This is a genomic window from Spirillospora sp. NPDC047418, assembly GCF_040643275.1.
In the GTDB taxonomy this organism is placed as follows: Bacteria; Actinomycetota; Actinomycetes; order Streptosporangiales; family Streptosporangiaceae; genus Spirillospora.
The window spans coordinates 1-57,477 of record NZ_JBEYTW010000012.1; the positions used below are offsets into that span (position 1 = coordinate 1).

Here is a 57,477-nt window from a genome sequence, read left to right on the forward strand (position 1 = left end):
ACGCCAGGCGGAGGCGCTGGCGGCCGCTCAGCGGGGCCGGGCGATCCTGCGCGACGAGTACGGCCTCGACCCCGGTCTGCCCCTCCGCAGGCTGGCTGTTGTTGTTATCCGGCCCGCCATAACAACAACACGCCGCAGATCAACGGATCAGAGGGCGGCGTGGACCTCTTTGGCGACGCGCTCGCCGGAGCGGACGGCGCCGTCCATGTAGCCCGTCCAGTAGTCGGACGTCTCTGTGCCCGCCCAGTGGATCGGGCCGCACGGGGCGCGCAGCGCCGGGCCGAACGCGGTCAGCGCGCCGGGCGGGGCGACGCCGACCGGGCCGCCGCCGCTCCACATCTCGTTGTCCCAGCGCTGGAACGCCGTGATCCGCGGGCTCGCGGCCTTGTCGCCGAACAGCCTGGTGAACGAGTCGAGGCCCGCGGCCCGGACGTCGTCCGCGGACGCGCCGTCCAGCCTGCGGATGTTCGCCTGGTTCATGAACCCCATCAGGATGCCGCGCGACCCGTCCGGCGGGCTGTTGTCGAACGTCGCGTCGATCGCGCCGCTGTCGGCGACCGCCTGACCGGTCAGGCCGTCCGCCCGCCAGAACGGCGTGTCGTAGACGCCGACGAACTTGGCGATCGACCCCATCGGGTAGCGCTGCATCAGCTGCGCCCGGTTCGCCGGCAGCGCCGGCGAGTAGTCGATCCTGTTCGCGATCGCCGGGGACATCGCGACGACGACCCGCCCGGCCGTCACTGTGAGCCCGTCCGCGGTGACGGTGACGCCGCCCGCGCCGGTCGCGATCGACCGCACCGGCGTGTTGTACCGGATGACGTCGCCGAGCCGCGCGGCCAGCCGGACGGGCACCTCCTGCGAGCCGCCCACGAACCGGGACTCCTGCGCGCCGTCCTTGGTGTTGATCAGCCGGTCGACCGTCCCCGGGGTGCTCTCGTTGCCCGCCGAGGCCGCGTAGTTCAGCAGGTACAGCAGCGAGATCTCCTGCGAGCGCATCGACAGCGTCGAGGAGGCGAACGCGTCCATCAGGAACCGCGCGCCGCTGCTCAGCGAGTTGGAGCGCGACCAGGTGTGGAACGTCTGGGCGTCCCACTCCTCGGCCTTCGCCGCCTTCCACGGCTCGCCGACCGGCACGTCCCCGATCATGCCGCCGAGCTTGAGCAGCGCCAGCTCCAGGTCGATCACGCCCCAGTCCGGCGGGACCGCGCCGAGCAGCCCGTCGGTGGCGTACAGGGACCGCTTGCCGTTGCGGTAGTAGACGTTCTTGCCCTCGTTGTAGGTCTTGAACGTCGCGACGCCCATGTCCTTGGCGAGCGCCGCGATCCGATCCTGCGTCGGGCCGATGAACTCGGCGCCGCCCTCGCTGGTGGTGCCGTCGCCGAGCGGCAGCCCGTACACGCGCCCGCCGGGCCGCTCCCGGGCCTCCAGGACGAGCACGGACCGGCCGGCGGCGATCAGGTCGCGCGCGGCGGTGAGACCGGACAGGCCGGCCCCGACGATCACCACGTCGGTGCTGACCGGCGCGGTGCGGGCGGCGGCGGACGGCGCCGCGGCGGCGGAGGCGACGGCTCCGGCGGCGGTGAGCGCGCCCGTGCCGAGCAGTCTGCGGCGGCTGACTCGGGTCAAGGGGAATCCCTCCTGGGGAAGATCACACGGCAGCTCACGCTAGGCCCGCTCTCGACCCGAAGTCGAGGGTTCTTCATGTTTTGTGACCGTGTCGAGACGGCCTCCCCGCCCCGTTCCGGCGATCATCTAGAGTCCTGGGCATGGGGGAGAAGCACATCGCGCGGCGCGGCCGGCTCGCCGCGCTCGTCGCCGCGCGGGACGCCGGCGCGCTGCTGGTGACCCGGCTCGTCAACGTCCGTTACCTGACCGGGCTCGACAGCTCCCGCGCGGCGCTGCTCGTCCCGGCCGACGGTCCGGCCGTCCTCGCGACCGACGGCCGGTACGCCGGCATGGCCGCCGAGGTCTGCCCGGAACTGCCCGTCATCGTCGACCGGCAGGTCGCCGCCGTGCTGCTGGCGCGGGCGGCCGGCGACGGCCGCGGCCGGCTCGGCTTCGAGGCCCACGACCTGACCGTCGAGCAGCACACCGCGCTCGCCGGGCAGGCCGCCGGCCTGGACCGGCCGGTCGAGCTCGCGCCGCTCGGCCGCCCCGTCGAGGAACTGCGCATGGTCAAGGACGAGGCGGAGATCGCGCTCCTGCGCGAGGCGTGCGCGATCACCGACCGGGCGTTCGAGGCCGTCCTCCCCGAGATCCGCGCCGGCGTCACCGAGCGGGCCGTCGCGGTCGCGCTCGAACGCGCCATGGTGGACTTCGGGGCCGCGCGGCCGGCGTTCGAGTCGATCATCGCCGCCGGCCCGAACGGCGCCGTCCCGCACCACCACCCCGGCGGCCGCGAGCTGCAGGCCGGCGACCTCGTCACCATGGACTTCGGCGCCCTGTACGGCGGCTACCACGCCGACATGACCCGCACCGTCGCGATCGGCGAGCCCGCCGGCTGGCAGCGCGACCTGTACGGCCTCGTCCACCGGGCGCAGCGGGCCGCGCTGGACGCCGCCGTGCCCGGCGCGGTGACCAAGGACGTCGACGCCGCCGCCCGCCGGATCATCGCCGACGCGGGCCACGGCGAGGCGTTCCCGCACGGGCTCGGGCACGGCGTCGGGCTGGAGATCCACGAAGCGCCGCTCATGGGGTACGAGGAGACCGGTAAGCTGATGGATCGAGTTCCGATCACAGCGGAGCCTGGGGTCTACCTCACCGGCCGGGGCGGCGTCCGCATCGAGGACACGTTCGTGGTCCGCGCGGACGGCCCGGAGCTCCTCACCACCACGACCAAGGACCTGCTCGTCCTCTAGGCGCGCGGGCCCGCGACCGGGAGAACAGCCAGTGGCGACGACGAACGACCTGAAGAACGGCATGACGCTGAACCTCGACGGCCAGCTGTGGACCGTCCTGGAGTTCCAGCACGTCAAGCCAGGCAAGGGCGGCGCGTTCGTCCGCACCAAGATCAAGAACGTGCTGTCCGGGAAGGTCGTCGACAAGACCTTCAACGCCGGCACCAAGGTCGAAGTGGCGAGCGTCGACAAGCGCGAGATGCAGTACCTCTACCGCGAGGGCGAGGACTTCGTCTTCATGGACACCGAGACCTACGACCAGCCGCACATCCCGGCGGCCGTCGTCGGCGGCGCCGCGGACTACCTGCTCCCCGAGCAGAACGCGGTGATCGCCTTCAACAACGACAACCCGCTGTACGTCGAGCTGCCCGCCGCCGTCGTGCTGGAGATCACCGAGACCGAGCCCGGCCTGCAGGGCGACCGCTCGACCGGCGGCAGCAAGCCCGCCACCCTGGAGACCGGCGCGCAGATCCAGGTGCCGCTGTTCATCACCACCGGCGAGAAAGTCAAGGTCGACACCCGCTCCGGCGAGTACCTCGGCCGCGCCTGAGATGGCGGCACGCACCAAGGCCAGGAAACTCGCGCTCGACATCCTGTTCGCCGCCGAGCTGCGCGAGGAGGAGCCGGCGGCGGTGCTCGCGGCGCGCGGCCGCCCGAACCAGGACGAGCTCGCCGAGTTCCCGCACGCCGTCCGGCTGATCGAGGGCGTCCAGGAGCACCGGGAGCGCATCGACGAGCTGATCTCCACCTACGCGACCGGCTGGACGCTGGAGCGGATGCCCGCCGTCGACCGCAACATCCTGCGGATGGGCGCGTTCGAGCTGCTGTGGGTGGACGACGTCCCGGACGGCGTCGCGGTCAGCGAGGCGGTCGGCCTCGCGACCGAGCTGTCCACCGAGGAGTCCCCCCGCTTCGTCAACGGCCTCCTGTCCCGCCTCCAGCAGCTCAAGCCCTCCCTCACGCTGTAAACGGGCGGGCCGCGGGGCACCGGGCGGCTAGGCTGGGCCGGGATGACTGACGTTAGGGGAGTGGCCGTGACCGGCCGGCAGCAGAAGCGGGCGCGCGGCGGCACCAGGGTGCGCAGCGCGGTCCTGTGGGACGCCCTGCGGACCGTGCTCGCCCGCATCACCCCCGAGGCCGGCCCGCACGACGTCGTGGACGTCGGCGGCGGCACTGGCGGGTTCGCGGTCCCGCTCGCCGAGCTCGGGCACCGGGTCACCGTGGTCGACGCCAACCCGGACGCCCTCGCCGCGCTGGAGCGCCGCGCCGCCGAGTCGGGGGTGCGGGTGCGCGCGGTGCAGGGCGACGCCGTCGACCTGCCCGACCTGCTCGGCCCGGACGCCGCCGACCTCGTGCTGTGCCACAGCGTCCTGGAGTTCGTCGACGAGCCGGGCGCGGCGATGGCCGCGCTGACCTCCGTGGTCCGGCCGGGCGGCTCGGTCAGCGTGCTGGTCGCCGGGCAGGTCGCCGCCGCGCTGCACCGCGCCGTGTCCGGGCACTTCGACGACGCCCGGCGGGTGCTGACCGACCCGTCCGGGCGGTGGGGCGAGGGCGACCGGATGCCCCGCCGGTTCACCCGGGAGACGCTGTCGGCGCTGGCCCGCGGCGCCGGGCTGCGGGTCGCCGAGCTGCAGGGCGTGCGGATCTTCGCCGACCTGGTGCCGGGCGGCCTGCCGGACGGCGACTCCGACTCGGCCGAGGCGCTGATCGCGCTGGAGTCGGTCGCCGCCGTCCACCCCGTCCTGCGGGACCTGGCCGCCCAGCTGCACCTGGTGGCCGACAAGCCGGCCGGCTAGCGCCGTGGGTCCAGGGAACGCCGTGGGTCCGGGGAGCGCCGTGGGCGCGGGCGGCATTGTGCGCCGGGTGGCGCCGTGAGCCGCAAGCAGCAGCTGCACCGGCCGGGGCCGCAGCCGGGGCCGCCCGCCGACGACACCGGCTGCGCCGTCCTGCACGTGGACATGGACGCGTTCTTCGTCAGCGTCGAGCTGCTGGAGCGCCCCGAACTGCGCGGGCGGCCCGTGGTCGTCGGCGGCGCCGGGCCGCGCGGCGTGGTGTCCGCGGCGTCCTACGAGGCCCGGACGTTCGGCGTGCACTCGGCGATGCCGATGACGCGGGCGCGGCGGCTGTGCCCGCAGGCGGTCGTGCTGCCGGTCAGCCACGGCAAGTACGCGCGGGTGTCCGCCGCGGTGTTCGAGATCTTCCGCTCGGTCACCCCGCTGGTCGAGGGCCTGTCGCTGGACGAGGCGTTCCTCGACGTGGCGGGCGCCCGGCGGCGGCTCGGCCGGCCCGCCCGGATCGCGCGGCTGATCCGCGAGCAGGTCCGCGACCAGCAGGGCATCACCTGCTCGGTCGGCGTCGCGAGCACCAAGTTCATCGCCAAGCTCGCCTCGACCCGGTGCAAGCCCGACGGGCTGCTCGTGGTGCCCGCCGACGGCGCCGTCGGCTTCCTGCACCCGCTGCCCGTCGCGTCCCTGTGGGGCGTCGGGGAGCGGACCGAGGAGCACCTCGCCCGGCTCGGCCTCCGCACGGTCGGGCAGCTCGCCCAGGTGCCCCTGGCCACGCTCCAGCGCGAGCTGGGCACCGCGCTGGGCGCGCACCTGCACGAGCTGGCGTGGGGCCGCGACCCGCGCGAGGTCGTCCCGCACACGCCCGACAAGAGCATCGGCGCCGAGGAGACGTTCGACACCGACGTGGACGACCCCGAGGTGATCCGCCGGTCGCTGCTGCGGCTGGCGGAGAAGACCGGCGAGCGCCTCCGCGAGAGCGGGAACGCGGGCCGGACGGTCAGCGTCAAACTCCGGATGGCGAACTTCAAGACGATCACGCGGGCGCGGACGCTGAGCGAGCCGACCGATCTCGCGCGTGTGATCTATGTCACAGCCTGCGAGCTGTACGAGGCGGCCGGGCTGGAACGGGTACGACTCCGTCTGGTCGGGGTACGGGTGGAGAACCTGGGCCCGGCCGGCGAGGCCCCCCGCCAGCTCGCCTTCGACGAGCCGGAACGCGGCTGGCGTGAGGCCGAGCGAGCCATGGACCAGGTCGCGCACCGGTTCGGCCGCGGCGCGGTCCGCCCCGCCGCCCTGGTGCGGCGTGCGGCCGATGGTGACGGACGTGACGGCAGGGACGGAAGACAATGAAAGAAGGCGGTGGGGTGACCGGCACCGGGCCCTCGACGGGCCGTTCGCTTTCGTACGCTCGACAGTGCTCGTATTCTGGGCATATCACCGTTGACGTTCGCGTCCCGCATCGGAGACCCCGTCGCGGAGCTGTCGTTGGGAGGTGCCGTGCCGCTCTCTGAGCACGAGCAGCGCATGCTCGAACAGATCGAATCGGCTCTGTACGCCGAGGATCCGAAGTTCGCTCACGCGGTTCGCTCGACCAACCCCCAGGTCCACTACAAGCGCCGGATCATCAAGGCCGCCCTCGGCTTCGTCGTGGGCGTCTGCGCGCTGATGGCCGGTCTCGTGATCAACGAGGGCACCGTCACCATCGCCATCAGCGTGACCGGTTTCCTGCTCATGGTGGTGTGCTGCGTCTGGGCGTTGACGAGCTGGAAGCGGATGACCGGCATCGGAAACGAGCCCGCCCAAAGCGGCGGCCGCTCGTCCCGCCCGGCCAAGGCGGGCTTCATGGAACGCATGGAGGAACGCTGGCGCCGCCGCACCGAAGGCGACTGAACGGCGGCAGCGGAGCGCGGGACGGCGACGCCCAGTCCCCGGCCGCTTGGGCGCCCGCCCGGGAGCCGCACTGACCGCCAGCCGGCGTCCGTGACCGTCCCGGCCGCGCGTGGCCGACCCACGCGCGACCGGGACGATCACGCATCCGGCATCTCCCGCGCAGACCACGCCCCTCCCGCACCGCGGGTGCCGTGCCGGTAGGTCGTTCTCTGTTGGGCTGCGGGTGCGCTAGTGGCGGCGGCGGAGGCGGGTGGGGAGGTCGTTCAGGCGGGCGGTCACGTCCAGGACGCGGTCGGTGGCCGTGTGGAGCACGGTCCGCACCTGCGCCATCGTCGACGGCGGCAGCAGCCGGGCGCGCCAGCGGGCGCCGCGGCCCACGGACGCGGCGAACGCCTCCCGGACGGTCTCGACGTCGGCGCGCAGCCGCTCCACCGGCTCGGGGGAGCGGGAGTGCGCGTACCGGGCCAGCTCCTCGGCGCGCGCGATGCGGGTGAGGGCCCGCGAGCTCGCGCCGTCCAGGTCGAGCTGCTCGCCGAGCCGGCGCGCGGCGGCGCGCGGGGAGTCGCTGGCCCGCCATTCGAGCCCGTGGTCGAGTGCGTCGGCGCGCATCTCCTGCCACGCGGTATGGGCCACCCGCGCCGGGTCGGGCCCGTCGTCCGCACGGACCGGCTCGGGCCGGGCGCCGGGCGGCCGCCGGGTCTTGGGCGCCCGCCCGGCGCGCGGCTCGCGCGACCGGCCCGCGCGTCGGCGCGACAGGAGGTCGGACGCCGGTGCCGCCGGCGGCCCGGACGACGGCGCGTACGAGGGGGTGAGGGCGGCCCAGCGGCGGCGGCGGGTGAACATCCGCAGCGCCATCGGGACGCCCAGCAGCAGCAGGATCAGCAGCGTGCCCGCCACCCAGGGCGCCGTGCCGGTGCCGCTCTCCTCGTCGTCCTGCGCGGCGGCCGCGGCGCCGGGGCCCTCGTCGTCGCGGTGCCGGGCGCCGGGGCTGGGCGCGGCGGTGCTCTCGTCGCCGGCGGCGGCGGAGTCCGGCGCCTGCCCGGACGACGAGTCGGCCCCGCCGCCGGTGCTCACCGCGGGACGGCTGTAGGACGGCGTCACGGCGGTGCCCTGCCCGCCCGCGCCGGACGGCGTCGGCTCGAACCGCACCCACCCGGTGCCCTGGAAGTACAGCTCCGGCCAGGCGTGCGCGTCCCGCGACCGGACGACCCACTCGCCGGGCCTGACCTCGCTGCCCGGCGTGTAGCCCATCGCCACCCGGGACGGGATGCCGAGGATCCGGGCCATCAGCGCCATCGACGCGGCGTACTGCTCGCAGTAGCCGCGCTTGCTGTGCAGCAGGAAGTCGATGAGGTCGTTGCCCTTCTGCGGCGCCGGCGCGGACAGGTCGTAGCTGAACCCGCCGGTGACGGTGAACCACTTCTGCAGCCGCACGGCCTGCGTGAGCGCGGTCGCCGAACCCGCGGTGACCTGCTCGGCGAGCCGCCGGACCTCCTGCGGGACGTTCTTGGGCACCGCCGTGTAGTGCGCGACGACGTCGGCGGGGTAGCCGCCCGCGGCGGCGAGCTGCGCGGCGGTCGGGTCGGCGTGCACGCTCTGCACGGTGTAGGAGCGTCCGCTCGCCGAGTCGCGCAGCGAGTAGAGCATCAGCGACGAGGCGTGCACCCGCCAGTCGCCCTTGATCGACACGCTGGTCGGGGCGTACGGCACCGGCAGGAACGTCATGTTCCTGACCTCGGGCCGCACGTGGACCCTGGTGGTCACCTTGTGCACGCGTCCGATGGACAGCCCCGGCGGCGGCGGGAGCGTCTGCCCGGCGACCAGCCGGTCCTTGCCGCTGCTCTTCAGCGGGCTGTAGGTCCACCGGTCGCCGTCGAACCGGTCGAGCGCGTAGAGCCGCAGGTAGTCGGGGCCCTCCGGGTCGTCGGTGCGGTAGGTGAGGACGACCGAGTCGTCCAGCCGGGTCAGCTCCCGCTTCAGGCTGACGAGCGGGTCGGGCGTGGTCACGGTCCGGGTGCCCTGGCCGCTGCCGCCGCCGACCGCGAACACCCCGCGCGGCTGCAGGCCCGGCACCGCGGCGGGCAGCAGCACCGCGACGGCGATCGCGCCGACCGCGATCCGGCGGCCGCTCATCGCGAGCGCCGCCGCGTCGGGCCGCGCCGCCTCCTGGCCGGGACGCGGCTCCGCCCCGGCGAGCGGGACCTCCGGGGGCCGCTGGTGCGTGCCGACGGCGCGGCCCCAGCCGCCGACCTTCTCCCGCGCGTCGGCCATCAGCAGGCCGAGGAAGCCGAGGGCGCCGACGCCGAACGCCAGCCAGCCGACGCCGTCCTCGCGGACCGCCGCGGGCACGCTGTACATCGCCAGCAGCGGCAGCCCGGCGGGCGCGGTGCGGTGCAGCCGGACGGCGAGCAGGTCCACCAGGACCGCGACCAGCCCGATCCCGGTGGCGGTCAGCATCGCGATGCCGGGCAGCAGCGGGACCGGCGCCGCGTACCGGTTCGCGGCCTGCCAGCCCTCCCCGGCGAGATCGCCGAGGTGCCGCAGCGACTCCGGGGACGGGACGACCCCCAGCCAGGCCCGGTCGGCGGCGTAGACGAGGTTGAGGTAGAGCAGCAGCGCGGCCAGCCCGAACACCGGGTTCAGCGGCGCGGGCAGCCGCAGCCGCCGGGCCAGCAGCCCGCCGGCGGCGACCGCGAGCACCGCGCCGAGCCCCGCCCAGAACCAGCCGGCCCGCTCGAACAGCGGGTAGAGGCCGAGCGAGCCGGCGAGCGTCGCCAGCCCGGCCATGACCGTCATCCGGATCCTCATGAACCGTCCCTGACGAAGTCCTCGCCGGCCTTCCCGGCGGTCGTCCACGCGTGGGCGAGATCCGCGGCGGACCGGACGGACAGCACCCGCCACCCGGCCGCGCGCAGCAGTTCCGCGGCGGTCCCGGCACCGGCCGCGCCCGCCTCCGCGCTGCTTGTTCCCGTGCCGCCCGCCGGCGCGCCGCCCGTCTCCGCGTCCCGGCCGGGGCCGCCCCCGACCAGCACCGCGACGCGGGTGCCGGCGCCGCGCCGCGCCGCCGCGACCGACCGGGCCTCCTGCGCCGACAGCGCGCCGAACACCGCGACGACCAGCCCGTCGCCCTCCCGGCCGCCGCCCTGCCCGCCGGGGGCGCCGCGCAGCGCGGCCAGTCCCGCCGCGAGCGAACCGCCCCTGGACGTGCGCGCCACGGCGAGCGCGTCCAGCAGCAGCCCCTCGAACGCGCCCTCGGACCGCGTCGCCGGCAGCGCCTCGCCGGCGTCGGTGACGTAGCGCAGGCTCATCCCCGTCCGGACGAGGTGCACCCCGATCGACGCGGTCGCCGACACGGCCTGCTCGAACGAGCCGCTCATCCCCTCGCCCCAGTGCGTGCCGCGCCGGGTGTCCAGGAACAGCGTCCCGCTGCTCTGGAAGTGCTGCTCCTCGCGCCGCACCATCAGCTCCCCGTGCCGGGCGGTCGACCGCCAGTGCACGCGGCGCAGGTCGTCGCCGTGCCGGTACTCGCGGGGCGCGGCGTCGTCCTCGCCCGCCGCCGACACCGCGCGGGCGACGCTGTCGCCGCCGCCCGTCCACGCGCCCGACAGCCGGCTGTGCGGCAGCGGCACGATCGCGGGCGTCACGGTCAGCGTGTCGGACAGGCTGAACGAGCGCACCAGCTCCACCATCCCGAACGGGTCGGCGAGCCGGACCGTCAGCGGCCCGACGCGGTAGCGCCCGCGCACGTCCGAGCGGATCCGGTAGCCGAGCCGGCGGGAGCCGTGCGGCTCGATCCGCTCCAGCACGAACCGGGCCCGGCCGCCGAGCGCGTAGGGGACCCGGTCCTCCACCATCAGCAGCCCGCTCGGCAGCCGCGACACGTTCTCCAGCCGCAGGTCGACGCGGGCCTCATGGCCGACCGGCAGCCGCCCGGGGTCGAGCCGCCGCGCGCACGCCAGCCGGTACCGGGTCCGCGACACCGCGAGCATGCACAGCAGCGGCAGCACCAGCACGAGCACCCCGGCCCGCAGCAGGTCCCGCTCGCCGAGGACGACCGCGCACACGATCGCGGTCGCGCCGGCGGCCACGAAGGACCGCCCGCGCGTGGTGAGGCCGGCCAGCGCGCGTCGCACCGGTCACCGGCCGGGGGAGGGCACCGGCAGGCGCTTCACCAGGTCGGCGACGACCTGCTCGGGACGGCGCCGCTCCACCTGCGCCTCCGCGGTCGGCAGCAGCCGGTGCGCGAGGACGGGCACGGCGAGGTCCTGGACGTCGTCGGGGACGACGTAGTCGCGGTCGTCGAGCGCCGCGTACGCCCGCGCGGCCCGCACCAGGTGCAGCGTCGCCCGCGGGGACGCGCCGAGCCGCAGCTCGGGGTGCTTGCGGGTGGCGGCGACGAGGTCGACCGCGTACTGCCGCACCGGCTGCGCGACGTGCTGGCGCCGCACCACCTCGATGAGGTCGCGGACGTCGGCGGCGTGCGCGACCGGGGTGAGCCGGTCGAGCGGGGACGCCTGGCCGTGCGTGTCGAGCATCTCCAGCTCGGCGGCCGCGTCCGGGTAGCCCATCGAGATGCGGGCGGTGAACCGGTCGCGCTGCGCCTCCGGCAGCGGGTAGGTGCCCTCCATCTCCACCGGGTTCTGCGTGGAGATCACCATGAACGGCGGCTCCAGCGCGTAGGTGGTGCCGTCCACCGTGACCTGGCGCTCCTCCATGCACTCCAGCAGCGCCGACTGCGTCTTCGGGGACGCGCGGTTGATCTCGTCGCCGACCACGATGTTGGCGAACACCGGGCCCGGCTTGAACTCGAACTCGCGCAGCTCCTGGTTGTAGGCGCTGACCCCGGTGATGTCGCTGGGCAGCAGGTCCGGGGTGAACTGGACGCGCCGGACCGAGCAGTCGACCGAGCGCGCGAGCGCCTTGGCGAGCATCGTCTTGCCGACCCCGGGCACGTCCTCGATCAGCAGGTGGCCCTCGGCGAGCAGCACCGTCAGCGCGAGCCGCACCACCGAGGGCTTGCCCTCGATCACCGACTCCACCGCGTCCCGGATCTTGTTCGCGACGTGGGCGAGGCCGTCGAGCCCGCGGTCCGCCCCCTCGCGGCCCGCCCCCTCGCCGCCCGCGGCGCGGCGCCGGGAGGGGTGGGATGCCGGGGGGTCGGTCTCCATGAACGACTCGCCGTGCGTGCCTACTGCCACCAAACCCTCCTCAGCCGTTCCACCCGACAGTACGTCGTCGGAACCCCCGCCGCGATGTTCATGGGGAACGCGAGCCCATTGTGCTCCACGGGACGGACGGCAAACGCCGCCCGCGGGGCACCGGCCCGCTCCACCACGCTGCTCCACCACCCAGCTCCACCACTCCGCTCCACCACGATCATCCAGCACCCGGGAGAACGCGCGAGAACACGTCCGGGAACGGCTGGGGCCGGTTCGGCGCGCGGACCGCCGGTCGCGGGGCCCCACTCCGCACCACCCCGCCTGACCTGCGGTTTCGTGAGCCGAATTCCTTCGCGGACGGTGTTTTTCTTGTTGACGGTGGGGAAGAGTGGAGTAGAGTGGGGCGCCGTGGGGGCGGTAGCACCCCATGCGGCGCGGGGAGGTGGGGCCGGTGTTCCTCGGCACCCATTCACCGCGCCTCGACGACAAGGGACGACTGTTCCTGCCGGCGAAGTACCGCGAGGAGCTGTCGGGGGGATTGGTGATCACGAAGGGCCAGGAACGCTGCCTGTACGTCTTCCCCATGGCGGAGTTCCAGCGGATTACCGAGGCTCTGCGTGCCGCGCCGGTCACGGAGAAGGCGGTCCGGGGCTACAGCCGGGTCTTCTTCGCCAGCGCCTCCGACGAGGTACCGGACAAGCAGGGACGCGTCACGATTCCCCCGCCGCTGCGCAAGTACGCGGGTCTCACCCGGGACTGCGCGGTGATCGGGGCCAACACCCGTCTGGAGATCTGGGACGCCCAGGCATGGGAGACCTACCTGGAGCAGGAGGAGCAGACGTTCTCCGACGTCTCGGAGGAGGTGTTGCCAGGGATCCTCTGAGCGAAGACTCGTCGGTCCGTTGACCGGCTATGGCCCACGTTCGGCCAGGTCTCCAGCCGCTCTCCGAGCCAGCTGGCGCAGCTTCCCCGGTGCCAGACGGCGACCCCCCGCGGAAACGCGGTGATCTTCCTCTAGGGCAGCGGATGGGGACCTGGCCGGGCGAGGCCGCCGCCGGGGGCACGGGACGGTCCGGTCCGGCGATGCCACACAGTCCGCGAGCGAGGTGGCAGTACAGGGGGTGAACCATGGACGTGGGGGACCACGCAGACGTGGGAGACCACGCGTCCGAGGACGCCGGCCGTCCGGCCGCAGGTCCGGGGCCGGGCAGCGGCCATGTGCCGGTCATGCTCGACCGCGTCCTGGAGATCCTCGCCCCCGCCGCCGCGGCCGTCACCGGCCGCGACCCCGTCTACCTCGACGCCACGCTCGGCATGGGCGGCCACGCCGAGGCGATGCTTCGGGCCGTGCCGCGGCTCCGGCTCATCGGCCTCGACCGCGACACCGTCGCGCTGGAGCGCTCCGCCCGCCGGCTCGCCCCGTTCGGCGACCGGGTGGCGCTGGAGCACGCCGTCTACGACGACATCCCCGAGGTGCTGCGCCGGCTCGGCGCGCCCGCGGTGGACGCCGTCCTGTTCGACCTCGGGGTGTCCTCCCCGCAGCTCGACGAGGCGGGCCGCGGCTTCGCCTACTCCTACGACGCCCCGCTCGACATGCGGATGGACCGCACCCAGCACCTCACCGCGGCCGAGGTCGTCAACGGCTACCCGCCCGCCGAGCTCGCCAGGATCCTGCGCGAGTACGGCGAGGAGCGGTTCGCCCAGCGGATCGCCTCGGCGATCGTCCGCGAGCGCGAGCGCGCCCCGCTGGAGAGCACCCGGCGGCTCGCCGACCTCGTCCGCACCTCCATCCCGGCCGCGACCCGCCGTACCGGCGGCAACCCGGCCAAGCGCACCTTCCAGGCGCTGCGCATCGAGGTGAACGGCGAACTCGACATCTGGCGCCGGGCGCTGCCCGCCGCCCTGGACGCGCTCCCGGTCGGCGGCCGGGTCGCGGTCCTGTCCTACCACTCCCTCGAGGACCGCATCACCAAGCGCGTCCTCGCCGCCCAGGCGGCCGACACCACCCCGCCGGACCTGCCCGTCCCGCTGCCCGAGCACGAGCCGAGGTTCCGGCTCCTGACGCGCGGGGCCGAGGTGCCGTCCGGCGAGGAGACCACGACCAACCCACGGGCCGGATCGGTGCGGCTGCGCGCCGCGGAGCGGGTCCGGGAGGCGACATGACGACGACGAGCAGGCGCCCGCCGGTTAGGACGCCCAAGAAGAAGAGGACGGCCGCGGCGGCGGGCGGCACGGCGACGGCCGTGAAGCCCGCGCCCGAGGCCCCGCCCAAGAGCCCGGCCAAGGCGCCGGCCAGGACCGCGCCCAAGAGCACGGCCGGGCGCACGGCGGCCGAGAAGGGCGCGAAGGCGAGGAGCACGAAGCCGGCGGCCGTGCGGTCCCGCCCGGCGGCGGCCCACCGGGCCGCGCCGCGGGCGCCGTTCGTGCTGCTCATCATCGGGCTGCTCGGCGGCGCCCTGGTGAGCCTGCTGCTGCTCAACACCGTCCTCGCCAAGGACGCGTTCACGCTGACGCGGCTGCAGCAGAGCAACAAGCAGCTCCAGCAGCAGCGCCAGGCCCTGGAGGAGGAGAACGCGCGCGAGGGCTCCCCGGCGGGGCTGTCGCGCAAGGCCAAGGCGCTCGGCATGAAGGAGGCCGAGGACCCGGCCTTCTTCGACACCGAGACCGGCCGGGCGAGCGGCGGCAGGATCCGTCCCGTCCCGCACGCGGCCGCCGCGTCGGCCGGTGCCGCGGGCGTCGTCGGCGTCCCCGGCACCGTGGTGCCGGGCGACGGCGTCCGGCCCGCCGCCGGCTCCGGGACGGGCGCGGGCGCGCGGCCGGGGAGCGGCACGCCGTGACGGGGCGCGGCCGCGTCCGGGAGCGGGGCGCACGGTGACGGCGGAGCGAGGGGCACGGTGACGAGGCAGCGGGGGGCGCGGTGACGAAACGGCCGGGGCCCGGGACCGCCGGCCCGCCGCCCGGCCGGCGCCGCGGACCGGACGGGCGGGCCCCCCGGGGCTCGGCCGGGCGGGACGACAAGAGCGGCCCGGGCGCGGCGCGCGCGTCCGGGCACCAGACGAGTGGCGGTCCGCGCTCCCCGGGCGGGAGGGCGGACGGCGCGGGACGGCCGGGCAAGAAGGGCGGCGCGCCCCGCCGTCCCGCGCGCGGCGGCACGACCCCCGCCCAGCGCAAGGAACCCGCACGCACGGAAGCCGCGCGTAAGGAGACTGCGCGTAAGGAGACTGCGCGTAAGGACGCCGTGCGCAAGGGGCCCGCGCGCAAAGAGACACAGCGCACGGAGAGCCCGCGCAAGGAGAGCTCGCGTAAGGAGGCGTCGCGCAGCGGTGCCGCCCGCAAGGGCGTCGGTGCGAAGGGCGCTGGAGGCAAGGGCGCTGGTGCCAAGGGTGCTGGCGGCCAGGGTGCTGGCGGTAAGGCGAGTGGGGGCAAGGCGAGTGGCGGTAAGGCGGCCGGGCGCAAGGCCGCGTCGCGGGCGGAGGCGCCGCAGGCGGCGGCGACCAGGCCCGCACGCGGGAAGCCGCCCGCCGGCGGCGCGCCCGGCAAGGGCGGCGCGCTGACGGCCCGGGGCGGGCGCCCCGGCGGGCCGCGCCCCGGCGGCTCGGGACCGCGGCCGCCGGGCCGGGGGCCGCGCCCGCGCGTGCCGTTCAACCGCCGCGACCCGATGAAGCGCCTCAACGTGGGCCTGCTCGCCGTGGCGTTCCTGCTGTCGCTGTTCGCCGGGCGCCTGGTCCAGCTGCAGACGATCGAGTCGGGGAAGTACACCGAGGAGGCGATGCGGCAGCGGATGCACAAGATCGAGCTGCCCGCCGTCCGCGGCGACATCACCGACGCGCAGGGCCATCCCCTCGCGATGACGCTGGAGGCGCGCAAGATCTACGCCGACCCGTCGCTGATCGAGGCGGCGAAGCGGCAGAAGATCGTGAACGCGCTCGCCCCGACGCTCGGCCTGAACCCGGCGACGCTGCTGAAGCAGATCAGCAGGCCCGACACCCAGTTCGTGGACCTGGCGCACGGCGTCCGGCCCGACCAGGCCCGGCTCATCATGTCGTGGGACCTGCCGGGTATCGGCACACTTCCGGAATACCGCCGCGAATACCCCAACGATTCGCTGGCCGCCAGCGTCATAGGGTTCGTGAACGACACGGGGAAGGGCGCCGCGGGGCTGGAGAGCTCGCTGAACGACGTGCTCGCCGGGCGCGCGGGCTGGCAGCGCGTGGAGATCAGCCTGGAGGGCCAGCACATCCCCATGGGCGAGGACCAGAAGCGTCCCTCCGTGCCCGGCCGCGGCGTCCGGCTCACGCTGCAGCGCGACCTGCAGTTCATGGCGCAGGAGGCCATCGAGAAGCAGGTGAAGGCCAGCAGGGCCGCCGGCGGCAGCGTGATCGTCATGGACCCGCGCACCGGGCGGCTGCTGGCGATGGCGTCGGCGCCCGGGTTCGACCCGAACCACTACGCCGACTCCGACCGGTCCCGGTGGGGCAGCCCGCTGGTGCAGGACGCCTACGAGCCGGGCAGCACCGGCAAGGTCGTCACGGCCGCCGCCGTCATGGAGCACGGCGGCGTCACCCCGCAGACGCCCTACACCGTCCCCGACAAGATCAAGAAGTACGACGTCGTGTTCCACGACTCGCACCCGCACGCGCCGGAGCGGCTCACCTTCGCCGGGGTGCTGGCCAAGTCGAGCAACGTCGGCACCATCATGGCGAGCGAGAGCATCACCTCGCAGCAGCTCTACGGGACGCTGCGCGACTTCGGGTTCGGCCGCAAGACCGGCCTGCCGCTGCCCGGCGAGACGCCCGGCCTGCTGACCCCGCCGAACAAGTGGTCGGGCACCGACCGCTACCCGATCGCGTTCGGGCAGACGGTCTCGGTGAACGCGGTGCAGATGGCGAGCGTCTACGCGACGATCGCCAACGGCGGCGTCCGCGTCGCGCCGTCCCTGGTCGCGGGGACGGTCGGCGAGGACGACCGGTTCACCGCGGCGCCCGCGCCGCCGCGCAAGCAGGTGATCAGCGAGCGGACGGCGCGCCAGATCAGCGACATGCTGGAGGGCGTCACCACCGACGAGGGCACCGCCCCCAAGGCCCAGATCAAGGGCTACCGCGTCGCCGGCAAGACCGGCACCGCCGAGATCGTCAACCCGCGCTGCGGCTGCTACGACGGCGGCGGCTACACCGCGTCGTTCGCGGGGTTCGCCCCGGCGGACGATCCGCGGCTCGTCGTCCAGGTCGTCCTGCAGGATCCGAAGCGGGGCAGCCACTATGGTGGCGATGTGGCCGCGCCGGTCTTCAAGGACGTGATGAGCTTCGCCCTGCAGTCCGAGAAGATCCCGCCGACGGGGAGCCGACCGCCGATCACGCAGATCTACGCCGGAGACTGACCGCAGCGAGTACCCTCCTCGCCTGTGAGTCCACCACCCGTGTACCACCAGTCCCGTTTCGCTCGCACCGAAAGAACAGCCATGCGTCCGACCACCAATCCGGCCCGTCCGCTGAGCGGGCTCGCGGAGCTTCTCGGGATCGAATGGGACGGCGGGGACGGAGCGTCGGCCACGGGGATCACGCACGACTCGCGGGCGGTGCGGCCCGGCGACGTCTACGCGGCGCTGCCCGGCGCGCGCGCCCACGGCGCCCAGTTCTCCGGCCAGGCCGCCGACGCGGGCGCGGCCGCGATCCTCACCGACGGCGCCGGCCGCGACCGGGCGGCGGCGACGGGCCTGCCGGTGCTGGTGGTGCCGGACGTCCGCGCCCGGCTGGGCGACGCCGCCTCGTGGGCGTACGGCGAGCCGGGGCACGACATCACGCTCATCGGCGTCACCGGCACCAGCGGCAAGACCACCACCGTGTTCCTGGTCGACGCGGGGCTGCGCGCGGCCGGGATCGAGACGGGCCTGGTCGGCGGCGTCGAGATCCGGGTGGGCGGCGAGCGGGTGCCGAGCGCGCTGACCACCCCGGAGGCGACCGACCTGCACGCGCTGCTGGCGATGATGCGCGAGCGCGGCGTCGGCGCCGCCGCGATGGAGGTGTCCAGCCACGCGCTCGTGCAGGGCCGCGTCGGCGGCGCCCGCTACGAGGTCGCGGTGTTCACGAACCTCTCCCAGGACCACCTCGACTACCACCCGACCATGCGGGACTACTTCCTCGCGAAGGCCCGGCTGTTCACGCCGGAGTACTCGCGCGTCGGCGTGGTCAACCTGGACGACCACTACGGCCGGGAGCTGCTGGAGATCGCCACCGTGCCGACGACGACGTTCTCGGCGTCCGGGGACCCGGCGGCCGACTGGCGGGCCGAGCACGTGCGCGTCGGCGCCGACGGCAGCGTGTTCCGCGTCGTCGGGCCGGGCGGCATCGAGGCGGACGCCGAGGTCCGGCTCGCCGGGCCGTTCAACGTCGCCAACGCGCTCGCCGCGATCGTCGCGCTGGTCGAGGCGGGCATCCCGCTGCAGGCCGCCGTGCGCGGGGTCGCGTCGCTGCCCGGCGTGCCCGGCCGGCTGGAGCGCGTCGACGAGGGCCAGGAGTTCGTCGCCCTGGTCGACTACTCCCACAAGCCCGGCGCGGTCGAGGCCGTGCTGAACGCGCTGCGGCCCGTCACCGAGGGCCGCCTCACGGTGGTGCTCGGCTGCGGCGGCGACCGCGACCGCGGCAAGCGGCCGCTCATGGGCGAGGCCGCCGCGCGGCTCGCCGACGCGGCGTACTTCACCAACGACAACCCGAGGTCGGAAGATCCGCTCGCGATCCTCGCCGCTATGGTCGAGGGCGGGCTCAAGGTGGCGCAGCCCGAGCGCGCGCACATCGTCGTGGAGCCCGACCGCGCCGCCGCGATCGGGCTGGCCGTCGGGCGGGCCCGGCGCGGCGACGTCCTCGTCGTCGCGGGCAAGGGCCACGAGCAGGGGCAGAGCGTGGCGGGCGAGGTGCATCCGTTCGACGACCGCGAGGTCGTCCGCGCGGCGCTCCGGCACCGGGCGCCCGCCGGCCGTACACAAGGGACTAGAGGGGACGGGACGCAGGCGTGATCCCACTTCCGCTGGCGACGATCGCGGAGATCACGGGAGGGACCGTGCACGGGCCCCCGGACGTCGTGGTGAGCGGTCCCGTCGTCATCGACTCGCGCGCCGTGGAGCCCGGGGCGCTGTTCGCCGCGTTCAAGGGCGAGCGCGCGGACGGGCACGACTTCGCGGCCGGGGCGCTGGCCGCCGGTGCGGCGGGGGTGCTCTCCCAGCGCGCCGTCGACGGGCCGTGCGTGGTCGTGCCCGATGTCCGGGAGGCGCTCGGCCGGCTGGCCCGCGGCCTGCTGGAGCGGCTGCCGGACGCGACCGTCTTCGCGGTGACCGGGTCGGCGGGCAAGACCTCCACCAAGGACCTCATCGCGCACCTGGTGAGCCGCGCCGGGCCGACCGTGCACCCGCCGGGCTCGTTCAACAACGAGATCGGGCTGCCGCTCACCGTGCTGCGCGCGGACGCCGCGACCCGCCACCTCGTCCTGGAGATGGGCGCGCGGGGGATCGGCCACATCGCCTACCTGACCGGTATCGCGCGGCCCGACGTCGGCGTGGTGCTGAACGTGGGCACCGCGCACGTCGGGGAGTTCGGGAGCCGGGAGAACATCGCCCGCGCCAAGGGCGAGATCGTGGAGGCGGTGCCGCCGGGCGGGACCGCCGTGCTCAACGCCGACGACCCGCTGGTCGCCGCGATGGCGTCCCGCACCCGCGGCGAGGTCGTGACGTTCGGCCGCGCGCCGGACGCGGTGGTCCGGGCGGCGGACGAGACGCTCGACGAGCGGGGCCGGGGCCGGTTCACCCTCGTCACCCCGGAGGGCTCGGCGCCGGTCGCGCTGCGCCTGCACGGGGCGCACGCCGTCCCGAACGCGCTCGCCGCGGCCGCCGCCGCGCGCGCGGCGGGCCTGCCGGTGGAGGCGGTCGCCGGCGCGCTGTCGGCGGCGGTGCCCGCCAGCCGGTGGCGGATGGAGGTCACCGAGCGGGCCGACGGGGTGACCGTGGTGAACGACGCCTACAACGCCAACCCCGACTCGGTGCGCGCCGCCCTCGACGTGCTCGTGCACATGGCCCGCGGGCGCCGCGCCCACGCGGTGCTGGGGGAGATGGCCGAACTCGGCGACTCCGCCGTGGCGGAACATGCCAAGATCGGGCAGCATGTCGCGCGCAGCGGGATCGCCGGGCTCATCGTCGTCGGCGCGAACGCGGCGGCGATGGCCGAAGGGGCCGCGCAGGTGGCGTCATGGACGGGAGAGTGCGTGCAGGTGGATGACGTCGGCGCGGCGGTCGCCGCGCTCAGCGAGCGGCTCGGGCCGCGGGACGTCGTACTGGTGAAGGGCTCTCGCGTGGCGGGACTGGAACGGGTCGCCGAGGCGCTCCTCGCGGAGGACGCCCGATGACCAACATCATCATCGCCGCGGGCGTGGCGCTCGTCTTCGTGGTGGTCGGCACACCGGTGTGGATCCGGATCGTCAACCGGCTCGGCTACGGCCAGATGATCCGGGACGACGGCCCGGAGGCGCACCTGAAGAAGCGCGGCACCCCCTCGATGGGCGGGACGGTCTTCATCGTCGGCGCGCTCGTCGGCTACGCCGTGGCGCACCTGGCCACCGGGGAGGAACCGACGATCTCCGGCGTCCTGGTGCTGTTCCTGATGACGGGCCTCGGCCTCGTCGGGTTCGTGGACGACTACATCAAGGTGTTCAAGCAGCGCAGCCTCGGCCTGCGCAGCAGCGCCAAGATGATCGGCATCATCCTGGTCGGCGTCGTGTTCGCGATCGCGTCGCTGAACTTCCCCAACGGCTACGACATCACCCCCGCCGACCCCCACCTGTCCTTCCTGCGCGACTTCGGCCCCTCGATCGGCCCGTACCTCTTCGTGATCTGGGCGCTGCTGCTCATCGCGGCGATGTCCAACGGCGTGAACCTCACCGACGGGCTGGACGGCCTCGCCGCCGGCCCGGCCGGCATGGTGCTCGCCGCCTACGTGATCATCGGCAACTGGCAGCTGCGCAACAGCTGCGCCGCCGCCCTCGCCCCCAACTGCTACAGCGTCCGCGACCCCCTCGACCTCGCGGTGGTCGCCGCGGCCGTGCTCGGCGGCGTGTTCGGCTTCCTGTGGTGGAACGCCCCGCCCGCGAAGATCTTCATGGGCGACACCGGCTCGCTGGCCCTCGGCGGCGTGCTGGTCGGCCTGGCGATCCTGACCCGCACCCAGTTCCTGCTCGCCATCCTGTGCGGGCTGATCGTGATGATCACCCTGTCGGTGATGATCCAGGTCGGCGGGTTCAAGATGACCGGGAAGCGCGTGTTCAAGATGGCCCCGCTGCAGCACCACTTCGAGCTGTCCGGCTGGGCCGAGACCACGATCGTCGTGCGGTTCTGGCTGATGTCCGCGCTGTTCACCGCGGCCGGGCTCGGCCTGTTCTACCTGGAATGGATGCCGAAGAAGTGAACCAGCCCTGGGACGGCCTGTCCGTGTGCGTGGCGGGGCTCGGCGTGTCCGGCCGGGCCGCCGCCCGCGTCCTGGCCGGGCGCGGCGCCCGCGTCACCGTCGTGGACGCCCGCGACGGCGACGAGCAGCGCGGGCACGCCGCCGAGCTGGCGGCATGCGGGGTCGCCGTCCGGCTCGGCGACGGCGAGAGCCTCCCCGAGGGCACCGGCCTGGTCGTGACCTCGCCGGGCTGGCGGCCGGACACGCCGCTGCTCGCCGCGGCCGCCGCCGCGGGCATCGAGATCATCGGCGAGGTCGAGCTCGCCTGGCGGCTGCGCGGGCCGGACGCGGCGCCGTGGCTGGCCATCACGGGGACGGACGGCAAGACGACCGTCGTCCGCATGCTGGCCTGCATGCTCACCGCCGCCGGCCACAAGGCCCTCGCGGTGGGCAACGTCGGGACGCCGATCGTCGAAGCCATAGGGGGTTCCGGGGGGTCTGGGGGGGCGCCCTCCCAGGAAGGGCACAGCGAGCCGTACGACGTGCTGGCGGTGGAGCTGTCGAGCTACCAGCTGCACTGGTCCAGCTCGCTCGCGCCGCGGGCGGCGGTGGTGCTGAACGTGGCCCCCGACCACCTCGACTGGCACGGCTCCATGGACGCCTATGTCGGTGCCAAGGGCAAGATCTACGCGGGCTGCGGCACCGCGGTCTACAACGCCGACGACGACACGTCCGCGGCGCTCGCCGAACGCGCCGAGGGCGTCGAGCGGCGGGCCGGGTTCACGCTGCGGGTGCCGCGGCCCGGCGAGCTCGGCGTCGTCGAGGACCTCCTCGTCGACCGGGCCTTCACCGACGACCCGGCCGGCAGCGCCGCCGAACTGGCCGCGCTCGCCGACGTCCGCCCGTACGCGCCGCACAACGTCGCGAACGCGCTGGCCGCCGCCGCGCTGGCCCGCGCGTTCGGGGTGCCGCCCGAGGCCGTCCGCGAGGGGCTGCGCTCGTTCGTCCCCGACCCGCACCGCATCCAGCACGTCGCGGACGTCGCCGGCGTCGCCTACGTCAACGACTCCAAGGCGACCCAGCCGCACGCCGCCGCCGCGTCCCTCGCCGCCTACGAGCCCGTCGTGTGGATCGCCGGCGGGCTCCTCAAGGGGCTGGACGTCGACGACCTGGTGCGTTCGTGCGCCGGGCGGCTGCGCGGCGCCGTGCTGATGGGGCGCGACCGGCACCGGCTCGCGGAGGCACTCGCGCGACACGCCCCGGATGTCCCGGTCGTCGACGTCTCCGACACCGACACTGGGGCCATGGAACGCGTCGTCAGCGAAGCCGCAGCCCTCGCCCGCCCGGGAGACACCGTGCTCCTCGCGCCCGTCGGGGCGTCCTTCGACATGTTCGCCAACTACCCGGCCCGCGGGGACGCCTTCATCGCGGCCGTGGAGCGCCTGGCCGCGGCCCCCGGCTCCGGGGACGCCCGGTAGCCGTGACCGCCGCGGCCGAGGAGGAGGGCGGCCGGCGGCCGGGGCCACGGGAGCAGGTGGTCGCCGCCGTCGGGCTGCTCGACCGGCCCCTCACCTCCTACTACCTGGTGCTGGGCTGCTCGATGATGCTGCTCGCGCTCGGGCTGACGATGGTGCTGTCGGCCTCCAGCGTGAAGCAGCTCCAGGCGACCGGTTCGGCGTACACGCTGTTCCAGAAGCAGGCCGTGTGGGTCGTGATCGGGCTGCCCGGCATGTGGCTGGCGTCCCGGCTGCCGGTGAAGACGTTCCGCGCCCTCGCCTACCCGATGCTGCTGCTGTCGATCGTCTGCCTGGCGCTGGTGCTCGTCCCCGGGCTCGGCCGCAGCGCGGGCGGCGCCACCCGCTGGGTCGACCTCGGGCCGGTGCAGATCCAGCCGTCCGAGCTCGCCAAGCTCGCCCTCGTGCTCTGGGGCGCCGACCTGCTGGCCCGCAAGGACCGGCTCGGCCAGCTCACCGAGTGGCGGCCGCTGCTGGTCCCGCTGATGCCGGGCGCCGGCGTCCTGGTCCTGCTGGTGATGCTCGGCAGCGACCTCGGCACCACGCTGGTGCTCCTCACCATCTTCCTGGCGCTGCTGTGGGTTGTCGGCGCGCCCGGGCGGCTGTTCGTCGGCATCGCCGGGCTGGTCGCGCTGCTGGTGTCGATCCTCATCGTCGTCGAGCCGTACCGGCTGCAGCGCCTCACCGGCTACCTCGACCCGTCCGGCAACAAGCTCACCACCAACTACCAGGGCACGCAGGGGCTGTACGCGCTCGCGTCCGGCGGCCTGTTCGGCACCGGCCTCGGCGAGGGCCGCGCCAAGTGGGACTACCTCCCGCACGCCGACACCGACTTCATCTTCGCGATCGTGGGGGAGGAGTTCGGCCTGGTCGGCACCCTCGTCGTCCTCGGCATGTTCGGGATGCTCGCCTACGCCGGGCTGCGGATCGCGCGGCGGGTGAAGGACCCGTTCACCCGGCTCGCCGCCGCGGGCGCCACCGCCTGGATCGTCGTGCAGGCGGTCGTGAACATCGGCGCCGTCATCGCCGTCCTGCCCATCACGGGGATCCCGCTCCCGCTGGTGTCCTACGGCGGGTCGGCGCTCATCCCGACGCTGTTCGCGCTCGGGATGCTGCTGTCGTTCGCCAAGCGCGAGCCCGGCGCGCGGCAGGCACTCTCCGCACGTGGCCCCGGACCCGTCGTGAGGGCTCTAAGCTGGCTGGGTCTGGCACGGCGTTGAAATCCCCCCTTTCGACCACGCTGAGGAGTTGTCAACGAGCATGAGGGTTGTCCTGGCCGGCGGGGGCACCGCCGGACACATCGAGCCCGCCCTGGCCCTCGCCGACGCGCTGCGCCGCAACGACCCGAACACCGGGATCGTCTGCCTCGGGACCGAGCGGGGGCTGGAGACCCGTCTCGTCCCGCAGCGGGGCTACGAGCTCGCGCTGATCCCGCCGGTGCCGCTGCCGCGCACGCTGACCCCGCAGCTGCTGTCGGTCCCCGGCCGGCTGCGCGGCGCGATCAACGCGGCGGCGAACGTCCTGGACCAGGCCCAGGCCGACATCCTCGTCGGCTTCGGCGGCTACGTCGCCACCCCCGGCTACCTCGCGGCCCGCAAGCGCAAGGTGCCGATCATCGTGCACGAGGCCAACCCCAAGCCCGGCCTCGCCAACAAGCTCGGCGCCCGGTTCACCGAGCACGTCGCCGTCTCGCACGCCGACTCGCCGCTGCCGAACCCGACGTTCGTCGGCATCCCGCTGCGCCGCGAGATCGCCACCCTGGACCGGCTCGCGATGGGCGACAAGGCCCGCTCCTACTTCGGGCTGCTGCCCGACCTGCCCACGCTGCTGATCTTCGGCGGCTCGCAGGGCGCCCGGTCGCTGAACCAGGCCGCGGTGGCCTCCGCGCCCTACTTCCGGCAGGCCGGCATCCAGGTGCTGCACATCGTCGGGCCGAAGAACACCGAGGAGCCCGAGCCCGCGGCCGGCGGCCCGCAGTACGTCACGATCCCCTACTGCGACCGGATGGACCTCGCCTACGCCGCCGCCGACATGGCCATGTGCCGCGCGGGCGCGATGACCTGCGCCGAGCTGGCCGCGGTCGCGCTGCCCGCGGTGTACGTGCCGCTCCCGATCGGCAACGGCGAGCAGCGCCTCAACGCCGAGCCGATCGTCGCGGCGGGCGGCGGCATGCTCGTCGACAACGCCGAGCTGTCGCCCGACTGGATCGCCCGGAACCTGCTGCCGGTGCTGGCCGACCCGGCCCGGGTCGCGCACATGTCGGAGGCCGCCGGCCGGATGGGCCGCCGCGACGCCGACGTCGCGCTCGCCCGGATGGTGTACGACGTGGTCCGCCAAGCGGGCGCCGCGCGATGAGCCTGATCGACCCGGGGGAGGTCGTGCCGGCCGGCGAGCTCGGCAGGGTCCACTTCATCGCGATCGGCGGTGCCGGGATGTCCGGCATCGCCCGCATCATGCTGCGGCGCGGCATGGCCGTGTCCGGCAGCGACGCCCGCGACTCCGAGCTGCTCGCCCAGCTCGGCGACCTCGGCGCCAAGGTCTTCGTCGGGCACGACGCCGCGTACCTGGGCGAGGCCGACACGGTGGTGGTCTCCACGGCGATCCGGGAGACCAACCCCGAGCTGGTCGCCGCCCGCGGGCGGGGGCTGCGCGTCCTGCACCGGTCGGCGGCGCTCGCGTCGCTGATGGCGGGCCGCCGCGCGGTCGCCGTCGCCGGGACGCACGGCAAGACCACCACCACGTCGATGCTGACGGTCGCGCTCCAGCACGCGGGCGCCGACCCGTCCTACTGCATCGGCGGGCAGCTGGTCACCACCGGCCTCGGCGCGGACGAGGGGTCCGGCGACGTGTTCGTCGCCGAGGCCGACGAGAGCGACGGCTCGTTCCTCATGTACACGCCGCACATCGCGGTCGTCACCAACGTCGAGGCCGACCACCTCGACAACTACGGCGGCTTCGAGATGGTGAAGGAGAACTTCGCCCGGTTCGTCGACCGGGTCGAGCCGGGCGGGACGCTCGTCGCGGGCGCCGACGACCCGGTCGCGATGGAGCTCGCCGGCCTCGCGCGGGCGCGCGGGCTGACCGTCCGCACCTACGGGCAGGCCGCGCGCGCCGACCTGCGGGTGACCGGTTTCACCCCGCGCGGCCTCGGCTCCCGGTTCGAGATCGAGGGGGCCGGCGAAGTCGCGCTGGCGGTGCCGGGCCGGCACAACGCGCTCAACGCCGCCGCCGTCATCGCGGTCGCGCAGGCCCTCGGGGTGGACGGCGCGGCCGTGCGGGCGGGCCTGGCCGCGTTCGGCGGCGCGATGCGGCGGCTGGAGCGCAAGGGCGCGGCGGGCGGCGTCGAGGTGTTCGACAGCTACGCCCACCACCCGACCGAGCTGACCGCCGACCTGGAGGCCACCCGCGACTACCTGGGGGAGCAGGCGCGGGGCGGGCGGATCGTCGCGGTCTTCCAGCCGCACCTGTACAGCCGCACCCGGTTCTTCGCCGCGGAGTTCGGCGCCGCGCTCGGCCTGGCCGACGTCGCCGTCGTGCTGGACGTGTACGGGGCCCGCGAGGACCCGGAGCCCGGCGTGACCGGCGCGCTCGTCGCCGACGCCGTCCCGGCCGGCACCGAGACCGTGTACGCGCCCGCCCGGGACGAGGTGCCCGGCCTCGCGGCGTCCCTCGCCCGGCCCGGCGACGTCGTCATCACGCTGGGCGCGGGCGACGTGACGCAGCTCGGGCCGCTCGTCCTGGACCGCCTCGCCGCGTCATGAGCGGGCACGCCGCGTCGTGAGCGGGCGCGCCGCGGCGTGAGTGACACGCCGCCGCCCGCGCGGTCGGCCGCGCCGGGGGAGAGAACTGTCAAGCTTGGGTCATGACCGAGGCGCGGACGGACCGGCGTGCGGCCCCGCCGCGGGAGCCGGACGCCGGGCGCGGCCGCCCGAACCGGTGGAAGGCGATCTTCGTCACGCTGCTGGTCGTCGGCGCGCTCGGCCTGGTGACCTGGGTGCTGCTCGGCTCCCGGCTGCTGGTGGTGCGGCATGTGGAGGTGTCCGGCGCCGGCCTGGCGCCGCACGACCGGATCGTCGCCGCCGCCGCGATCGACCTCGGCACGCCGATGGCGCGGCTGCGCACCGGCGCGGTCGCCGAGCGGGTGGAGCGGCTCCGCGAGGTCGAGTCGGCGGAGATCGAGCGGCACTGGCCGGGCACGGTCCGGATCGTGGTGCGCGAGCGGGTGCCGGTCGCGGTCTTCGAGCGCGACGGGCGCTACCACCTGCTCGACCGGCACGGGGTCGTGGTGGCCGACGGGGAGTCCCGCCCGTCCGGGCTGCCGGTGCTGACGGCCGCCTCGCCGGGGCCGTCCGACCAGGCGACACGCGCGGCGCTGACCGTGCTGACCGGTCTGCCGGGGCGGCTGCGCGGCGGGCTGGGCGAGGTGGAGGCCACCGGTCCCGAGGCGGTCACGCTGCACATGAAGGACGGGCAGACGGTGGTGTGGGGCGCCGCCGAGGGGGCAGGAGAGAAGACCAGGCTGCTGGACGCCGTGCGGCGCACCGCGGCCGGGCGGGCCATCCGCACCGTCGACATCAGCTCCCCCGGGGTCCTCAAGACGAAGTGATCTGGACGAACTGATCCGGGGAAGTGGACCGGGTGCGTGTGTCGCGGCGATTCCGGCGGGCTGATGGGGCACGCTGGAACGGTCATGCCGGATCGAGGCGGACGAGGGAGGGGCATGCCGGTGCACGCGGGCCGCGGATCGGACGACCGTCCGACGCCAACCAGGGCAAACCTGTGCCAGGTGCGACACGCCGGTGGAGTTCGGGGGAGGTTAGTTGACCCTGGCGGTAAGGCCGCCCTACTGTCCGTATCAGTCTTCAGGTTGACATAACTGTAAGCCTCAAGTTGAGGGTGAGGGTTTCGGCCCCGCCCCAGTGCACAGGTCGGGAACACCGCGGCGGCACGGTCGATCGGACCGGGCAGGGCGGTCGGAGAGAGCGGAAAGGCCCCTCGTCGTGGCAGCACCGCAGAACTACCTCGCGGTCATCAAGGTCGTCGGCATCGGCGGCGGCGGCGTCAACGCCGTCAACCGGATGATCGAAGAGGGTCTCAAGGGCGTCGAGTTCATCGCGATCAACACGGACGCCCAGGCGCTGCTGATGAGTGACGCCGACGTGAAACTGGACGTGGGCCGCGAGCTCACCCGCGGCCTCGGCGCCGGGGCCAACCCGGACGTCGGCCGCAAGGCCGCCGAGGACCACCGGGAGGAGATCGAGGAGGTCCTCAAGGGCGCCGACATGGTGTTCGTCACCGCCGGTGAGGGCGGCGGCACCGGCACCGGCGGCGCGCCCGTGGTCGCCAACATCGCCCGCACCCTCGGCGCGCTCACCATAGGAGTCGTCACCCGCCCGTTCAGCTTCGAGGGCAAGCGCCGCGCCATGCAGGCCGAGGCCGGCATCGAGACGCTGCGCGACGAGGTCGACACCCTCATCGTCATCCCCAACGACCGGCTGCTGTCGATCTCCGACCGGCAGGTCAGCGTGCTGGACGCCTTCAAGGCCGCCGACCAGGTGCTGCTGTCCGGTGTCCAGGGCATCACCGACCTCATCACCACCCCGGGCCTGATCAACCTGGACTTCGCCGACGTCAAGTCGGTCATGTCCGGCGCCGGCTCGGCGCTGATGGGCATCGGCTCCGCGCGCGGCGACGACCGCAGCGTCGCCGCCGCCGAGATGGCGATCTCCAGCCCGCTGCTGGAGGCCAGCATCGACGGCGCGCACGGCGTGCTGCTGTCCATCTCCGGCGGCTCCGACCTCGGGCTGTTCGAGATCAACGAGGCCGCGCAGCTCGTGTCGAACGCCGCGGCCCCGGACGCCAACATCATCTTCGGCGCGGTCATCGACGACGCCCTCGGCGACGAGGTCCGGGTCACGGTGATCGCGGCGGGTTTTGACGAGGGCCGACCCGCCAAGCCGGTCCCCGAACCCGAGAGCAAGCGGCTGCCGCCGCCCCCGCCCCGCCCGGTGCCGCCGCCCGCGGCGCCCGCCGCCCCGGCCAACCCGATCCCGAGCAGGGTCGGGCGGGCCGAGCCGGCGAGCGGCCAGCAGGCGGGCCGGCCGGCGGGCCAGCCGGGGACGCAGCCGTCGGTGGCGCAGGCCGCCGCCGCGCCGCAGCCGCCGGCTCCGGCGCAGCCGACCGCGCCGGCCCCGGCGGTGCGCGCCGACGGCGACCGCGCGCAGGGCCACGACGACCGGGTGGCGGAGCGCGGCGACCGCGGCGAGCAGGCCCGGCCGGAGCACGCGTCGGCCGGCCCGCCGGGGGACCGGGACGGCGGCGAGTCCGCCGGCTCCCGCACGCCCGCGCCGCGGCAGCCCACCGAGCAGGGCTCCACCCGCGTGCACGCGGGCGAGAGCGACGGCGGCCCCGCCTCCGCCGGGCAGCGCCGCCGCCCCGTGGTGTTCGACGAGGACGACGACCTCGATGTCCCCGACTTCCTGAAGTGATCACCACCGTCGCCCTGGGCGACGGCGTCGGCGCCGCCTTCACCGGCCGCGCCGGCGGCGTGAGCAGGCCCCCCTACGACTCCCTGAACCTGGGCGGCGCGGTCGGCGACGACCCCGCCGCCGTGCACGGCAACCGGCGGCGCGCCGCCGGGGCGCTCGGCGTCGACCCCGGCCGCACCGTGTTCATGCGGCAGGTGCACGGCGCGGACGTCGCGTTCGTCACCTCCCCCGAGACCCCCGGCCCCGTCGACGCCGTCGTCACGACCGTCCCGGGGCTCGCCCTCGCCGTCCTCGTCGCCGACTGCGCGCCCGTGCTGCTGGCCGACCCCGTCGCCGGGGTCGTCGGCGCCGCCCACTCCGGCCGTCCCGGCACGGCCGCCGGGGTCGTCCCGGCGCTGGTGAAGGCGATGTGCGAGCGGGGTGCCGACCCCGCGCGGATGACCGCCGCGATCGGCCCCGCCGCGTGCGGCCGCTGCTACGAGGTGCCCGCCGCGATGCGGGACGAGGTCGCCGCCGTCGCGCCCGCCGCGTACTCCACCACGTCCCGGGGCACCCCCGGCCTGGACATCCGCGCCGGCGTCGCCGAGCAGCTCGCGTCCGCCGGGGTGGCCGGCGCCGCCGTCGACCCGCGCTGCACCATCGAGGACCCGGACCTCTTCTCCTACCGCCGCGAGGGGAGCACCGGCCGCTTCGCCGGATACGTCTGGCTCACCGGCGACTCGGCGGAGGACGCCGCGTGACCGAGGAGGGCGAGCAGGGAAGGCCCGCCCCGGACGAGCGCCGCGCGGAGCTCGCCGAGGGCCTCGCCGCGGTGCGCGCCCGCATCGCCGCCGCCTGCGCCGCCGCCGGCCGGGACGAGAGCGGGATCACGCTCATCGCGGTGACCAAGACCTTCCCCGCCTCCGATGTGCGGCTGCTGGCCGGACTCGGCCTCGCCGACGTCGGCGAGAACCGCGACCAGGAGGCCCGCCCCAAGGCCGCCGAATGCGCCGGCCTCCCGCTGACCTGGCACTTCGTCGGCAGGCTGCAGACCAACAAGGCCCGCGCGGTGGCCGGCTACGCCGACGTCGTGCACTCGGTGGACCGCCCCCGGCTGGTCGCCGCCCTGTCGGACGCCGCCGTCCGCGCCGGCCGCACGCTGCGCTGCCTCGTCCAGGTGTCGCTGGACGAGGACCCCGCCGGCGGGCGGGGCGGCGCGGCTCCCGGCGCCGTGCCGGAGGTGGCCGGTGCGATCGCGGAGGCCGCCGGCCTGGAGCTCGGCGGTGTGATGGCCGTCGCGCCGCTCGGCCCCGACCCGCTGCCCGCCTTCGCCCGGCTCGCGGGGGTGGCGGAGGAGATGCGAAGGAACCATCCGGACGCCCGGATCGTCAGTGCGGGTATGAGCGGCGACTTGGAACAGGCGATCGCGTGCGGCGCGACACACCTGCGGGTCGGTACGGCGTTGCTCGGCGGCCGACGGGCAATCGTCAGGTAATGTCCCCCCAGTGGTACCTGCCGGAACGCGGGTCGCCACGTCGGACCAGTCCACCGGCGGCACCGGACGCGCCCGGAGCCGCCACCACAGGACACGGAGGGGCGTATGGCCAGCGCGATGCGCAAGATGGCGGTCTACCTCGGCCTTGTGGAGGACGACCGTTACGACGACAAGTACGGCGACTACGACGAGTACGAGGTATACGACGACGAGACCGACCCCGGTCAGAGCCGTCGTCGCGAGGACGAATCCGGCGGTCAGCTTACCCGAGCGGAAGAGACCGCGGACCGGGATCGCGACCATCACTCCACGCCGACCATAGAGCGACGCTCCGTGGCGCTCTACGAGTCCGGTACCACCGACCTCGCTCGTATCACTACTCTGCATCCCAGGACCTACAACGAGGCACGGACCATCGGCGAGCACTTCAGGGAGGGCACACCGGTGATCATGAATCTGACCGAGATGGTCGACAGCGATGCCAAGCGGCTGGTCGACTTCGCGGCGGGTCTCGTGTTCGGCCTGCACGGGAGCATTGAGCGTGTTACGAACAAGGTGTTCCTGCTGTCGCCCGCCAACGTGGAGGTGACGGCGGAGGACAAGGCCCGGATGGCGGAACGTGGGTTCTTCAACCAGAGCTGAGAGTCGCAGAGAGTATCCGTGAACATCGCTGGACAGGTACTGACGTACCTCCTGTACTTCTTCCTCCTCTTCCTGATCGGGAGGCTGGTGCTGGAGGTCCTGCAGTCGTTCGCCCGCCAATGGAAGCCGTCCGGGGTGGTGCTGGTGATCGCCGAGGCGACCTACACCGTCACCGATCCGCCACTGAAACTGCTGAGGCGTTTCATCCCGCCGGTCCGGCTGGGTAACGTTGCCCTGGACCTCAGCTTCACCGTGCTCATCCTTGTGGTCTGGATCCTCATCATGGTCATTGGCTCCGTATTCGGCGGTCCCTAGACCGATCGGATACCGTCCTTCGGGGACAGACTCCAAGCGCGCCAAGGAGACGAGAACATGCCGCTGACACCCGCCGACGTGCGGAACAAGCAGTTCAGTACCACCAGGCTGAGGCCGGGGTACGACGAGGAGGAGGTGGACGCCTTCCTCGACGAGGTCGAGGCGGAGCTCGACCGCCTCATCCAGGAGAACGAGGAGCTGCGGGCCAAGCTCGCCGAATGCCTGCGCGGCAAGGTCCCGGCCATGGCCGCTCCCATCGTGGAGCCGAAGCCGGACGTCCAGAAGATCCCCGAGCCGCCCCGCCCGGAGCCGCAGCAGCAGCCCGAGCCGGAGCCCGCCCCCCTCGGCGGCCTCGGCATGGCGCCCGCGCCCTCCGGCGAGGACAACATGGACACCGCGGCCCGCGTGCTCGCGCTCGCGCAGCAGACCGCCGACCAGGCGATCGCCGACGCCCGCCGGGAGGCCGACGAGACGCTCGGCCGCGCCCGCCGCGAGGCCGAGGAGATCCTCGGCAAGGCCCGCCGGCAGGCCGACCAGATCGTCAGCGAGGCCCGCTCGCGCGCCGAGGCCCTCGACCGCGACGCCCAGGAGCGGCACCGCCAGGTCATGGGCTCGCTCGTGCAGCAGCGCGAGGAGCTGGAGCGCGAGGTCGACAACCTGCGCGCCTTCGAGCGCGAGTACCGCAGCCGCCTGAAGGTGTACCTGGAGGGCCAGCTGCGCGACCTGGAGGCGGGCAGCACCGAGACCGGCGCGTTCGCCGCCGTCCCGGGCGCGGCCCCCGTCCAGTCCCAGCAGAACGCGCCCCAGGGTCCGCAGACCGGCCCGCAGAGCAGCCTGCCGCACGCGGACAACCGCAACGGCGGCGCCGGCGGCCCGTCCTCCGCGCCCGGCCAGTTCCCGCCGCCCGCCGAGCACGGCCAGCAGGTCCAGCACTCGGCGACCGGCGCGTTCCACGCGGGCGGCGACAACCCGCCGCACGACAGGCGCTGACGCGGGCGCCGCAGGCGATAGTGTCGTCCCCGACCCCCGCGCCGGGCGTGGCAGCGGCGCCACCCCGGTGATGCCGGGGGGTCGTACAGGGCGGCCACCGGTCCCTTCGCGCGGGTCCGGAGCCGAGCGGTCCGAACGAGTGGGAGAGACCCTGTGATCATCCTGAGTGGCGTTCTCGTGGTGGTGGCGATCGCCCTGCTGGTAGCGGGAATCGTCGCCGGCAACGGAGACAGCGCGCAGGTCTTCGGCCTGGACGCGCTGGTGGTGATCTACATATCGATCGCCGTCAGCATCATCTCCGCCCTGTGCCTGGCCATCGGGGTGTTCCTGCGGCGCAAGGAGCTCTGGGGCTCCGGTGCCTCGGCCGCGCCCGCCCGCGCGAGCAAGAGGGCCAAGAAGGACAAGCGCAAGAAGGCCGCGCCCCCGGCGCCGGCCAAGGGCACCGCGGGCGTCCCGGCGCCGCCCGCCCCGGCCGCCGACCCGGACGACGACGTGCTGGAGATGCCCGCTCCGCCCGCCGACGTCCCCGACGACGCGATGGTGTTCGTCGTCCGCGGCCGCAAGCGCTACCACCTCGACACGTGCCGGCAGCTCGCCGGGCGCGACGCCGAGGAACTGACCTACGCCGAGGCCAAGGAGGAGGGGTTCAGCCCCTGCACCGCCTGCCTGCCCGACACCGCGCTCGCGGCGCGCGCCGCGGCGTCGGTGCCCGCGTCGGCCGGCCCGGGCAAGGGCCCGCGCGGGGACGCGCCGGGCACGGCGGGGGCCGCGAGCCGCGAGCCCGGCCCGGAGCGCTCCGGGAGCGGACCGGCGGGCCCGGCCGAGCCGGCGCCCGCGCCGACCTCCTTCGACACGCCCCGGTCGTTCGACACGCCCGCCTCCTTCGATCGGCCCGCCTCCTCCGACACGCCCGGATCCTTCGACCGGAAGGGCGCGTTCGACCGGACGGCCGAGATCCCGCGCGCGGACGAGCCCGCGGCGCCGGAACCGCCCGCCGCGGACCCGGCCGGGCCGACGCTGACCGACCTGCCCGCCGCGGGGCTGTTCGGCAAGGCGGCCGAGAAGGCGCCCAGCGCGCCGGAGACGGCCGCGGAGCCCGAACCCGGGGACCGGGAGCCGGAGGCCCGCTCCGTCTGGGAGAGGCCCGCTGAGGCCGACTCCGCGTCACCGGACGCCACGGTCGACCTGGGCCCGGCCTCGTACACCGGTACGGAGGCGACCCCGAAGCCGCGCCATGCGCACGACACGGCCGATGACGACTCCGGCGACGAGGACGCCGCCGGGGCCGGCGAGGGCGACGCCCTCGCGCCCGGGCCGGTCGCGGAATCCGGCCCGTCCGCCGCGGACTCCGCGGATGACGAGCCCGCCGCCGAGCCGGCCGGGGACGGCCCGCAGGTGCGCATCCTCAGCGGCACCAAGCGCTACCACCGCGTCGACTGCGCCCTCATCGAGGACATCGGCGACGAGGCCGACGACCTGGAGTCGCTGTCCCGCGCCGAGGCGAAGTCCCGTGGCTGCACGCCCTGCCTGGTCTGCCAGCCCGACCGCCTGCGCGCCCGCGACTGACCCGCCCGCGACCGACCCGCCCGGCCGACTGCCTGAGAGGGGTCGGCGGGATCGGTCGGCCGCACGCGGTCGGCGTGCTGGTGGACCGCCGGCCGGGGACGGTCGGCGGTTCCGCGCGTGCAGGGCCGTCGGCGGGCTCAGCGGTCGCGGTGTCGTTCGTCGCGCAGCTCCCGGAGGCGGTCACGGCGCTCGTCGCGGTGCCGCCTGAGCTCCTCGTGCCGCTCCCGGTGCATCTCGCGGATCTCCCGGTGCTGCTCGCGGTGCAGCTCGTGGATGTCCCGGTGCCGGCCGCGGCGGCCCTTCTCGCCGACGGCGCGGCGGCTGACCGAGACGCCGCCGAACAGCACCATCCCGGTGAGCCGGATGACGGGCGCGTCCGGGTCCACGGTGTCGTCCTCCGGCAGGTCGCTCCCGCCGAAGATCGCGGTGGGGGACTCGGTGACGCGGACGCCCGGCGGGACGGTGATGTCCACCCCGCCGAACACGCACGTGATGTTGACGGTCACCTCGTTCCGGCTGAGGACCGCCTGCCGGAAGTCGAGTTCCACGCCGCCGAACACGCAGGAGACGTTGGTGGTGGGCTCGGCCAGCCAGCGGCCCTTCCGCTGCGCCCCCGCGAAGATCGCCACCAGGTGGGGGGACTGGGCGGGGGGCGGGGCGAGGGCGGGCTCCTTGCGGAGGTTCACCTGGGGGTGCGGCGGCTGCTCGGACGGCAGGTCGCTGAGGACGGGTTCCAGGTCGGCGTACGTCCTGGCCTGGTAGACGGCGTCGATGCGCTCGGCGTGCTCCTCCGCCGTGATGCGCCCTTCCGCCAGCGCCTCGCGCAGGCGGTCGGCCACCTCGTCGCGGTCGGCGTCCGACGCGCGCATGCTCGCGGGTGACGGCGGGGCCGGGGGTTCGGAGCCGGAAGGCTGCTCGGGAAGACTCACCGGACCATCATCGCAAACGAGATGTGTCGCGACGAACCCCGTTACGGAAAAGTTCTCCGCCGCGCCCGGATCCGGCCGGGCGCGGCGGAGGCGTTCGAGCCCCGCGGGGCTCAGCTCTTGCGGAGGTAGTAGGTCAGCCCCAAGTCCTCGTCGCGGGTCGCGGGGACGCCGGCGGGCCGGCCCTCGCTCACCGCGGTCGCCAGGACCTCGGCCGCCACCTCGGCGGTGTGGGCGCGCAGCGCCTCCGCGAGATCGGTGCCGCTCGCCTCCCACCACAGCTCGATGCGGTCGGTGACCTCCAGCCCGGCGGCCTTGCGGGCCTCCTGGACGAGCCGGACGGCCTCCCGCACCAGCCCCGCGCGGCGCAGCTCCGGGGTGACGGTGAGGTCGAGCGCCACGGTCTCGCCGGCGGCGCTCTCCACCGCCCAGCCGCTGCGCGGCCGCTCGGTGACGATCACGTCGTCCGCCGTCAGCGGCACCGTGCCGAGCTCGGCGGCCTCGACCTGCGCCGTGCCCGCGCGGACCGCCCGCACGAGGTCCGCGGCGCCGGCGGAGGTGATCGCCTTGGCGACCTTCGGGGTGTCCTTGGCGTAGCGCTTGCCGAGCTCCCGGAAGTTCGGCTTGACCTCGTACTCGACGAGGTCGCCGCCGATCGAGGACAGCTCCTCGAACGCCTGGACGTTCAGCTCCTCGGAGATCTGCGCCCGCAGCTGCGCGGGCAGCGCGGACCAGCCGGGGGCGCCGACGAGGGCGCGGCCGAGCGGCTGCCGGGTCCGGACGCCGCTCGCGGCCCGCGCGGAGCGGCCCAGCTCGACCAGCCGCCGGACGAGCGCCATCTGCGCGGTCAGGGCCTCGTCGAGGAGGCCCTCGTCGACGGCGGGCCAGTCGGTCAGGTGGACCGACTCGGGGCCGTCCTCGGGGCGGATGACGTCCCAGACGTGGTCGGTGATGAACGGGACGATCGGCGACATCAGCCGGGTGAGGGTCTCCAGGCACTCGTACAGCGTCGCGAACGCGGCGGACCCCTCCGCGGTCTCCGGGCCCTCCCAGAAGCGCCGCCGGGACCGCCGCACGTACCAGTTCGACAGGTCGTCCACGAACTGGGAGAGGCGCCGGCCCGCGCGGGCGGTGTCGAACTCCTCCAGCGCCGCGTCGACCTCGCGGACGGTGCGGTGCAGCTCGGCGAGCGCCCAGCGGTCCAGCAGCGGCCGGTCGGCGGGGGCAGGGGCCTCCGCCAGCCGGTCCGGCGTCCAGGCGCGCCCCTGCGACTCGGCCGCGTTGGCGTACAGGACGAAGAACGAGGCGGTGTTCCAGTACGTGAGGAGGACCTTGCGGACGATCTCCTCCAGGGCGCCGTGCCCGACGCGGCGGGACGCCCAGGGCAGTCCGCTCGCGGCCATGAACCAGCGCACCGCGTCGGCGCCGTGCTCGTCCATCAGCGGGATGGGCCGCAGCACGTTGCCGAGGTGCTTGCTCATCTTCCGGCCGTCCTCGGCGAGGATCAGGCCGAGGCAGACGACGTTCTCGTAGGACGACCGGTCGAACACGAGCGTCCCGACGGCCATCAGGGAGTAGAACCACCCGCGGGTCTGGTCCTGGGCCTCGCAGATGTACTGGGCCGGGTAGGCGTTCTCGAAGACGTCGTTGTTGCGGTGGGGGGCGCCCCACTGCGCGAACGGCATCGACCCCGAGTCGTACCAGGCGTCGATGACGTCGGGGACGCGGCGTGCCTCCGCCCCGCACGTGCCTGATTCCGCGTCTCCGGCATGGGCAGGGCACGCGAACGTCACGTCGTCCACATACGGCCGGTGCGGGTCGAGCGCGGACAGGTCGCGCCCTGCCAGCTCGCCCAGCTCCTTGAGCGATCCGACGCACGTGACGTGCTCCTCGTCGCCGCCGCAGACCCACAGCGGGAGGGGAGTGCCCCAGTAGCGGCTGCGGGACAGCGACCAGTCGACGTTGTTGCGCAGCCATTCCCCGTACCGGCCGTGCTTGACCGTCTCGGGGTACCAGTTGGTCTTCTCGTTCTCCTCCAGCAGCCGGTCCTTGATCTGCGTGGTCCGGATGTACCAGGCGGGGAGCGCGTAGTAGAGCAGCGGCGTGTGGCAGCGCCAGCAGTGCGGGTAGCTGTGCTCGAAGTGCCCGCCGCGGAACAGCAGCCCGCGCGCGCGCAGGTCCTCGGTGAGCGGCTCGTCGGCGTCCTTGAAGAACTTGTTGCCGACGAGGGGGACCTCCCGCAGGAAGCGCCCGTCCGGCCCGATCGGGTTGACGATGGGCATCCCGTACCGCTTGCAGACGGTCATGTCGTCGCCGCCGAACGCGGGGGCCTGGTGGACGAGCCCGGTGCCGTCCTCGACGGTGACGTAGTCGCCGAGCACCACGTAGTGCGCGTCGGGGATGTCGACCAGGTCGAAGGGCCGCGTGTAGGTCGTCCGCTCCAGCTCGGTGCCCTGGAAGGCGGCGAGCCGCTCGGCGCCCTCACCGAGCACCTGGTCGACGAGGGGTTCGGCAACGACGAGGACCTCGTCCGATCCCGCCGGGCGGGCCGCGACGTAGGTGACGTCCGGGTGGACGGCCACGGCTGTGTTGGACACCAGCGTCCACGGGGTCGTGGTCCAGATGAGCAGCGCGGCGCCCATCTCGGCCAGCGGACCGGACGTGACGGGCATCCGCACGTACACCGACGGGCTCGACACCGTCTCGTACCCGCCGGGCTGGCCCAGCTCGTGGTCGGACAGGCCCGTCCCGCAGCGCGGGCAGTACGGGGTGATGCGGAAGTCGCGGAACAGCAGGCCCTTGTCGAACACCTGCTTCAGCGACCACCAGACGGCCTCGACGTACTCGGGGTCCATCGTCCGGTACGCCTGGTCGGTGTTGACCCAGTACCCCATGCGCTCGGTCATCTCTTCGAACGCGTCCACGTGGCGCAGGACCGACTCGCGGCAGCGGGCGTTGAACTCCGCGACGCCGTACTCCTCGATGTCCTTCTTGCCGGTGAGGCCGAGCTCCTTCTCCACGGCGACCTCGACGGGCAGCCCGTGGCAGTCCCAGCCGGCCTTGCGAGGGACGTGGTGGCCCTTCATGGTCTTGAAGCGGGGGAAGACGTCCTTGAAGACGCGGGCCTCGACGTGGTGGACGCCCGGCATGCCGTTGGCGGTGGGCGGGCCCTCGTAGAACACCCAGGGCTCACCGGACGCGGTGCGCTCCAGCGACCGCTCGAAGACCTTGTTCTCCTGCCAGCGGCGCAGCATGTCCCGCTCCAGCGCGGGCAGATCGACCTGCGCGGGCAGCGGCCGAAAAGCTCGGCTCACGATGGCGGACCTCCGGATCGACGTGACCACGTTGACCGGAGGGACGAGGCGCGAGCCCCGCGGTACCACCCTCCTTGGCCGCGCCCAGGGCACGGCCCGCTTCGTTCGAGTCTCGGCTGCCGGGTCTACCGCGCCCGCGGACCGGGTCCGGGGCGGTTCTTCCGGCGGCTCGGGGGTGATCAGACCGCCGCGCTCGCCCCCGGGCTCGCACCGTCCCCGGGTCGCTCATGGCCGCGTTCGGCGGCAGGTGTCCCCGTCAGGGCCTGCCGTACGACTACTCGCTGCACTCTAACGCACGCGCGGGCCGGGATCTTCCCCGTTTCCCGCCGCCGCCCGGCCCGGCGGGCGGCGGGCCGTTCCTTTGCGATTCCGTGCGCCGCCGCGGGGTTTCCGGGCGATCGGCGGGCGGGCATAAGCGGTCGGTACCACGGCCCAGGTTGTTTACCGTGCCCGAGAAGGGGGACCAATGCTGCCCGCACTGCCCGTCGAGGCGATCAGCGCGAGGGAGGCCGATATGGCCGGCGCGACGAAGGGCACGCTGCCCGCCGGAGAACCGCCCGCCGGGGAACCGCCGGCCGGGAGACCGCCGGCCGGCGGGACGCCCGCCGGGGAGCGGCCCGCGGCGGGCCGCAAGACCCGGGGCAAGGCCCCCGCGGCGAAGAAGCCCGTTCGGAAACCGGCAGGCGGGACCGCGGCGGAGCCCGCGGAGGCCGGGGCGCCGGCCGCGGCGGCCGGCGCGGCCAGGGCGGCGGAGCTGCCGGTGCGCGAGGGCGAGCACCGCTGGACGGCCGCGGAGCTCGCCGAGGTGCGGGCCGGGCTGCAGGAGCAGGTGGCGGCCCTGCGCACCGAGATCGCCGCGTCCGCCAGTCAGATCGCCGAGGGCGACGGCAGCGACGGGGCCGGCGACGACCAGGCCGACGCGGGCGCCAAGACCTACGAGCGCGAGCACGAGCTCGCACTGTCCTACAATTCACAGGACCTGCTCGCCCAGATAGAGCGGGCCGTCCAGCGGATGGACGCCGGCACGTACGGGACCTGCGAGTCCTGCGCCAGGCCGATCGGCAAGGCGCGCCTCCAGGTCTTTCCGCGTGCGACCCTGTGTGTGACATGCAAACAACGCGAGGAACGTCGCTGAGCGACTCAACGAACCCAGAGCGCGAGGCCGGGGAATCCACGGGATCTCCTCGGCCGCGCCGCGTCGGCGTGCTGGTCGCCGTGGCCCTGGCCGCGCTGATCGCCGACATCGTGTCCAAGATCATCGTGGTGGCGACGCTGCAGGACCGGGAGCCGATCCGGCTGCTCGGCGGGCTGCTGACGCTGCTGGAGACCCGCAACAGCGGGGCCGCCTTCTCGATCGGCACCGGCTACACGATCGTGTTCACCCTGATCGCCTGCGGCGTGGTGGTGGCCATCCTGCGGACCGCCCGCAACCTGCGGAGCCTGCCGTGGGCGGTGTGCCTCGGGCTGCTGCTCGGCGGCGCGCTCGGCAACCTCGCGGACCGGCTGGTGCGCGCCCCGGCCCCGCTGAAGGGCCATGTCGTCGACTGGATCCAGCTGCCGCACTGGCCGGTGTTCAACCTGGCCGACTCGGCGATCGTCTGCGGCGGCGTCCTCGCCGTGCTGCTGGCGGCGCGCGGCCTGCAGGTCGACGGGACCCGCATCGCCGACACCCACGACGACCCCCCGGAGCCGGAACCCAAGGCCGAGCCGGAACCCGAGGCCACGCCCGAGGCCGTGTCCGAGCCCGTGTCCGAGCCCGTGTCCGAGCCCGTGTCCGAGCCCGTGTCCGAGGCCACCCCCGAGGCCACCCCCGACGCCGCGTCGGAGTCCCCGGCCGGGGAGCCGGAGACGGCTCCGGAAGAGAAGCGGTCCTGATGGGCGACGTGCGGAGCCTGCCCGTGCCGGACGGGCTGGAGGGCGAGCGGGTCGACGCGGCGCTGGCCCGGCTGTTCGGGCTGTCGCGGGGCAGCGCCGCCGAGATCATCGCCGCGGGCGACGTCCTGCTGGACGGCGCGGAGGTGGCGACCAAGTCCGAGCGGCTGCGCGCCGGGGCCTGGCTGGAGGTCACGCTCCCGCCCCCGCCGGCGCCGCCCGCGCCGGTCGCCGAGCCCGTCCCCGGGATGGGCCTGCTGTTCGAGGACGACGACATCGTCGTCGTGAACAAGCCGATCGGCGTCGCCGCCCACCCCACCACCGGCTGGACGGGCCCGACCGTCCTCGGCGGGCTGCTCGGCGCCGGGCACACGATCGCGACGAGCGGCGCGTCCGAGCGGCAGGGCATCGTGCACCGGCTGGACGCCAACACCACCGGCGCGATGGTCGTGGCGAAGAGCGAGGTCGCGTACTCGCGGCTCAAGCGGGCGTTCAAGGAGCGCCGCATCGACAAGCGCTACCAGGCGCTGGTGCAGGGCCACCCGGACCCGTTCCGGGGCACCGTCGACGCGCCGATCGACCGGCATCCGTCCGGCGACGGCCGGTTCGCGGTCGTGGCGGGCGGCAAGCCGTCGGTCACGCACTACGACACGGTGGAGGCGTTCCGGGCCGCGACGCTGCTCGACATCGACCTGGAGACGGGGCGCACCCACCAGATCCGGGTGCACATGTCCGCGATCCGGCACCCGTGCGTGGGGGACATGGCCTACGGCGCCGACCCGACGCTCGCCGCCCGGCTCGGCCTGAAGCGGCAGTGGCTGCACGCCGCCCGGCTGGGGTTCGAGCACCCCACCAGGGGCGAGTGGGTCGAGTTCCAGAGCCCGTACCCCGACGACCTGGCCCGCGCCCTGAAGATCGTCGAGGCGGAGTCCTGACCGCTGGGTCCCGACCGCTGGGTCCCGACCGCTACAGGCCGAGCAGGCGCAGCCCGGCGGTGACGCCGGCGGCGGCGACCAGCACGACCAGGAACGGGGCGCGCAGCACGAGCGCGGCGACGGCCGCGCCGAGGCCCGCGAGCCGTGCGGGGTCGAGGTCCAGGGACTTCCCGTCGGCCAGTGCCTGGACGGCGATCAGCGCGGTCAGCAGCGCCACCGGCACCAGTTCGGTGAACCGGCGCACCCGCGGGTCGTCCAGGACGCACTGCGGGGTGACGAGCCCGGCGAGCTTGAGCGCGTAGCAGCCGAGCCCGGTCGCGATCACCGCGATCCACACGCTCACGGGGCCTCCCTGCGGAGCAGGGCGGGCAGCGCGGCGACGGCGGCCAGCATGACCGGGACGCCGGGCGGCAGCAGCGGCGTCGCCGCGACCGCGATCACGGCCGCCGCCAACGCGACCCGCACCGCGCCCCCGCCGCCCGTCAGGCGCGGCCAGAGCAGCGCGAGGAAGGCGGCCGGGCCGAGGACGTCCAGGCCGATGGCGTCGGGGTCGCCCAGCCGGGCCGTGCCGGCCGCGCCGAGCAGCGTTGTCGCGTTCCAGGTCAGGTAGAGGCTGATCGCGGTGGTGTAGAACCCGGCGCGGGCCGCCGCCGGGCCGGGCTGCGCGGTCGCGACGGCGGCGGTCTCGTCGATGACCACCTGCGCGGTGACGAGGCGGCGCCACCCGCGCACGCCGAGCGTCCGGGCCAGCCGCATCCCGTACAGGGCGTTGCGCCCGCCGAGCAGCACCGCGCCGAGCGAGCCGGCGACGAGGCCGCCGCCCCCGCCGACCACGCCCGCCAGCGCGAACTGGGACGCGCCGGTGAACGCCAGCAGGCTCAGCACGCACGCCTGCGCGACGCCGAGGCCCGCGGTGACCGCCGCCGCCCCGAACGCGAGCCCGGAGATCCCCACGGCGACGCCCACGCTCAGCCCGGCCCGGACGGCCGACGCCCGCGCCTCCTCGTCCGGCCCGGCGGCCTCCAGCGTGTTCATCGGCGCGCTTGCGCCGCGTCCAGACCCGCCTCGATGACCGCGTTCATGATGCGGGCGAGCCGGTCCGGCCCGAGGGAGGGGGCGTGCACGGCCATGGCCTCGACGATCTCCCGCTCCCGGCGGGGATCGCGGCCGGCGAAGCCGCCGACCGGCTTGAGCCGCTGGACGGCGGCGGCCGCGGCGGCGCGGTGCTCCAGCAGGACGGCGAGCGCGGCGTCGAGCGCGTCGATCGCGGCCCTGGCCTCCCCGAGGCCGCCGATCGCGGCGGCGTCGGGCAGCGCGACGCGAAGCTCGCCCGGCGCGCCGGGGGACGGGCGCGCGGCGGGCTCGGCGGGGTCGATGACCTGGTCGTGCATGTCGGGTTCCCTCTCGTGCCTGGGCGGGGCCGCGCAGGGAGGATTCGGTGCCCGGGGCCGCGCCTGGTCGATGGACGTCCAAGGAAAAGGCGAAGCCCGGTGGGGGCTTCGCCTCGGCCAGCTCCGGGTTCGTCGCTCAGGTCGCGGCGGCGACCGGCTCGCCCGGAGCCGGCGGCGTAAACCTGGGATGGCGACGTTCCACGGCCCAGATGGTACGCGCCGCCGTCCCGCGGGCCAAACTCCGGACATGGCGTCCCACGTGCTGAGACACCGCGGGGATAGGGCGCGTCGGGGCGCATGGGGCACCCGGGGCGAGTTAGGCTCTCAGGACCGCGTCATCCCGGCTCCCGCCGGGTTGGCGATCTTCCCCCGGAACCGATCACGCCACCACGTGCCGGCCAGGCCCGTGGGCGGTCGCATGCGACGAGCAGGAGGCGCAGCGCACATGGCCGACTCTTTCGTACATCTGCACGTCCATACCGAGTACTCCATGCTCGACGGAGCCGCCCGGCTGAAGCAGATGTTCGAAGAGGTCGACCGGCAGAAGATGCCGGCGATCGCCATGACCGACCACGGCAACATGCACGGCGCCTACGAGTTCCACAAGCACGCCAAGGCCGCCGGGGTCACCCCGGTGATCGGCATCGAGGCGTACATGGCGCCGGAGTCGCGGTTCCACAAGAAGAAGGTCCAGTGGGGCGAGCCGAGCCAGAAGCGCGACGACGTCTCCGGCGGCGGGCTGATCAACCACATGACGCTGTGGGCGCGCAACAGGGCCGGCCTGCACAACATGTTCAAGCTGTCGAGCCGCGCGTACACCGAGGGCTTCGTGTTCAAGTACGCGCGCATGGACGAGGAGCTGCTCGCCGAGCACGCCGACGGCGTGATGGGCACCACGGGCTGCCCGTCCGGCAAGATCCAGACGCGGCTGCGGCTCGGCCAGTTCGACGAGGCGCTGAAGGCCGCCGCCACCTTCCAGGACATCCTCGGCAGGGACAACTACTTCCTGGAGCTGATGGACCACGGCCTCGACATCGAGCGCCGCGTCCGCGACGGCCTGATCGAGATCAGCAGGAAGCTGAACATCCCGCCGGTCGTCACCAACGACTCGCACTACACGCACGAGTCGGAGTCCACCGCGCACGACGCGCTGCTGTGCGTCCAGGTGGGCAAGCAGCTCGCCGACCCCGACCGGTTCCGGTTCGACGGGTCCGGCTACTACCTCAAGACGTCGGACGAGATGCGCGGCATCGACACGTCCGACATCTGGCTCGAAGGCTGCCGGAACACCCTCCTCGTCGCGGAGCGGGTCGACCCGGAGGGCATGTTCGAGTACCAGGACCTCAGCCCCCGCTTCCCCGTACCCGAGGGCGAGACGGAGGAGAGCTGGTTCCGCAAGGAGGTCTGGAAGGGCCTGGAGCGCCGCTTCCCGGGCGGCCTTCCCGAGGGCTACAAGGAGCAGGCCGACTACGAGATGGGCGTCATCCTCGGCAAGGGGTACCCGTCCTACTTCCTCGTCGTCGCCGACTTCATCATGTGGGCCAAGGAGAACGGCATCCTGGTCGGGCCGGGGCGCGGCTCGGCCGCGGGCTCGCTGATCGCCTACGCGATGGGGATCACCGACCTCGACCCGATCCCGCACGGGCTCATCTTCGAGCGGTTCCTGAACCCCGAGCGCGCGTCCATGCCCGACATCGACATCGACTTCCCTGAAGACCGGCGGGCCGAGGTCATCAGGTACACGACGGAGAAGTGGGGCGCCGACAAGGTCTCCTTCATCGCCACGTTCGGCACGATCAAGGCGAAGGCCGCGATCAAGGACGCGGGCCGCGTCCTCGGCTTCCCCTACGCGCTCGGCGACCGGATCTCCAAGGCGTTCCCGCCCGCGGTCATGGGCAAGGACATCCCGCTGTCGGGCATCTTCGACGACAAGCACCCCCGCCACGGCGAGGCGGGCGAGCTGCGCAAGCTGTACGAGGAAGAGACCGACGTCAAGCAGATCATGGACCTGGCGCAGGGCCTGGAGGGGCTGATCCGGCAGACCGGCGTGCACGCCGCCGGGATCATCATGTCCGGTGAGACGATCACCGACCACGTGCCGATCATGCGCCGGGACGCCGACGGCGCGATCATCACGCAGTTCGACTACCCGACCTGCGAGACGCTCGGCCTGCTGAAGATGGACTTCCTCGGCCTGCGGAACCTGACGATCATCGACGACGCGCTCAAGGGCATCAAGAAGAACAAGGGCGTGGACGTCGACCTGCTCGGCCTGCCGCTGGATGACCAGCCGACCTACGACCTGCTCGCGCGCGGCGACACCCTCGGGGTGTTCCAGTTCGACGGCGGCCCGATGCGGTCGCTGCTGCGGCTGATGAAGCCCGACAACTTCGAGGACATCTCCGCCGTCGGCGCCCTGTACCGGCCGGGGCCGATGGGCGCGAACTCCCACACCAACTACGCGCTCCGCAAGAACGGCCAGCAGGAGATCACCCCGATCCACCCGGAGCTGGAGGAGCCGCTCCGGGAGATCCTCGACACGACCTACGGCCTGATCGTCTACCAGGAGCAGGTCATGGCGATCGCGCAGAAGGTGGCGGGCTACACGCTCGGCAAGGCGGACCTGCTCCGCCGGGTCATGGGCAAGAAGAAGAAGGCCGAGCTGGACGCCCAGTTCGTCGGGTTCGAGCAGGGCATGATCGACAACGGCTTCTCCAAGGAGGCCGTGAAGACGCTGTGGGACATCCTCGTCCCGTTCTCCGACTACGCGTTCAACAAGGCGCACTCCGCCGCGTACGGGCTCGTCTCGTACTGGACGGCGTACCTGAAGGCGAACTACCCGGCCGAGTACATGGCGGGCCTGCTCACGTCCGTCGGCGACGACAAGGACAAGAGCGCCCTCTACCTGTCGGAGTGCCGCCGGATGGGCCTGAAGGTCCTGCCGCCGGACGTCAACACGTCCGAGGCCGACTTCACCCCGCTCGGCGACACCGAGATCCGGTTCGGGCTGTCGGCGGTCCGCAACGTCGGCCACAACGTGGTGGACGGGATCGTCGCCGCCCGCAGGGAGAAGGGCGCCTACGGCGACTTCAACGACTTCCTCGACAAGGTCCCGTCGCAGGTGTGCAACAAGCGGGTCGTGGAGTCGCTGATCAAGGCCGGCGCGTTCGACGACCTGGACCACCAGCGCAAGGCGCTGCTGATGGTGCACGAGCAGGCCATCGACTCGGTCATCGACCTCAAGCGCAAGGAGGCCATCGGCCAGGACTCCCTGTTCGGCGCGCTGGAGGACGACGGCGGCGACCACGCCTTCACCGTCGCGATCCCCGAGGGCGAGGAGTGGGACAAGACCACCCTGCTGGCGTTCGAGCGGGAGATGCTCGGCCTGTACGTCTCCGACCACCCGCTGCTCGGCGTCGAGCACATCCTGGAGCGCGAGGCCGACTGCGCGATCGCGTCGCTGAACGAGGGGGAGCGGCCGGACGGCCAGATCGTCATCGTGGCCGGGCTGCTGTCCGGCCTGCAGCGCAAGGTCACCAAGCAGGGCAACTCGTGGGCGATGTTCCAGCTGGAGGACCTGGCCGGCTCGATCGAGGTGCTGTGCTTCCCGTCGTCCTACCAGCTGTGCTCCACGCTGCTCGCCGAGGACGCGATCCTGATCGTGAAGGGCAGGCTGGACCGCCGCGAGGACATCGCGAAGATCATCGCGATGGAGGTCACCCAGCCCGACCTGACGATCACCGACGCGACCGGCCCGCTCTCGGTGACGATGCCGCTCGGGCGCTGCACGCCGCCGACGGTCTCCCGCCTCAAGGAGGTGCTGATCACCCACCCCGGGACGGCGGAGGTGCATCTGCACGTCCAGAACGGCCCGCGCACGACGGTCGTCCGGCTGGACGACCGGCTCCGCGTGGCCCCGTCCCCGGCCCTGATGGGCGACCTGAAGCAGCTCCTCGGCCCGTCCTGCCTCGGCTGACGGCCGCCCGCCGCCGCGCGGAGCCCGCGCCGGCGCGCCTGCTCGTCCTGGCGAACGAAGAGGCGACCCGCTCCTCGGCCGGCGCCTGCGCGGCCTGCCGGACGATCCCCTGAGCTAGGGCCCGACCGCCGACGGGACGGCGACGAGTTCCGCCTTCCAGTCGACGAAGCGGCCGAGTCCGTCGAAGACGGCGTGGGCGGTGCCGCCGCCGGGGAGCAGGACGTCGGTCTGCGCGTCGGTCTGCCGGTAGGGGACGCGGTGGTGCGACAGGAACCCGGCGAGCGTCAGGCGGGGCTCGTGCGGGAAGAGGCTCGCCGCGTTCGCCAGCAGCCGCGGCAGCGGGACCGGGTCCCAGCGGGCGGCCGGCGCCTGCGGGTCGTCGACGTGCAGGTAGGCCGAGCCGCCGTCGTAGCCGGCGCCGATGTAGCCGGCGCCGCCGAGGACGCCGCCCGCGGCCATCGCGATCAGCTCGCCGCCGTGCCCGGCGGGACCCTCGTACCAGGACAGGTCGACCTCGGGCGTGGTGAACTCGGGGATGCCGAGCCGCTCCCCGAGCGCCGGGATGCCGAGCGTCGGGGCGACCGCGGGGTGCGCGTCGCCGAACTGGGGGTTCGCCCAGCCCCACAGCCAGGTGCGCTCGCGGGCCGCGTAGCTGCCGAGCAGCGACACGCGGACCGTGACGCCGCCGCTGGTGTAGGTGCGGGCGGTCAGGTCGGCGCTCCAGTCCTCGCGCGGCAGGAACTCGGCGAGCGTCTCCTGCTGCTGCAGGACGACGGCCGCGCGTGCGGCGCCGAGGCGTTCGAACGCAGGACTGAATCCGGACATGTCGGGCACATTATCCCAGGAATCGGGACCGTCGTGGGCGGGAATCGGACACCCTTCGAGAGTCGATCGGCCGAACCGGGCAGGCTAGGCTTTCGCTGTCAGAGCACTCACACCTAGGAGCGTACGAGGTGCGGCGACTCACCGGGAGGCTCTTCGCGACGAGGTTCTGGGTGACATGGGCCGCGACCGCCGCCGCGGTGGCCGTGCTCGGCCCGCCGGCCGGCCTGCTGTGGGCGAAGACGGCGCCCGCGGTGACCTATGTGATCATCCAGGGTGAGGCGCTGCTGGCGAACCCGGAAGGGCAGGGCCCGATCGGCATCGACGCGCGGTTCGCCCTGATCGCGCTGGTCGCCGGGATCGTGTGCGGCGCCGCCGCCTATCTGGCCGGCGGGCGGGGCAACGACGTCGCGCTGCTGCTCGGGCTCGCCGCCGGGGGCTGCGCGGCGGCCGTGCTGGCCTGGCGGACCGGGCACCTGATCGGGCTCGGCGACTACCGGGACGCGGTCCGCTCCGCGCGCGACGGCACCACCGTCACCGGCGTCGCCGACCTGCGCGCCACCGGCGTGCTGGTGTTCTGGCCGGTGGCGGCCGTGGCGGCCTACGGGCTGCTGGAGGTCGCCGTGCGGCGGCTACCGCCGGGCGATCGCGGCGGTGCTCGCGCCGGTGAGGCGGACGAGGTCGGCGGGGACGAGCTCGATCTGGAGTCCGCGCCGTCCGGCCGAGACGTAGACGGTCGCGAGCGCTGACACCGACGCGTCGATCACGGTGGGCAGCCGCCGCCGCTGCCCGAGCGGGCTGATCCCGCCGACGACGTACCCGGTGGCGCGCTCGGCGTCCTTCGGATCGGCCATCCGCGCCTTCTTCCCGCCGGCCGCCGCCGCGAGCGCCTTCAGGTCCAGGCTGGCCGACACCGGGACGATCCCGACGGTGAGCCGCCCGTCCACCTCCGCGAGGAGCGTCTTGAAGATCTGCCCGTGGGCGATGCCGAGGGCGTCGGCGGCGGCCTCCCCGTAGGACCCGGCGTCCGGGTCGGCCTCATAGGCGTGCAGAGTGAACGCGATCCCGGCGCTCGCCGCGGCGACGGTCGCCGGGGTGCCCTTGCCGCCCCGGCCCGCCGCGCCGCCCCTGGTGCTGGCAGTGCTCATGGGGGCAGTCTGCCGTGACCGGCGGGTCCGCGCTCAGTTCGGGGTGAACGACCCGTCCAGGAACTGCCCGGCCGGGACCGCCGGCAGGACGTTCAGGATGCGGTTCTCCCGGGCCAGCAGGTCCCGTTCGGCGGCCAGCCGCAGCGCCGCGTCCTCGCACTCCAGCAGGCGCTGCTTGTCGTGCCCGTCCAGGACGAGCGACGCCGCGACCGCGTAGGACATCGCCACCGGGTCGTCCGGCGGCTCGGCGTCCTCGAAGACGCCGGCGCCCGCGGCGCCGAGCCGGTGCCGGTAGCGCCGGAACAGCCGCCGGACCCGCGCCGCCATCGGCCCGGCACCGGCACCGGCCTCCTCGGGCAGGAACTCGACCTCGCCCTGCAGGTAGGGCCGGGACCTGTCCAGCTCCTTGACCCGGAACCGGCGGGCCCCGACCGTCACGATGTCGTAGCGGCCGTCCGGGTGCGGGGTCGCCTCGCGCAGTTCCGCGACGCAGCCGACCTCGGCGAGCCGGTGCGCGGCGCCCTCGCCGACCTCGTGGCCGAGTTCGATGCCGACGACGCCGAACCCGCGGGGCTCGGGCCGCTCCAGCAGGTCGCCGATCAGCCGGCGGTACCGGTCCTCGAACAGGTGGAGGGGGAGTACCAGCCCCGGGAACAGCACGGTGCCCAGGGGGAACAGGGGGAGCCGCTCGGTCACACTTCTCACTCCAGCGTTCCTGGGCGCCGCCGGGCGGACGCCCTCGACCGCCAGCGTACGTCGATATTGATGATCTTGGTAAGGGATGTTTTTTCAGACTGTGAAGCCGCGCGGCCGCGGCCGCGGGCCACTACCCGGTGATTGGCCGTGTCGCCGCTGCGGGGCCGGGCGCTAGCGTCGGTGCCATGAGGATGCTCGTCGTGGACGCCTTCGCCGACCGCCCGTTCACCGGCAACCCGGCCGGGGTGTGCCTGCTCCGGGACGCCGCCGACCCGGACTGGATGCAGCGGGTCGCCGCCGAGATGAAGCACTCGGAGACCGCGTTCGTCCGTCCCGTCGAGGACCCCGGCGCGGACTTCGAGCTGCGCTGGTTCACGCCCGTGACGGAGGTCGCGCTCTGCGGGCACGCCACCCTGGGCTCGGCGCACGCCCTCTACGAGACCGGGACCGTCGCGCCGGACCGTCCGGTCCGGTTCCGCACGCTCAAGAGCGGCGTCCTCACCGTCGCGCGGGAGGACGACGGGTCGCTGTCGATGGACTTCCCCGTCTGCGCGGCCGCGCCGGCCGAGATCCCCGGCGGGCTCGCCGCCGCGCTCGGCGCCGAGGTGCTCCGCGCCGGCCGCAACGTCCAGAACGACCTGCTGGCGGAGGTCGCGGACGAGGACGCCGTGCGCGGGGCCGCGCCGGACATCCGGGCGCTCGGCGCCGTCGACGCGCGCGGCGTGATCGTCACGGCGGCCGCGGGCCCCGGGCGCGCGTACGACTTCGTGTCGCGGTTCTTCGCCCCGCGCGTCCTGCCGGGCGACGCCGAGGACCCGGTGACCGGGTCCGCGCACACGGCCCTCGCCCCCTACTGGGCGGCCCGGTTCGGCCGCGACACGCTGACGGGCTACCAGGCGTCCGCGCGCGGCGGGCACGTCCGCGTCTCGCTGCGCGGCGACCGCGTGACCCTGTCGGGGACGGCGGTCACCGTCCTCGACGGCGCCTTCGGCGCGTGACGGAGCGCACCGCCGCGCACCGTCTCGCGACGTGAGACGGTGCGCGAACGGCCGGGCGCACTCCGTAGACTGGACGGGTGATCTCCCGTATCGACCTGCGCGGCTCGCTTCCCGGCGACCTGCGCTCCATGCTGCCCCGCGCCGACTTCGACGTCGAGGCCGCCCTGGACAAGGTGCGGCCCATCTGCGAGGACGTGCGCCATCGCGGCTCGGCGGCGGTCCGGGAGTACACCGAGGCGTTCGACGGCGTCGCGCTGGAGAGCACGCGGGTCCCGGTCGCGACCGTCCAGGCGGCCCTCGCCGGCCTCGACCCGGCCGTCCGGGACGCGCTGGAGGAGAGCATCCGCCGCGCCCGCGCCGTGCACCGCGCCCAGCGCCGCACCGACGTCACCACGCGGGTCGTGCCCGGCGGCACCGTCACCGAGCGGTGGATCCCGGTCGGGCGCGTCGGCCTGTACGTGCCCGGCGGGCGCGCCGTGTACCCGTCCAGCGTGGTCATGAACGTCGTCCCCGCGCAGGAGGCCGGCGTCGGCTCCCTCGCGGTGACCTCGCCCGCGCAGCGGGAGTTCGGCGGGCTGCCGCACCCGACCATCCTGGCCGCGTGCGCGCTGCTCGGGGTGGAGGAGGTCCACGCCGCCGGCGGCGCCCAGGCGATCGCCATGTTCGCCTACGGCACCGAGGACTGCCCCCGCGCCGACCTGGTCACCGGGCCCGGCAACGTGTACGTCGCCGCGGCGAAGCGGCTGCTCAAGGGCGTGATCGGCATCGACGCCGAGGCCGGCCCGACCGAGATCGCGGTCCTCGCCGACGACACCGCGAGCCCGGTGCACGTCGCCGCCGACCTGATCAGCCAGGCCGAGCACGACACGCTCGCCGCCGCCGTCCTGGTCACCGACTCGGTGCGGCTCGCCGACGAGGTCGAGACCGAGCTGAAGGCGCAGGTCGCGCGCACCGAGCACAGCGAGCGGATCACCGAGGCGCTCGCCGGGCGGCAGTCGGGCATCGTCCTCGTGGACGACGTCGAGGACGGCCTGAAGGTCGTCGACGCCTACGCCGCCGAGCACCTGGAGGTCCAGACCGCCGACGCCGCCGCGGTCGCCGCCCGCGTCCGCAACGCCGGCGCGATCTTCGTGGGGCCGCACGCGCCGGTGTCGCTCGGCGACTACCTCGCCGGGTCCAACCACGTCCTGCCGACCGGCGGGTGCGCCTGCCACTCGTCCGGGCTGTCGGTGCAGTCGTTCCTGCGCGGCGTCCACGTGGTCGAGTACGACCGGGACGCCCTCGCCGAGGCGACCGGGCGCGTCGTCGCGCTCGCCGAGGCCGAGGACCTGCCCGCCCACGGCGCGGCGCTCAAGGCCCGCTTCGACTGGGGGGTTCCTTCGTGACCTCGCTGAACGACCTGCCGCTGCGGGACGACCTGCGCGGCAGGGAGCCCTACGGCGCGCCGCAGCTGGACGTCCCGTACGCGCTGAACACCAACGAGAACCCGTACCCGCCGTCGGAGCGGCTGGTGAAGGCCCTCGGCGAGGCCGTCATGGACGTCGCCGGGACCCTCAACCGCTACCCCGACCGCGACGCCGTCGCGCTGCGCGAGGACCTCGCCGCGTTCCTGGACACCGACACGCCCGGCGCCGGCCTCACCCGCGACCGGGTGTGGGCGGCGAACGGCTCCAACGAGATCATCCAGCAGATCCTGCAGGCGTTCGGCGGGCCGGGCCGCACCGCGCTCGGCTTCGAGCCGTCCTACTCGATGCACCCGGTCATCACCGCCGTGTCGGGCACCCGCTGGGTGAACGCGTTCCGCGACGAGGACTTCGGCCTCGAACCCGAGCGCGCCGTCGCCGCCGTCGAGGAGCACCGCCCCGACGTCGTGTTCCTCACCTCGCCGAACAACCCGACCGGCACCGCCCTGCCGGCGGCGTCGATCGAGGCGGTCCTGGAGGTCGCGCCGGGCATGGTCGTCGTCGACGAGGCGTACGCGGAGTTCCGCCGCGCCGAGACGCCGTCCGCCCTCAGGCTGCTGGACGGCAACCCGCGGCTCATCGTCACCCGGACGATGTCCAAGGCGTTCGCGATGGCCGGGACCCGGCTCGGCTACCTGGCCGCCGACCCCGCCGTGATCGAGGCGCTGCTGCTCGTCCGGCTGCCCTACCACCTGTCGTCGGTCACCCAGGCCGTCGCCCGCACCGCCCTCGCCCACGGCGGCGAACTGCTCGGCGGTGTGGAGGCCCTGCGCCGCGAGCGCGACGGCCTCGTCGCGTGGCTGCGCGCCCGGGGTTTCCGGGTCGCCGACTCCGACGCCAACTTCGTCCTGTTCGGGACGTTCCCGGACCGTCGTAGGGTCTGGGAGAACCTGCTCGGACGCGGCGTGCTGATCCGGGAGGTGGGACCGCCCGAGTGGCTGCGGGTCAGCGTCGGCACCCCGGAAGAGATGGCCGCCTTCCGCACCGCACTGGAGGAGAGTCTGTGACGCGCAAGGGACGGATCGAGCGCGGGACCGGGGAGACCCAGGTCCTCGTCGAGATCGACCTCGACGGGACCGGCCGGGTCGACGTCGCGACCGGCGTGGGGTTCTTCGACCACATGCTCGCCCAGCTCGGCAAGCACGGGTCGTTCGACCTGACCGTCAAGACGTCCGGCGACCTGCACATCGACAGCCACCACACGATCGAGGACACCTCGATCGCGCTCGGCCAGGCGTTCCGGGACGCCCTCGGCGACAAGTCCGGCATCCGCCGCTTCGCCGACGCGTCCATCCCGCTCGACGAGGCGCTCGCGCAGGTCACCGTGGACGTCTCCGGCCGCCCCTACCTGGTGCACGTCGAGCCGGACGGCATGGCCCCGATGATCGGCCCCGAGTACGACACCACGATGACCCGGCACATCTTCGAGTCGTTCGTGTCCAACGCGCGGGTGGCGCTGCACGTCCACGTCCCGTACGGGCGCAACGCCCACCACATCGTCGAGGCCCAGTTCAAGGCCCTCGCCCGCGCGCTGCGCGACGCGGTCGCGTTCGACCCGAAGGTGCACGGCATCCCCTCCACCAAGGGGGCCCTGTAGCCGTGGAGATCGGCGACCTGGACTTCACCTACGGCACCATGGCGATCTTCGCGGTCGCGGTGTTCCTGCTGGCCGGGGTGTACAGCTTCATCAAGCAGGGCATCAAGATCGGCGCGCTGATCCTGCTCGTCCTCGCCGGGCTGGCGTTCGCCAGCGGGGTGATGTGGCTGTGACCCGGATCGTCGTCCTCGACTACGGCTCGGGCAACCTGCGCTCGGCCGAGCGCGCCCTGGCCCGCGCCGGAGCCGAGGTGACCGTCACGGCCGACTGGGACGCCGCGCTGGACGCCGACGGCCTCGTCGTCCCCGGCGTCGGCGCGTTCGCCGCCTGCATGGCGGGCCTGCGCGCGGTCCGCGGCGACCAGATCATCGGCCGCCGCCTCGCGGGCGGGCGTCCCGTCCTCGGCATCTGCGTCGGCATGCAGGTCCTGTTCGCCAAGGGCATCGAGCACGGCGCCACCACCGAGGGCTGCGGCGAATGGCCGGGCACGGTCGACCGGCTGAACGCGCCGGTCGTCCCGCACATGGGCTGGAACACCGTCGACGTCCCGGAGGGCTCGGCCCTCTTCGACGGCCTGGCCGGCGCCCGGTTCTACTTCGTCCACTCCTACGCCGCCCGCGGCTGGGACCTGGAGCCCGACCCGACCGGCACCATCGCGGCGCCGCTGGTCACCTGGGCCGAGCACGGCGACCGCTTCGTCGCCGCCGTGGAGAACGGCCCCCTGTGCGCCACCCAGTTCCACCCAGAGAAGTCCGGCGACGCCGGCGCCCACCTGCTCCGCAACTGGCTCGCCACGCTCGGCTGAGAGAACGTCCCGCGGGAGCCGAGGCGTCGCTCTACGCTGAGGCCAAGGTAAAAGAGAACCGGCGACCGCCCGCGAGGGACGGCCGCCGGTGCAGCTACTCCATGCCTTGGGTGGCGTGCTCAGCAGAGGCGGCCCAGGGCTTACGAGGTCAGAATAGCACACCCCTTTCCGTCCTCCCGGGGCGCTGAGCAGGCAGGAGACGCTGGTGAATGGTGAAGCGCTCGGCTGGACGCAGGCCGCGTTCTCGCCGGCCAGGCTGGCGCCCTACCTGGCGGCCGCGCTCGGGGACCAGGCCGCGGCCATGCGGCTGTACTGCTGGAACGTCGAGGCCGCCGCCGCGTTCTACGGCCCCCTCCAGTGCCTGGAGGTCGCTCTGCGCAACGCCCTGCACACGCAGCTCCGCCGGAGCTTCGGCCGCCCCGACTGGTGGACGGCCGCGCAGCTCACGGGCGGTGGGCGGCACGGCGTCGACCGGGCCGTGGAGAAGCTGCGCAAGCGGGGGGTGCGGCGTCCGAGCGCCGATGCCGTCGTCGCCGAACTGACCTTCGGGTTCTGGGTGTCGCTGCTCAGCAACCGCTCCCACCGGCAGTTCTGGGTCCCCGCGCTGCACCGCGCGTTCCCCGGGTACTCCGGGCCGCGCCGCGAGCTGCACGCCGAGATGTGCGAGGTCCTCGAGTTCCGCAACCGGGTCATGCACCACGAGCCGATCCACCACCGCGCGCTGCACAAGGACCACGAGAGGGTCTTCCGGCTGATGAGCCGCCTCTCGCCGGAGTGCGCGGCGCTGGCCACCGAACTGGACCGCGTCCCGGAGGTGCTGGCACGCCGCGACGACGTCTGCGCGGGCCGGTACAGGATGAGCTTCTGAAAGGGCGGGCGATGAACACAGAGCCGGTCTCACCGGCGGATGCCGCACGCCGGACCGGAGTGCAGCGGCCCCCCGGCGGTCATCGCGAGCTTGAGCGCGGGCACGTTCGGCGCACTGCCCGTGGTGGTGCCGCCGATTGCCGTGCAGCGGTCGATGACGGATATCCTCGGCATGCCGGACGAGAAGATCGCCGTCCACGAGGAGATCGCCCGCGTGACCGCCGGGCTCAGGGGTTCGGTGCTGCGGCTCCTGTTCGCGGGGGAGCACCCGCCGTTCGGGGCGGGCGGGTCCTGAACACCCGGCCGCCCGTGCCCGTGCACTGGGCAGACCACCTGTATCGATAGGGTTTCCGCATGACTTTGACGCTCCTTCCCGCCGTCGACGTCGCCGATGGCCGGGCGGTCCGCCTGGTCCAGGGCGAGGCCGGCACCGAGACCTCCTACGGCGCCCCCCTCGACGCGGCGCTCGCCTGGCAGCGCGCGGGGGCGGAGTGGATCCATCTCGTCGACCTCGACGCGGCGTTCGGGCGCGGCTCCAACCGGGGGCTGCTCGCCGAGGTGACCGGGCGGCTCGACGTGAAGGTGGAGCTGTCCGGCGGCATCCGCGACGACGCGTCGCTGGAGGCGGCCCTGTCCACCGGCTGCGCCCGCGTCAACATCGGGACCGCCGCGCTGGAGGACCCCGAATGGTGCCGCAAGATCATCGCCTCGCACGGCGAGCAGATCGCGGTGGGGCTGGACGTGCGGGGCACGACGCTCGCCGCGCGCGGCTGGACGCGGGAGGGCGGCGACCTGTGGGAGGTCCTCGCCCGGCTGGAGGACGACGGCTGCCCCCGCTACGTCGTCACCGACGTCACCAAGGACGGCACGCTGCGCGGCCCCAACACCGGGCTGCTCCGCGAGGTCTGCTCCCGCACCGACAAGCCCGTGATCGCCTCCGGCGGCGTGTCCTCGCTCGACGACCTGCGGGCGCTCGCCGGCCTGGTCTCCGACGGCGTCGAGGGCGCGATCGTCGGCAAGGCCCTCTACGCGCAGGCGTTCACGCTGGAAGAGGCCCTGGAGGCCGTGAAGTGAGTGGGGGAGGCCGTGAAGTGAGTGGGGAGGCCGTGAAGTGACCGTGGCCGTGCGGGTGATCCCCTGCCTGGACGTCGACGCCGGGCGCGTGGTCAAGGGCGTCAACTTCCAGAACCTGCGGGACGCCGGCGATCCGGTGGAGCTGGCGCGCCGCTACGACGCCGAGGGCGCCGACGAGCTGACGTTCCTCGACATCACCGCGTCCAGCGGCGACCGGTCGACGACCTATGACGTGGTGCGCCGCACCGCCGAGCAGGTGTTCATCCCGCTGACGGTCGGCGGCGGCGTCCGCACCGTCGAGGACGTCGACCGGCTGCTGCGCGCGGGCGCCGACAAGGTGTCGATCAACACGGCCGCGATCGCGCGGCCGGAGTTCCTGCGGGAGGCCGCGCACCGCTTCGGCTCCCAGTGCATCGTGCTGTCGGTCGACGCGCGCCGGGCCGACGGGACGGAGTCCGGGTTCGAGGTCACCACGCACGGCGGCCGCAAGGGCGCGGGCATCGACGCGGTCGAGTGGGCCCGGCGCGGTGAGGATCTCGGCGTCGGGGAGATCCTGCTGAACTCCATGGACGCCGACGGCACCAAGGCCGGCTTCGACCTGGAGATGCTCCGCCGCGTCCGGGAGACCGTGTCGGTGCCGGTGATCGCCAGCGGCGGCGCCGGCGCGGTGGAGCACTTCGCGCCCGCCGTCGCGGCGGGCGCGGACGCCGTCCTCGCCGCGAGCGTGTTCCACTTCGGGGAGCTGACGGTCTCCGACGTCAAGACGGCCCTGCGCGAGGCGGGCAACCCCGTCCGCTGACGAACAGGAGGCCCCCCGGAATGACCATCGCCTTCGCGACCTGTGCCTGGCTGCCCGGCGGCAGCGACGACGTCCGGGACCTGATCGGCGCCCTCGCCCCGCTCGGCGTCGAGGCCGAGCCGGTCATCTGGGACGGAGACGCCGACTGGTCCCGGTACGACCTGGTCGTCATCCGCTCCACATGGGACTACACGGCCCGCCGCGACCGGTTCGTGGCGTGGGCGGAGAGCCTGCCGCGCGTCCTCAACCCGGCGGACGTCATCCGCTGGAACACCGACAAGCGCTACCTCCGCGATCTCGCCGGAGCCGGGCTGCCCGTCGTCCCGACGCGCTGGGACCCCGACGACATCCCGTCCGACTGGCCCGAGTACGTCATCAAGCCGGCGGTCTCCGTCGGCTCCGGCGACACGGCCCGCTGGGGGCCCGGCGAAGAGGAGCGGGCCCGCGCCCACCTGCGCTCCCTGCGCGAGGCGGGCCGGACGGTCATGGTCCAGCCCTACCTGCCTGCGGTCGACTCCGCGGGCGAGACGGCCCTGGTCTTCTGCGACGGCGAGTACAGCCACGCCGGCCGCAAGGCGCAGATCCTCACCGCCGGCGCGGGCGTGCAGGGCTCCGTCCGCGGCGACGCCACGCGCGGCCGGGTCACCGCG

The 57,477-nt window shown here is 74.1% G+C and carries 54 protein-coding genes (1 of these 54 only partly in view); 42 read left to right on the forward strand and 12 right to left on the reverse strand.

Annotation, left to right across the window (positions count from 1 at the left end; translation table 11 throughout):
• Positions 1–211, forward strand: a 211-nt coding sequence (locus ABZ806_RS09950) for a BTAD domain-containing putative transcriptional regulator (RefSeq protein ID WP_500216504.1), incomplete at its 5' end; no start/stop codon positions are given.
• Here ABZ806_RS09950 and ABZ806_RS09955 read toward each other — a convergent pair.
• On the reverse strand, positions 148–1,626 hold the full coding sequence (locus tag ABZ806_RS09955) for a flavin monoamine oxidase family protein (RefSeq protein ID WP_500216505.1): 1,479 nt from the start codon (positions 1,624–1,626) through the stop codon (positions 148–150). The genes ABZ806_RS09950 and ABZ806_RS09955 overlap by 64 nt on opposite strands.
• Before the next feature lie 140 nt (positions 1,627–1,766).
• On the opposite strand from ABZ806_RS09955, the gene ABZ806_RS09960 reads away from it, so the two are divergent.
• The 6 genes from ABZ806_RS09960 (at position 1,767) to ABZ806_RS09985 (ending at position 6,574) form a co-directional block, all read left to right on the forward strand.
• On the forward strand, positions 1,767–2,858 hold the full coding sequence (locus ABZ806_RS09960) for a M24 family metallopeptidase (protein ID WP_500216506.1): 1,092 nt from the start codon (positions 1,767–1,769) through the stop codon (positions 2,856–2,858).
• Positions 2,859–2,889: 31 nt separating this feature from the next.
• Positions 2,890–3,447 (forward strand): elongation factor P, encoded by a 558-nt coding sequence (gene efp / locus ABZ806_RS09965; RefSeq protein WP_500216507.1) that lies wholly within the window; start codon positions 2,890–2,892, stop codon positions 3,445–3,447.
• 1 nt (position 3,448) lies between these two features.
• Positions 3,449–3,865 (forward strand): transcription antitermination factor NusB, encoded by a 417-nt coding sequence (nusB, locus tag ABZ806_RS09970; protein WP_500216508.1) that lies wholly within the window; start codon positions 3,449–3,451, stop codon positions 3,863–3,865.
• Between the two features lie 42 nt (positions 3,866–3,907).
• A complete protein-coding gene (locus ABZ806_RS09975; protein ID WP_500216509.1) occupies positions 3,908–4,693 on the forward strand; it encodes a methyltransferase domain-containing protein in 786 nt (261 codons plus the stop codon).
• A 75-nt stretch (positions 4,694–4,768) separates the two neighbouring features.
• A complete protein-coding gene (locus tag ABZ806_RS09980) occupies positions 4,769–6,034 on the forward strand; it encodes a DNA polymerase IV (RefSeq protein WP_500216510.1) in 1,266 nt (421 codons plus the stop codon).
• 147 nt (positions 6,035–6,181) lie between these two features.
• Positions 6,182–6,574, forward strand: coding sequence for an SCO2097 family morphological protein (locus ABZ806_RS09985; RefSeq protein ID WP_500216511.1), 393 nt, complete (start codon positions 6,182–6,184; stop codon positions 6,572–6,574).
• 228 nt (positions 6,575–6,802) lie between these two features.
• Here the strand turns inward: ABZ806_RS09985 and ABZ806_RS09990 are convergent, their stop codons facing one another.
• From ABZ806_RS09990 to ABZ806_RS10000, 3 genes are read right to left on the reverse strand one after another with little or no spacing between them, the layout of a single operon-like run.
• Entirely contained in the window at positions 6,803–9,382 is a 2,580-nt protein-coding gene (locus ABZ806_RS09990; protein WP_500216512.1) for a transglutaminase TgpA family protein, read from the reverse strand.
• On the reverse strand, positions 9,379–10,707 hold the full coding sequence (locus tag ABZ806_RS09995) for a DUF58 domain-containing protein (protein ID WP_500216513.1): 1,329 nt from the start codon (positions 10,705–10,707) through the stop codon (positions 9,379–9,381). Before ABZ806_RS09995 ends, ABZ806_RS09990 begins: the two co-directional genes overlap by 4 nt.
• A gap of 3 nt (positions 10,708–10,710) precedes the next feature.
• A complete protein-coding gene (locus ABZ806_RS10000) occupies positions 10,711–11,742 on the reverse strand; it encodes an AAA family ATPase (protein ID WP_500216645.1) in 1,032 nt (343 codons plus the stop codon).
• Between the two features lie 442 nt (positions 11,743–12,184).
• On the opposite strand from ABZ806_RS10000, the gene mraZ reads away from it, so the two are divergent.
• The 19 genes from mraZ to ABZ806_RS10095 all read left to right on the forward strand — a co-directional run bounded on the left by mraZ (position 12,185) and on the right by ABZ806_RS10095 (position 34,144).
• Positions 12,185–12,616: a division/cell wall cluster transcriptional repressor MraZ gene (gene mraZ / locus ABZ806_RS10005; protein ID WP_346046544.1), complete on the forward strand. Its 432-nt coding sequence runs from the start codon at positions 12,185–12,187 to the stop codon at positions 12,614–12,616.
• A 245-nt stretch (positions 12,617–12,861) separates the two neighbouring features.
• Positions 12,862–13,896, forward strand: coding sequence for a 16S rRNA (cytosine(1402)-N(4))-methyltransferase RsmH (rsmH, locus tag ABZ806_RS10010; protein WP_500216514.1), 1,035 nt, complete (start codon positions 12,862–12,864; stop codon positions 13,894–13,896).
• Positions 13,893–14,570 (forward strand): cell division protein FtsL, encoded by a 678-nt coding sequence (gene ftsL / locus ABZ806_RS10015; RefSeq protein ID WP_500216515.1) that lies wholly within the window; start codon positions 13,893–13,895, stop codon positions 14,568–14,570. Before rsmH ends, ftsL begins: the two co-directional genes overlap by 4 nt.
• An 821-nt stretch (positions 14,571–15,391) precedes the next feature.
• On the forward strand, positions 15,392–17,110 hold the full coding sequence (locus ABZ806_RS10020) for a peptidoglycan D,D-transpeptidase FtsI family protein (protein WP_500216646.1): 1,719 nt from the start codon (positions 15,392–15,394) through the stop codon (positions 17,108–17,110).
• 81 nt (positions 17,111–17,191) lie between these two features.
• A complete protein-coding gene (locus tag ABZ806_RS10025) occupies positions 17,192–18,742 on the forward strand; it encodes a UDP-N-acetylmuramoyl-L-alanyl-D-glutamate--2,6-diaminopimelate ligase (RefSeq protein ID WP_500216516.1) in 1,551 nt (516 codons plus the stop codon).
• Positions 18,739–20,121, forward strand: a complete 1,383-nt coding sequence (locus ABZ806_RS10030) for a UDP-N-acetylmuramoyl-tripeptide--D-alanyl-D-alanine ligase (RefSeq protein WP_500216517.1) — start codon at positions 18,739–18,741, stop codon at positions 20,119–20,121. The genes ABZ806_RS10025 and ABZ806_RS10030 overlap by 4 nt, the downstream gene beginning before the upstream one ends.
• Entirely contained in the window at positions 20,118–21,176 is a 1,059-nt protein-coding gene (gene mraY / locus ABZ806_RS10035; RefSeq protein ID WP_500216518.1) for a phospho-N-acetylmuramoyl-pentapeptide-transferase, read from the forward strand. Before ABZ806_RS10030 ends, mraY begins: the two co-directional genes overlap by 4 nt.
• Positions 21,158–22,633: a UDP-N-acetylmuramoyl-L-alanine--D-glutamate ligase gene (gene murD / locus ABZ806_RS10040; protein WP_500216519.1), complete on the forward strand. Its 1,476-nt coding sequence runs from the start codon at positions 21,158–21,160 to the stop codon at positions 22,631–22,633. The genes mraY and murD overlap by 19 nt, the downstream gene beginning before the upstream one ends.
• 2 nt (positions 22,634–22,635) lie before the next feature.
• On the forward strand, positions 22,636–23,889 hold the full coding sequence (gene ftsW, locus ABZ806_RS10045) for a putative lipid II flippase FtsW (protein ID WP_500216520.1): 1,254 nt from the start codon (positions 22,636–22,638) through the stop codon (positions 23,887–23,889).
• A 40-nt stretch (positions 23,890–23,929) separates the two neighbouring features.
• Positions 23,930–25,024 carry an undecaprenyldiphospho-muramoylpentapeptide beta-N-acetylglucosaminyltransferase gene (gene murG, locus ABZ806_RS10050; RefSeq protein WP_500216521.1) on the forward strand — a complete coding sequence of 365 codons (1,095 nt, stop codon included), beginning with the start codon at positions 23,930–23,932 and terminating at the stop codon, positions 25,022–25,024.
• Complete coding sequence (murC, locus tag ABZ806_RS10055; protein WP_500216522.1) at positions 25,021–26,430, forward strand: UDP-N-acetylmuramate--L-alanine ligase; 1,410 nt, start codon at positions 25,021–25,023, stop codon at positions 26,428–26,430. Before murG ends, murC begins: the two co-directional genes overlap by 4 nt.
• A 101-nt stretch (positions 26,431–26,531) precedes the next feature.
• Entirely contained in the window at positions 26,532–27,275 is a 744-nt protein-coding gene (locus tag ABZ806_RS10060; RefSeq protein ID WP_500216523.1) for a cell division protein FtsQ/DivIB, read from the forward strand.
• Positions 27,276–27,669: 394 nt separating this feature from the next.
• Entirely contained in the window at positions 27,670–29,157 is a 1,488-nt protein-coding gene (gene ftsZ, locus ABZ806_RS10065) for a cell division protein FtsZ (protein WP_500216524.1), read from the forward strand.
• A complete protein-coding gene (gene pgeF, locus ABZ806_RS10070) occupies positions 29,154–29,897 on the forward strand; it encodes a peptidoglycan editing factor PgeF (protein WP_500216525.1) in 744 nt (247 codons plus the stop codon). The genes ftsZ and pgeF overlap by 4 nt, the downstream gene beginning before the upstream one ends.
• A complete protein-coding gene (locus tag ABZ806_RS10075; protein ID WP_500216526.1) occupies positions 29,894–30,631 on the forward strand; it encodes a YggS family pyridoxal phosphate-dependent enzyme in 738 nt (245 codons plus the stop codon). Before pgeF ends, ABZ806_RS10075 begins: the two co-directional genes overlap by 4 nt.
• Before the next feature lie 105 nt (positions 30,632–30,736).
• A complete protein-coding gene (locus ABZ806_RS10080; protein WP_500216527.1) occupies positions 30,737–31,273 on the forward strand; it encodes a cell division protein SepF in 537 nt (178 codons plus the stop codon).
• Between the two features lie 18 nt (positions 31,274–31,291).
• Complete coding sequence (locus ABZ806_RS10085; protein ID WP_500216528.1) at positions 31,292–31,588, forward strand: YggT family protein; 297 nt, start codon at positions 31,292–31,294, stop codon at positions 31,586–31,588.
• 57 nt (positions 31,589–31,645) lie between these two features.
• Positions 31,646–32,578, forward strand: coding sequence for a DivIVA domain-containing protein (locus ABZ806_RS10090; protein ID WP_500216529.1), 933 nt, complete (start codon positions 31,646–31,648; stop codon positions 32,576–32,578).
• A 153-nt stretch (positions 32,579–32,731) separates the two neighbouring features.
• A complete protein-coding gene (locus ABZ806_RS10095; protein WP_500216530.1) occupies positions 32,732–34,144 on the forward strand; it encodes a hypothetical protein in 1,413 nt (470 codons plus the stop codon).
• Positions 34,145–34,281: 137 nt separating this feature from the next.
• On the opposite strand, the gene ABZ806_RS10100 is transcribed toward ABZ806_RS10095, so the two are convergent.
• Both ABZ806_RS10100 and ileS read right to left on the reverse strand, forming a co-directional pair.
• Positions 34,282–35,073 (reverse strand): DUF1707 SHOCT-like domain-containing protein, encoded by a 792-nt coding sequence (locus tag ABZ806_RS10100; RefSeq protein ID WP_500216531.1) that lies wholly within the window; start codon positions 35,071–35,073, stop codon positions 34,282–34,284.
• Between the two features lie 110 nt (positions 35,074–35,183).
• Positions 35,184–38,384: an isoleucine--tRNA ligase gene (gene ileS / locus ABZ806_RS10105; protein ID WP_500216532.1), complete on the reverse strand. Its 3,201-nt coding sequence runs from the start codon at positions 38,382–38,384 to the stop codon at positions 35,184–35,186.
• Positions 38,385–39,138: 754 nt separating this feature from the next.
• On the opposite strand from ileS, the gene ABZ806_RS10110 reads away from it, so the two are divergent.
• The 3 genes from ABZ806_RS10110 to ABZ806_RS10120 all read left to right on the forward strand — a co-directional run bounded on the left by ABZ806_RS10110 (position 39,139) and on the right by ABZ806_RS10120 (position 41,191).
• A complete protein-coding gene (locus ABZ806_RS10110; RefSeq protein WP_500216647.1) occupies positions 39,139–39,519 on the forward strand; it encodes a TraR/DksA family transcriptional regulator in 381 nt (126 codons plus the stop codon).
• A 68-nt stretch (positions 39,520–39,587) separates the two neighbouring features.
• A complete protein-coding gene (gene lspA, locus ABZ806_RS10115; RefSeq protein ID WP_500216533.1) occupies positions 39,588–40,259 on the forward strand; it encodes a signal peptidase II in 672 nt (223 codons plus the stop codon).
• The gene (locus ABZ806_RS10120) at positions 40,259–41,191 is read left to right on the forward strand and encodes an RluA family pseudouridine synthase (RefSeq protein WP_500216534.1); all 933 of its coding nucleotides are present in this window, start codon (positions 40,259–40,261) and stop codon (positions 41,189–41,191) included. The genes lspA and ABZ806_RS10120 overlap by 1 nt, the downstream gene beginning before the upstream one ends.
• Positions 41,192–41,222: 31 nt before the next feature.
• On the opposite strand, the gene ABZ806_RS10125 is transcribed toward ABZ806_RS10120, so the two are convergent.
• Genes ABZ806_RS10125 through ABZ806_RS10135 form a run of 3 tightly spaced genes read right to left on the reverse strand, consistent with a single transcriptional unit; the run spans position 41,223 to position 42,582 of the window.
• Positions 41,223–41,534, reverse strand: a complete 312-nt coding sequence (locus tag ABZ806_RS10125; RefSeq protein WP_500216535.1) for an AzlD domain-containing protein — start codon at positions 41,532–41,534, stop codon at positions 41,223–41,225.
• The gene (locus ABZ806_RS10130) at positions 41,531–42,226 is read right to left on the reverse strand and encodes an AzlC family ABC transporter permease (protein ID WP_500216537.1); all 696 of its coding nucleotides are present in this window, start codon (positions 42,224–42,226) and stop codon (positions 41,531–41,533) included. Before ABZ806_RS10130 ends, ABZ806_RS10125 begins: the two co-directional genes overlap by 4 nt.
• Complete coding sequence (locus ABZ806_RS10135; protein ID WP_500216538.1) at positions 42,223–42,582, reverse strand: chorismate mutase; 360 nt, start codon at positions 42,580–42,582, stop codon at positions 42,223–42,225. Before ABZ806_RS10135 ends, ABZ806_RS10130 begins: the two co-directional genes overlap by 4 nt.
• Before the next feature lie 445 nt (positions 42,583–43,027).
• Here ABZ806_RS10135 and dnaE point away from each other — a divergent pair, with 445 nt between their 5' ends.
• Positions 43,028–46,558 carry a DNA polymerase III subunit alpha gene (dnaE, locus tag ABZ806_RS10140; RefSeq protein ID WP_500216539.1) on the forward strand — a complete coding sequence of 1,177 codons (3,531 nt, stop codon included), beginning with the start codon at positions 43,028–43,030 and terminating at the stop codon, positions 46,556–46,558.
• A 114-nt stretch (positions 46,559–46,672) separates the two neighbouring features.
• Here dnaE and ABZ806_RS10145 read toward each other — a convergent pair whose 3' ends face one another.
• Entirely contained in the window at positions 46,673–47,383 is a 711-nt protein-coding gene (locus ABZ806_RS10145) for a DUF6882 domain-containing protein (RefSeq protein ID WP_500216540.1), read from the reverse strand.
• Between the two features lie 128 nt (positions 47,384–47,511).
• Between ABZ806_RS10145 and ABZ806_RS10150 the strand changes: the two genes are divergently transcribed.
• Positions 47,512–48,129 carry a hypothetical protein gene (locus ABZ806_RS10150; protein ID WP_500216541.1) on the forward strand — a complete coding sequence of 206 codons (618 nt, stop codon included), beginning with the start codon at positions 47,512–47,514 and terminating at the stop codon, positions 48,127–48,129.
• Here the strand turns inward: ABZ806_RS10150 and ybaK are convergent.
• Together ybaK and ABZ806_RS10160 are read right to left on the reverse strand one after the other, a co-directional pair.
• The gene (gene ybaK, locus ABZ806_RS10155) at positions 48,013–48,528 is read right to left on the reverse strand and encodes a Cys-tRNA(Pro) deacylase (RefSeq protein WP_500216542.1); all 516 of its coding nucleotides are present in this window, start codon (positions 48,526–48,528) and stop codon (positions 48,013–48,015) included. The genes ABZ806_RS10150 and ybaK overlap by 117 nt on opposite strands.
• A gap of 33 nt (positions 48,529–48,561) precedes the next feature.
• Positions 48,562–49,233, reverse strand: a complete 672-nt coding sequence (locus ABZ806_RS10160; RefSeq protein WP_500216544.1) for an LON peptidase substrate-binding domain-containing protein — start codon at positions 49,231–49,233, stop codon at positions 48,562–48,564.
• 176 nt (positions 49,234–49,409) lie between these two features.
• On the opposite strand from ABZ806_RS10160, the gene ABZ806_RS10165 reads away from it, so the two are divergent.
• The 11 genes from ABZ806_RS10165 to ABZ806_RS10215 all read left to right on the forward strand — a co-directional run.
• Positions 49,410–50,222 (forward strand): PhzF family phenazine biosynthesis protein, encoded by an 813-nt coding sequence (locus ABZ806_RS10165; RefSeq protein WP_500216545.1) that lies wholly within the window; start codon positions 49,410–49,412, stop codon positions 50,220–50,222.
• Between the two features lie 77 nt (positions 50,223–50,299).
• The gene (gene hisD, locus ABZ806_RS10170; RefSeq protein ID WP_500216546.1) at positions 50,300–51,607 is read left to right on the forward strand and encodes a histidinol dehydrogenase; all 1,308 of its coding nucleotides are present in this window, start codon (positions 50,300–50,302) and stop codon (positions 51,605–51,607) included.
• Entirely contained in the window at positions 51,604–52,692 is a 1,089-nt protein-coding gene (locus ABZ806_RS10175) for a histidinol-phosphate transaminase (protein WP_500216547.1), read from the forward strand. Before hisD ends, ABZ806_RS10175 begins: the two co-directional genes overlap by 4 nt.
• Positions 52,689–53,282, forward strand: a complete 594-nt coding sequence (hisB, locus tag ABZ806_RS10180) for an imidazoleglycerol-phosphate dehydratase HisB (protein WP_500216548.1) — start codon at positions 52,689–52,691, stop codon at positions 53,280–53,282. The genes ABZ806_RS10175 and hisB overlap by 4 nt, the downstream gene beginning before the upstream one ends.
• Before the next feature lie 2 nt (positions 53,283–53,284).
• Positions 53,285–53,455, forward strand: coding sequence for a CG2302 family histidine operon protein (locus ABZ806_RS10185; protein ID WP_500216549.1), 171 nt, complete (start codon positions 53,285–53,287; stop codon positions 53,453–53,455).
• On the forward strand, positions 53,452–54,087 hold the full coding sequence (gene hisH / locus ABZ806_RS10190) for an imidazole glycerol phosphate synthase subunit HisH (RefSeq protein ID WP_500216550.1): 636 nt from the start codon (positions 53,452–53,454) through the stop codon (positions 54,085–54,087). Before ABZ806_RS10185 ends, hisH begins: the two co-directional genes overlap by 4 nt.
• Positions 54,088–54,292: 205 nt before the next feature.
• Positions 54,293–54,955 (forward strand): hypothetical protein, encoded by a 663-nt coding sequence (locus ABZ806_RS10195; protein WP_500216551.1) that lies wholly within the window; start codon positions 54,293–54,295, stop codon positions 54,953–54,955.
• A gap of 90 nt (positions 54,956–55,045) precedes the next feature.
• Positions 55,046–55,249 carry a hypothetical protein gene (locus tag ABZ806_RS10200; RefSeq protein WP_500216552.1) on the forward strand — a complete coding sequence of 68 codons (204 nt, stop codon included), beginning with the start codon at positions 55,046–55,048 and terminating at the stop codon, positions 55,247–55,249.
• Between the two features lie 59 nt (positions 55,250–55,308).
• Positions 55,309–56,028 (forward strand): bifunctional 1-(5-phosphoribosyl)-5-((5-phosphoribosylamino)methylideneamino)imidazole-4-carboxamide isomerase/phosphoribosylanthranilate isomerase PriA, encoded by a 720-nt coding sequence (priA, locus tag ABZ806_RS10205; RefSeq protein ID WP_500216553.1) that lies wholly within the window; start codon positions 55,309–55,311, stop codon positions 56,026–56,028.
• Positions 56,029–56,065: 37 nt separating this feature from the next.
• Positions 56,066–56,827, forward strand: a complete 762-nt coding sequence (hisF, locus tag ABZ806_RS10210) for an imidazole glycerol phosphate synthase subunit HisF (protein ID WP_500216554.1) — start codon at positions 56,066–56,068, stop codon at positions 56,825–56,827.
• A gap of 20 nt (positions 56,828–56,847) precedes the next feature.
• On the forward strand, positions 56,848–57,477 hold the 5' portion of the coding sequence (locus tag ABZ806_RS10215) for an ATP-grasp domain-containing protein (RefSeq protein WP_500216555.1). It continues 216 nt past the right edge of the window; the window shows 630 of its 846 coding nt (coding positions 1–630); its start codon is at positions 56,848–56,850; the stop codon falls past the right edge of the window.

Excerpts from the sequence above, each read along its gene's own strand:
- ABZ806_RS09960 (WP_500216506.1), top strand. The coding sequence starts at position 1,767 with ATGGGGGAGAAGCACATCGCGCGGCGCGGCCGGCTCGCCGCGCTCGTC.
- nusB (WP_500216508.1), top strand. The coding sequence starts at position 3,449 with ATGGCGGCACGCACCAAGGCCAGGAAACTCGCGCTCGACATCCTGTTC.
- ABZ806_RS09975 (WP_500216509.1), top strand. The coding sequence starts at position 3,908 with ATGACTGACGTTAGGGGAGTGGCCGTGACCGGCCGGCAGCAGAAGCGG.
- ABZ806_RS09990 (WP_500216512.1), bottom strand. The coding sequence starts at position 9,382 with ATGAGGATCCGGATGACGGTCATGGCCGGGCTGGCGACGCTCGCCGGC.
- ABZ806_RS10000 (WP_500216645.1), bottom strand. The coding sequence starts at position 11,742 with ATGGAGACCGACCCCCCGGCATCCCACCCCTCCCGGCGCCGCGCCGCG.
- rsmH (WP_500216514.1), top strand. The coding sequence starts at position 12,862 with ATGGACGTGGGGGACCACGCAGACGTGGGAGACCACGCGTCCGAGGAC.
- ftsL (WP_500216515.1), top strand. The coding sequence starts at position 13,893 with ATGACGACGACGAGCAGGCGCCCGCCGGTTAGGACGCCCAAGAAGAAG.
- ABZ806_RS10020 (WP_500216646.1), top strand. The coding sequence starts at position 15,392 with ATGAAGCGCCTCAACGTGGGCCTGCTCGCCGTGGCGTTCCTGCTGTCG.
- ABZ806_RS10025 (WP_500216516.1), top strand. The coding sequence starts at position 17,192 with ATGCGTCCGACCACCAATCCGGCCCGTCCGCTGAGCGGGCTCGCGGAG.
- mraY (WP_500216518.1), top strand. The coding sequence starts at position 20,118 with ATGACCAACATCATCATCGCCGCGGGCGTGGCGCTCGTCTTCGTGGTG.
- murD (WP_500216519.1), top strand. The coding sequence starts at position 21,158 with ATGGATGCCGAAGAAGTGAACCAGCCCTGGGACGGCCTGTCCGTGTGC.
- murG (WP_500216521.1), top strand. The coding sequence starts at position 23,930 with ATGAGGGTTGTCCTGGCCGGCGGGGGCACCGCCGGACACATCGAGCCC.
- murC (WP_500216522.1), top strand. The coding sequence starts at position 25,021 with ATGAGCCTGATCGACCCGGGGGAGGTCGTGCCGGCCGGCGAGCTCGGC.
- ABZ806_RS10060 (WP_500216523.1), top strand. The coding sequence starts at position 26,532 with ATGACCGAGGCGCGGACGGACCGGCGTGCGGCCCCGCCGCGGGAGCCG.
- ABZ806_RS10080 (WP_500216527.1), top strand. The coding sequence starts at position 30,737 with ATGGCCAGCGCGATGCGCAAGATGGCGGTCTACCTCGGCCTTGTGGAG.
- ABZ806_RS10090 (WP_500216529.1), top strand. The coding sequence starts at position 31,646 with ATGCCGCTGACACCCGCCGACGTGCGGAACAAGCAGTTCAGTACCACC.
- ABZ806_RS10120 (WP_500216534.1), top strand. The coding sequence starts at position 40,259 with ATGGGCGACGTGCGGAGCCTGCCCGTGCCGGACGGGCTGGAGGGCGAG.
- ABZ806_RS10130 (WP_500216537.1), bottom strand. The coding sequence starts at position 42,226 with ATGAACACGCTGGAGGCCGCCGGGCCGGACGAGGAGGCGCGGGCGTCG.
- ABZ806_RS10135 (WP_500216538.1), bottom strand. The coding sequence starts at position 42,582 with ATGCACGACCAGGTCATCGACCCCGCCGAGCCCGCCGCGCGCCCGTCC.
- dnaE (WP_500216539.1), top strand. The coding sequence starts at position 43,028 with ATGGCCGACTCTTTCGTACATCTGCACGTCCATACCGAGTACTCCATG.
- ABZ806_RS10145 (WP_500216540.1), bottom strand. The coding sequence starts at position 47,383 with ATGTCCGGATTCAGTCCTGCGTTCGAACGCCTCGGCGCCGCACGCGCG.
- ybaK (WP_500216542.1), bottom strand. The coding sequence starts at position 48,528 with ATGAGCACTGCCAGCACCAGGGGCGGCGCGGCGGGCCGGGGCGGCAAG.
- ABZ806_RS10165 (WP_500216545.1), top strand. The coding sequence starts at position 49,410 with ATGAGGATGCTCGTCGTGGACGCCTTCGCCGACCGCCCGTTCACCGGC.
- priA (WP_500216553.1), top strand. The coding sequence starts at position 55,309 with ATGACTTTGACGCTCCTTCCCGCCGTCGACGTCGCCGATGGCCGGGCG.